Origin of the sequence: Cognatishimia activa, from assembly GCF_026016445.1 — a bacterium.
GTDB classification, from domain to species: domain Bacteria; phylum Pseudomonadota; class Alphaproteobacteria; order Rhodobacterales; family Rhodobacteraceae; genus Cognatishimia; species Cognatishimia activa_B.
The window spans coordinates 2743980-2801197 of the sequence record NZ_CP096147.1; the positions used below are offsets into that span (position 1 = coordinate 2743980).

54 protein-coding genes (2 of these 54 cut by a window edge) are annotated in these 57218 nt (G+C 53.3%); 22 read left to right on the plus strand and 32 right to left on the minus strand.

The window, feature by feature from the left end; genetic code table 11:
• The 4 genes in view from M0D42_RS13705 to M0D42_RS13720 are tightly spaced (at most 14 nt apart) and all read right to left on the minus strand, a layout consistent with a single transcriptional unit that may run on beyond the window.
• On the minus strand, window positions 1–153 hold the beginning of the coding sequence (locus M0D42_RS13705; RefSeq protein WP_265019171.1) for a mevalonate kinase. 987 nt of this gene lie to the left of the window's left edge; 153 of the gene's 1140 nt are visible here — the first part of the coding sequence; its start codon is at window positions 151–153; its stop codon lies beyond the left edge, outside the window.
• Window positions 116–1279, minus strand: coding sequence for a hydroxymethylglutaryl-CoA synthase (locus M0D42_RS13710; RefSeq protein ID WP_265019172.1), 1164 nt, complete (start codon window positions 1277–1279; stop codon window positions 116–118). Before M0D42_RS13710 ends, M0D42_RS13705 begins: the two co-directional genes overlap by 38 nt.
• A gap of 14 nt (window positions 1280–1293) precedes the next feature.
• Complete coding sequence (fni, locus tag M0D42_RS13715; protein WP_265019173.1) at window positions 1294–2340, minus strand: type 2 isopentenyl-diphosphate Delta-isomerase; 1047 nt, start codon at window positions 2338–2340, stop codon at window positions 1294–1296.
• Window positions 2337–3371 carry a hydroxymethylglutaryl-CoA reductase gene (locus M0D42_RS13720; RefSeq protein WP_265019174.1) on the minus strand — a complete coding sequence of 345 codons (1035 nt, stop codon included), beginning with the start codon at window positions 3369–3371 and terminating at the stop codon, window positions 2337–2339. The genes fni and M0D42_RS13720 overlap by 4 nt, the downstream gene beginning before the upstream one ends.
• A 433-nt stretch (window positions 3372–3804) precedes the next feature.
• Between M0D42_RS13720 and M0D42_RS13725 the strand changes: the two genes are divergently transcribed.
• Together M0D42_RS13725 and M0D42_RS13730 are read left to right on the plus strand one after the other, a co-directional pair.
• Window positions 3805–4479 (plus strand): ABC transporter ATP-binding protein, encoded by a 675-nt coding sequence (locus tag M0D42_RS13725; protein WP_265019175.1) that lies wholly within the window; start codon window positions 3805–3807, stop codon window positions 4477–4479.
• The gene (locus M0D42_RS13730) at window positions 4476–5780 is read left to right on the plus strand and encodes an ABC transporter permease (RefSeq protein ID WP_265019176.1); all 1305 of its coding nucleotides are present in this window, start codon (window positions 4476–4478) and stop codon (window positions 5778–5780) included. Before M0D42_RS13725 ends, M0D42_RS13730 begins: the two co-directional genes overlap by 4 nt.
• Here the strand turns inward: M0D42_RS13730 and M0D42_RS13735 are convergent.
• From M0D42_RS13735 to M0D42_RS13780, 10 genes are all read right to left on the minus strand, one after another.
• Window positions 5755–7662 (minus strand): beta-galactosidase, encoded by a 1908-nt coding sequence (locus M0D42_RS13735; protein WP_265019177.1) that lies wholly within the window; start codon window positions 7660–7662, stop codon window positions 5755–5757. The genes M0D42_RS13730 and M0D42_RS13735 overlap by 26 nt on opposite strands.
• Window positions 7663–7665: 3 nt before the next feature.
• Window positions 7666–8514, minus strand: a complete 849-nt coding sequence (locus tag M0D42_RS13740; RefSeq protein WP_265021161.1) for an SMP-30/gluconolactonase/LRE family protein — start codon at window positions 8512–8514, stop codon at window positions 7666–7668.
• A complete protein-coding gene (locus M0D42_RS13745; RefSeq protein ID WP_265019178.1) occupies window positions 8514–9119 on the minus strand; it encodes a 2-dehydro-3-deoxy-6-phosphogalactonate aldolase in 606 nt (201 codons plus the stop codon). The genes M0D42_RS13740 and M0D42_RS13745 overlap by 1 nt, the downstream gene beginning before the upstream one ends.
• A complete protein-coding gene (locus tag M0D42_RS13750) occupies window positions 9119–10042 on the minus strand; it encodes a 2-dehydro-3-deoxygalactonokinase (RefSeq protein ID WP_265019179.1) in 924 nt (307 codons plus the stop codon). Before M0D42_RS13750 ends, M0D42_RS13745 begins: the two co-directional genes overlap by 1 nt.
• Window positions 10039–10809, minus strand: a complete 771-nt coding sequence (locus M0D42_RS13755) for an SDR family NAD(P)-dependent oxidoreductase (protein ID WP_265019180.1) — start codon at window positions 10807–10809, stop codon at window positions 10039–10041. The genes M0D42_RS13750 and M0D42_RS13755 overlap by 4 nt, the downstream gene beginning before the upstream one ends.
• The gene (locus tag M0D42_RS13760) at window positions 10809–12518 is read right to left on the minus strand and encodes an IlvD/Edd family dehydratase (protein ID WP_265019181.1); all 1710 of its coding nucleotides are present in this window, start codon (window positions 12516–12518) and stop codon (window positions 10809–10811) included. Before M0D42_RS13760 ends, M0D42_RS13755 begins: the two co-directional genes overlap by 1 nt.
• A complete protein-coding gene (locus tag M0D42_RS13765; protein WP_265019182.1) occupies window positions 12515–14599 on the minus strand; it encodes an alpha-galactosidase in 2085 nt (694 codons plus the stop codon). Before M0D42_RS13765 ends, M0D42_RS13760 begins: the two co-directional genes overlap by 4 nt.
• Window positions 14596–15444 (minus strand): carbohydrate ABC transporter permease, encoded by an 849-nt coding sequence (locus M0D42_RS13770; RefSeq protein ID WP_265019183.1) that lies wholly within the window; start codon window positions 15442–15444, stop codon window positions 14596–14598. Before M0D42_RS13770 ends, M0D42_RS13765 begins: the two co-directional genes overlap by 4 nt.
• 1 nt (window position 15445) lies before the next feature.
• A complete protein-coding gene (locus tag M0D42_RS13775) occupies window positions 15446–16363 on the minus strand; it encodes a carbohydrate ABC transporter permease (protein WP_265019184.1) in 918 nt (305 codons plus the stop codon).
• A gap of 124 nt (window positions 16364–16487) precedes the next feature.
• Complete coding sequence (locus tag M0D42_RS13780; protein WP_265019185.1) at window positions 16488–17753, minus strand: ABC transporter substrate-binding protein; 1266 nt, start codon at window positions 17751–17753, stop codon at window positions 16488–16490.
• Window positions 17754–17892: 139 nt separating this feature from the next.
• Here M0D42_RS13780 and M0D42_RS13785 point away from each other — a divergent pair, with 139 nt between their 5' ends.
• The 4 genes from M0D42_RS13785 (at window position 17893) to M0D42_RS13800 (ending at window position 22391) form a co-directional block, all read left to right on the plus strand.
• On the plus strand, window positions 17893–18678 hold the full coding sequence (locus tag M0D42_RS13785; protein WP_265019186.1) for an IclR family transcriptional regulator: 786 nt from the start codon (window positions 17893–17895) through the stop codon (window positions 18676–18678).
• Window positions 18679–18694: 16 nt separating this feature from the next.
• The gene (locus M0D42_RS13790) at window positions 18695–19756 is read left to right on the plus strand and encodes an ABC transporter ATP-binding protein (RefSeq protein WP_265019187.1); all 1062 of its coding nucleotides are present in this window, start codon (window positions 18695–18697) and stop codon (window positions 19754–19756) included.
• Between the two features lie 172 nt (window positions 19757–19928).
• Complete coding sequence (locus M0D42_RS13795; RefSeq protein WP_265019188.1) at window positions 19929–20684, plus strand: YqiJ family protein; 756 nt, start codon at window positions 19929–19931, stop codon at window positions 20682–20684.
• A 9-nt stretch (window positions 20685–20693) separates the two neighbouring features.
• On the plus strand, window positions 20694–22391 hold the full coding sequence (locus M0D42_RS13800; RefSeq protein ID WP_419195943.1) for a flotillin family protein: 1698 nt from the start codon (window positions 20694–20696) through the stop codon (window positions 22389–22391).
• A gap of 49 nt (window positions 22392–22440) precedes the next feature.
• On the opposite strand, the gene M0D42_RS13805 is transcribed toward M0D42_RS13800, so the two are convergent.
• From M0D42_RS13805 to M0D42_RS13820, 4 genes are all read right to left on the minus strand, one after another.
• Window positions 22441–24093 carry a GMC family oxidoreductase gene (locus M0D42_RS13805; RefSeq protein WP_265019189.1) on the minus strand — a complete coding sequence of 551 codons (1653 nt, stop codon included), beginning with the start codon at window positions 24091–24093 and terminating at the stop codon, window positions 22441–22443.
• The gene (locus M0D42_RS13810) at window positions 24084–24545 is read right to left on the minus strand and encodes a gluconate 2-dehydrogenase subunit 3 family protein (RefSeq protein ID WP_265019190.1); all 462 of its coding nucleotides are present in this window, start codon (window positions 24543–24545) and stop codon (window positions 24084–24086) included. The genes M0D42_RS13805 and M0D42_RS13810 overlap by 10 nt, the downstream gene beginning before the upstream one ends.
• Window positions 24546–24554: 9 nt before the next feature.
• Window positions 24555–24947: a hypothetical protein gene (locus M0D42_RS13815; protein ID WP_265019191.1), complete on the minus strand. Its 393-nt coding sequence runs from the start codon at window positions 24945–24947 to the stop codon at window positions 24555–24557.
• 219 nt (window positions 24948–25166) lie between these two features.
• Window positions 25167–25727: a DUF4202 domain-containing protein gene (locus M0D42_RS13820; RefSeq protein ID WP_265019192.1), complete on the minus strand. Its 561-nt coding sequence runs from the start codon at window positions 25725–25727 to the stop codon at window positions 25167–25169.
• Between the two features lie 140 nt (window positions 25728–25867).
• Here M0D42_RS13820 and M0D42_RS13825 point away from each other — a divergent pair, with 140 nt between their 5' ends.
• The 6 genes from M0D42_RS13825 (at window position 25868) to M0D42_RS13850 (ending at window position 29665) form a co-directional block, all read left to right on the plus strand.
• Window positions 25868–26479: a ribonuclease D gene (locus M0D42_RS13825; protein WP_265019193.1), complete on the plus strand. Its 612-nt coding sequence runs from the start codon at window positions 25868–25870 to the stop codon at window positions 26477–26479.
• Between the two features lie 15 nt (window positions 26480–26494).
• Window positions 26495–27088, plus strand: a complete 594-nt coding sequence (gene lptC / locus M0D42_RS13830) for an LPS export ABC transporter periplasmic protein LptC (protein ID WP_265019194.1) — start codon at window positions 26495–26497, stop codon at window positions 27086–27088.
• 11 nt (window positions 27089–27099) lie between these two features.
• Window positions 27100–27585 (plus strand): LptA/OstA family protein, encoded by a 486-nt coding sequence (locus tag M0D42_RS13835; protein WP_265019195.1) that lies wholly within the window; start codon window positions 27100–27102, stop codon window positions 27583–27585.
• The gene (gene lptB / locus M0D42_RS13840) at window positions 27582–28340 is read left to right on the plus strand and encodes an LPS export ABC transporter ATP-binding protein (RefSeq protein WP_265019196.1); all 759 of its coding nucleotides are present in this window, start codon (window positions 27582–27584) and stop codon (window positions 28338–28340) included. The genes M0D42_RS13835 and lptB overlap by 4 nt, the downstream gene beginning before the upstream one ends.
• Window positions 28341–28595: 255 nt before the next feature.
• Complete coding sequence (hpf, locus tag M0D42_RS13845) at window positions 28596–29162, plus strand: ribosome hibernation-promoting factor, HPF/YfiA family (protein ID WP_265019197.1); 567 nt, start codon at window positions 28596–28598, stop codon at window positions 29160–29162.
• Between the two features lie 38 nt (window positions 29163–29200).
• On the plus strand, window positions 29201–29665 hold the full coding sequence (locus tag M0D42_RS13850) for a PTS sugar transporter subunit IIA (protein WP_265019198.1): 465 nt from the start codon (window positions 29201–29203) through the stop codon (window positions 29663–29665).
• Between the two features lie 8 nt (window positions 29666–29673).
• Here M0D42_RS13850 and M0D42_RS13855 read toward each other — a convergent pair whose 3' ends face one another.
• From M0D42_RS13855 to cysQ, 5 genes are all read right to left on the minus strand, one after another.
• Entirely contained in the window at window positions 29674–31098 is a 1425-nt protein-coding gene (locus tag M0D42_RS13855) for a nodulation protein NodH (protein WP_265019199.1), read from the minus strand.
• Between the two features lie 6 nt (window positions 31099–31104).
• Window positions 31105–32802 (minus strand): beta-1,6-N-acetylglucosaminyltransferase, encoded by a 1698-nt coding sequence (locus M0D42_RS13860; RefSeq protein WP_265019200.1) that lies wholly within the window; start codon window positions 32800–32802, stop codon window positions 31105–31107.
• On the minus strand, window positions 32799–33785 hold the full coding sequence (locus M0D42_RS13865; RefSeq protein ID WP_265021163.1) for a glycosyltransferase family 2 protein: 987 nt from the start codon (window positions 33783–33785) through the stop codon (window positions 32799–32801). The genes M0D42_RS13860 and M0D42_RS13865 overlap by 4 nt, the downstream gene beginning before the upstream one ends.
• 178 nt (window positions 33786–33963) lie before the next feature.
• Window positions 33964–34992 carry a glycosyltransferase family 2 protein gene (locus M0D42_RS13870; protein WP_265019201.1) on the minus strand — a complete coding sequence of 343 codons (1029 nt, stop codon included), beginning with the start codon at window positions 34990–34992 and terminating at the stop codon, window positions 33964–33966.
• A 104-nt stretch (window positions 34993–35096) separates the two neighbouring features.
• Window positions 35097–35894 (minus strand): 3'(2'),5'-bisphosphate nucleotidase CysQ, encoded by a 798-nt coding sequence (gene cysQ, locus M0D42_RS13875; protein WP_265019202.1) that lies wholly within the window; start codon window positions 35892–35894, stop codon window positions 35097–35099.
• Between the two features lie 116 nt (window positions 35895–36010).
• Between cysQ and M0D42_RS13880 the strand changes: the two genes are divergently transcribed.
• Together M0D42_RS13880 and M0D42_RS13885 are read left to right on the plus strand one after the other, a co-directional pair.
• Window positions 36011–36832, plus strand: a complete 822-nt coding sequence (locus tag M0D42_RS13880) for an ABC transporter permease (RefSeq protein WP_265019203.1) — start codon at window positions 36011–36013, stop codon at window positions 36830–36832.
• Entirely contained in the window at window positions 36829–37455 is a 627-nt protein-coding gene (locus tag M0D42_RS13885) for an SH3 domain-containing protein (RefSeq protein WP_265019204.1), read from the plus strand. The genes M0D42_RS13880 and M0D42_RS13885 overlap by 4 nt, the downstream gene beginning before the upstream one ends.
• Here M0D42_RS13885 and M0D42_RS13890 read toward each other — a convergent pair.
• A complete protein-coding gene (locus M0D42_RS13890) occupies window positions 37419–38063 on the minus strand; it encodes an alpha-ketoglutarate-dependent dioxygenase AlkB family protein (RefSeq protein ID WP_265019205.1) in 645 nt (214 codons plus the stop codon). The two genes, M0D42_RS13885 and M0D42_RS13890, sit on opposite strands and share 37 nt — an antisense overlap.
• A gap of 202 nt (window positions 38064–38265) precedes the next feature.
• Here M0D42_RS13890 and dnaK point away from each other — a divergent pair, with 202 nt between their 5' ends.
• From dnaK to radC, 3 genes are all read left to right on the plus strand, one after another.
• The gene (gene dnaK, locus M0D42_RS13895; protein ID WP_265019206.1) at window positions 38266–40176 is read left to right on the plus strand and encodes a molecular chaperone DnaK; all 1911 of its coding nucleotides are present in this window, start codon (window positions 38266–38268) and stop codon (window positions 40174–40176) included.
• A 77-nt stretch (window positions 40177–40253) separates the two neighbouring features.
• Entirely contained in the window at window positions 40254–41396 is a 1143-nt protein-coding gene (dnaJ, locus tag M0D42_RS13900) for a molecular chaperone DnaJ (protein ID WP_265019207.1), read from the plus strand.
• Window positions 41397–41499: 103 nt separating this feature from the next.
• On the plus strand, window positions 41500–42252 hold the full coding sequence (radC, locus tag M0D42_RS13905) for a RadC family protein (protein ID WP_265019208.1): 753 nt from the start codon (window positions 41500–41502) through the stop codon (window positions 42250–42252).
• Window position 42253: 1 nt separating this feature from the next.
• Here radC and M0D42_RS13910 read toward each other — a convergent pair whose 3' ends face one another.
• The 3 genes from M0D42_RS13910 to secA form a co-directional block, all read right to left on the minus strand.
• The gene (locus M0D42_RS13910) at window positions 42254–43807 is read right to left on the minus strand and encodes a phosphate ABC transporter substrate-binding/OmpA family protein (protein WP_265019209.1); all 1554 of its coding nucleotides are present in this window, start codon (window positions 43805–43807) and stop codon (window positions 42254–42256) included.
• A 20-nt stretch (window positions 43808–43827) separates the two neighbouring features.
• Entirely contained in the window at window positions 43828–44844 is a 1017-nt protein-coding gene (locus tag M0D42_RS13915; protein ID WP_265019210.1) for a translocase, read from the minus strand.
• 103 nt (window positions 44845–44947) lie between these two features.
• On the minus strand, window positions 44948–47644 hold the full coding sequence (secA, locus tag M0D42_RS13920; RefSeq protein WP_265019211.1) for a preprotein translocase subunit SecA: 2697 nt from the start codon (window positions 47642–47644) through the stop codon (window positions 44948–44950).
• A 183-nt stretch (window positions 47645–47827) separates the two neighbouring features.
• On the opposite strand from secA, the gene M0D42_RS13925 reads away from it, so the two are divergent.
• The 4 genes from M0D42_RS13925 to M0D42_RS13940 all read left to right on the plus strand — a co-directional run bounded on the left by M0D42_RS13925 (window position 47828) and on the right by M0D42_RS13940 (window position 50604).
• Window positions 47828–48679: a peptidylprolyl isomerase gene (locus M0D42_RS13925; RefSeq protein WP_265019212.1), complete on the plus strand. Its 852-nt coding sequence runs from the start codon at window positions 47828–47830 to the stop codon at window positions 48677–48679.
• A 1-nt stretch (window position 48680) separates the two neighbouring features.
• Window positions 48681–49910, plus strand: a complete 1230-nt coding sequence (gene argJ / locus M0D42_RS13930; protein ID WP_265019213.1) for a bifunctional glutamate N-acetyltransferase/amino-acid acetyltransferase ArgJ — start codon at window positions 48681–48683, stop codon at window positions 49908–49910.
• 9 nt (window positions 49911–49919) lie between these two features.
• A complete protein-coding gene (mutT, locus tag M0D42_RS13935; protein WP_265019214.1) occupies window positions 49920–50318 on the plus strand; it encodes an 8-oxo-dGTP diphosphatase MutT in 399 nt (132 codons plus the stop codon).
• 163 nt (window positions 50319–50481) lie between these two features.
• Window positions 50482–50604, plus strand: a complete 123-nt coding sequence (locus tag M0D42_RS13940) for a hypothetical protein (protein WP_265019215.1) — start codon at window positions 50482–50484, stop codon at window positions 50602–50604.
• A gap of 130 nt (window positions 50605–50734) precedes the next feature.
• Here M0D42_RS13940 and infB read toward each other — a convergent pair whose 3' ends face one another.
• From infB to rimP, 4 genes are read right to left on the minus strand one after another with little or no spacing between them, the layout of a single operon-like run.
• On the minus strand, window positions 50735–53233 hold the full coding sequence (gene infB, locus M0D42_RS13945; RefSeq protein WP_265019216.1) for a translation initiation factor IF-2: 2499 nt from the start codon (window positions 53231–53233) through the stop codon (window positions 50735–50737).
• A complete protein-coding gene (locus M0D42_RS13950) occupies window positions 53230–53862 on the minus strand; it encodes an RNA-binding protein (RefSeq protein ID WP_265019217.1) in 633 nt (210 codons plus the stop codon). The genes infB and M0D42_RS13950 overlap by 4 nt, the downstream gene beginning before the upstream one ends.
• 22 nt (window positions 53863–53884) lie before the next feature.
• A complete protein-coding gene (gene nusA, locus M0D42_RS13955; RefSeq protein ID WP_265019218.1) occupies window positions 53885–55537 on the minus strand; it encodes a transcription termination factor NusA in 1653 nt (550 codons plus the stop codon).
• Window positions 55538–55541: 4 nt separating this feature from the next.
• On the minus strand, window positions 55542–56126 hold the full coding sequence (gene rimP / locus M0D42_RS13960) for a ribosome maturation factor RimP (protein ID WP_265019219.1): 585 nt from the start codon (window positions 56124–56126) through the stop codon (window positions 55542–55544).
• Window positions 56127–56362: 236 nt separating this feature from the next.
• On the opposite strand from rimP, the gene M0D42_RS13965 reads away from it, so the two are divergent.
• A complete protein-coding gene (locus tag M0D42_RS13965) occupies window positions 56363–57088 on the plus strand; it encodes a hypothetical protein (RefSeq protein ID WP_265019220.1) in 726 nt (241 codons plus the stop codon).
• On the opposite strand, the gene M0D42_RS13970 is transcribed toward M0D42_RS13965, so the two are convergent.
• Window positions 57043–57218, minus strand: the 3' portion of a protein-coding gene (locus M0D42_RS13970) for a CDGSH iron-sulfur domain-containing protein (protein WP_265019221.1). Its footprint extends 445 nt past the window's final position; 176 of the gene's 621 nt are visible here — the last part of the coding sequence; its start codon lies beyond the right edge, outside the window; it ends in the stop codon at window positions 57043–57045. The two genes, M0D42_RS13965 and M0D42_RS13970, sit on opposite strands and share 46 nt — an antisense overlap.

Sequence of the window (57218 nt, forward strand, 5' to 3'; positions counted from 1 at the left end):
CGGTTTGAACCAGACTTCCGTGTATTCAGCGATGGCCATGGCCAGGGCTGGCTGGCCATACAGCACCGAGTGTTCGCCCGACAAAATCAATTTGCCTGGCGAATGCGCCCTATCTTCAAGATTGGCGGTCGGTGTAGATGCGCTTGTGGTCATCGATGCGTGCTAATCTGTAGCGTCCTCGGGCTTCATCCGGTAACTCAGTTACCGCGCCGTCTTTTGCCTCGATTGCATGCCAAAGTGCAATGTATTCTTCGTAACTTACCGCAATTCGGTCGTTCAGAAGGTTCTGATGTCGCGCGGCAAACAGGTGGTCCTGATAGCCCGGAACAACAGTTGCGTCGAAGAACTCACCAGTGGCGCCTGACCCGTAGCTGAAGAGGCCAAAGGATTGTCCACTAAGGTCTGCCGCACTATTTTCCAGTGTGGAGACAATGGCGAGATAGATCGACGCCGTGTAGCTGTTGCCGACCTGACGGTTATAAAGCATGCCCGTCAGCGCCTTCTCCATATCAATCGGAGCCTTTGCGTTCTTTGCTAGGTGGCGGTGGGCCTTTTCGCCCATACGTGAGAACGGCAAGTGGTAGCAGAAATGCGAGAAGTCCTCGTAAGACTTGCCATCGTTGGCGCCGTAGTCGTTCCAAGCTTCCACCAAAGCGTTCAGATAGCGAAGGGTCGAGAACTTGCCGTCAAACACCGGCGTGCGGCGATGGTTCGGACGCCAGAAATCCATGATGTCTTCAGTGAAAAGACCGGTCGCTGTGCCAATTTCCAGAACCTTTGGATTGGCACTGATCAGCATGGCCACAGCGCCTGCGCCCTGCGTCGCTTCCCCGGAACTGTCGAGATCATAGCGCGCCACATCTGAGGCAATCACCAGAACCTTGCGGTCTGGTTTGCGCGCCACATAGCTGCAGGCAAATTGCAGCGCAGGCGTCGCGGAATAGCAGGCTTGCTTCAGTTCCACATTGCGGCAGTTGGCGGGCAGCCCCAGCAAACGGTGCACGTAGATGCCTGCAGATTTTGATTGGTCGATCCCGGTTTCCGTGGCGAACAACAGCGTGTCGATATTCTCTCTGCCATAGCGTTCAATCAACGGCAGCGCGGCCTCGGCACCCATGGTGACGATGTCTTCGTCGTGACCCGGCAGCGCAATCTTCTCCTGACCGATCCCCTTGGAGAATTTCTCCGGATCGATGCCGTGATGCTCGGCCAATGTCTCCAATCCGAGGTATCGATGAGGCGTGTAAAAGCTCATCGCCTCGATGCCGGTTGTGATCATATCGGTTTCTTCCTTCACCGGATCAAAGATATATTTCCTTTGAGCGAAGAAAAGTCACCACACCCGAGAAGGAACATGGCTGTCTGGAATTCGCTTTGGAATTTCTTGATGGTTTGAACAACGCTTGCGCTTGAATCCTGTGCCGCGGCTAGGAATGGCGCGGCCACTCCACATAAATCTGCGCCTAAAATCATGGACTTGGCCATATCGATGCCATTTCGGATGCCACCGCTCGCAATAACCGTTGTTTGATCCGCGAATTGCGACAAAGTTTCGCGGGAGTCCATCAGGCATTCGACAGTGGTCAGACCCCAATCCTGAAAGATCAGTCCAAGATCGTCGTGATCTTCCTGACGGCGATGGTATTCGATTCGGCTCCAAGACGTGCCACCGCGGCCTGCCATATCAAAGTGACGGATACCCGCCGCGAGGCCTTTTTCGATGTCTTCCTTAGAGAGACCGGCACCCACTTCTTTGAGCAGTACAGGCACTTTCATATGCGAGGCCAACTCTGCAATTTTCTCTGCAAGACCAGCGAAGTTCCTATCGCCCTCAGGCTGCACCGCTTCTTGCAGCGGGTTGAGATGCAAATACAGCCCGTCAGCTCCCAGCACATCCACCGCTTCCGCACATTGCTCTTGCGTCACACCATAGTTTAGCTGCACTGCCCCTATGTTGGCGATCAGAGGAACGCTTGGCGCGTACTGGCGAAGCTCAAAACTCTTGCGTGCCTCTGGATTGGTGAACATCACACGCTGTGAGCCCACTGCCATGGCAACGCCCGTTTCTTCCGCCGCTTCGGCAAGATTACGGTTGATGCGTTCAATCTCATCACCCGCACCACCGGTCATAGACGAGATCAGCAGAGGAAACGCCAATGGTTTTCCAAGAAATGTCATGCTGGTGTCGATGGCGTCAAAATCAAGCTCAGGAAGGGCGCGGTGGGTAAGCGCAATACGATCAAAGCCACTGGCCCGACGTTCTACGTCTGGGTCCGCCGAAATGGCGCGCAAATGGCCAAGCTTGCGCCCAGCAACGCTTCGATCGTGGCTCTCGCTCATCTTTCCATTTCCATATGGGTACGGACCAGCTCACCCGGATTCGTTTGCGCGGCCAGCAGCGAAAGTTCACCGCACAGAACAACACCTGCACAGATACCTGCCAAACGGCGTGCATTGTCACCCGGGTTGCGCTCGTCTTTACAGCCCATCTTTTCCAGATGCTCTTCGACTTGCGGATTGCCTTTACCGGAGCCTACCGATCCAACGATCAGATTTGGTAATGTGCAGGCGAAATAGAGACTATCGCCACGATCCTCGCATTGGACCGTACCCTGGCTACCTTCGATGATATTGGCCGCATCCTGTCCCGTGGCAAGGTAGAACGCCAGCAGCATGTTCGCGAAATGCGCGTTTGCAGACCGCAACGATCCAGCCAGATTGCCGCCCAGATAGTTCTTTTCGTGGTTCAATAATACCATCTGCTCAGGCGTAGTCCGCAACATGCGCTTTAGCAGGCGAACCGGAATATCCATCTCGGCAATCACATATTTGCCGCGCCCCAACAGACCATTCACCGCTGAAGCTTTTTTGTCGATGCAGAAGTTTCCAGAAATCGACGAATAGTCCAGATCCGGCTGATCTGCCAAAATCCAATCCAGAACCGCCTCAGCAGCTTTGGTGACCATGTTGTGACCTGACGCATCGCCGGTCGCGCATTCAATTCGGATGAACAGCAAATTGCCGGCGATTTGGCGGTTCAATTTGATGAGACGCGCAAATCGGCTGGTGCCAGCAATCAAGTCAGCGACCGTTTCCGTCTGCGCTTCAATTCTCTGCCAAGCGGCATAAGCCGCGGCAGCCGACTTGGCGCGCACTGCAATCGAACGCGTCATGCGTTCATCAACAAGCGTGACTTGAATGCCGCCTGCATGACGCGATACACCAGCGCCCCGCGCAGTTGACGGCCACAACGGACTTTCAAATGTCGCGAGCGGAACGGAAACTTCCCCTTCAACAAGGTCACCCTTGAAGACAAGAGGACCAACCCATTGGGTGGGGATCGGTGTATTGTAAGTCGATCGAGCGCTCACCGTTGGTACCTTCTACGTTTCAGTTCCAGTCAGGCTTTCGCCTCCCGCGAAACAATGCAATGTCCCGTGGCTCCTCCTTGGCAGTAAAATGCGCGCAGGAGATTAGACCCCGCTGATAAAAGTTTCACCAGCGAGAGACAATGCCTCATTCATAAGAATGACACCATCCATTGCATTGTGAACGTAACGAAACCAGTGGTTTCAACCAATTAAGCTGTCGCGAGCCCCCGTTCGAAAGACTTAACAGAGGTTCCCTTCACCCAATTTGCCCATCCATCAAATCCGAGTCAGACTACAAAACAGAATTTGGTAAGGAACGAACGAGCAATTTTGAACGCTATGGTTTTTACAAGAACTGCAATTTCCTTGGACTTTGAGTTACAACTATCTCACGCGCCAATCCGCAATCCTACCGAGGTAATGGACTAATCTCATGGACAATTCCATCGGCACTCTGTGTCTGCGTGACTTGAAAGTCTTCAGCGATACTGGGCGAGACTTACTTAGCATAGCATCGCTAGACATACAGACAGGTGAACGGGTGGGTATCGAAGGACCATCTGGTGCAGGAAAGTCCACGCTTCTGCATGCTCTTGCGGGGCTCCAAGCCAAGACTACAGGGACCATCAAATGGGGAGAATTTGATGTTTACCAAGCGACAGTCACAAATCGCAGTTCCTTTCGTCGTGAACATTTAGGTTTTGTATTTCAGGAATTTCACTTGTTCGACGAACTCAATCCCCGTCAAAACGGGTCCATACAGGCACTATTTCGGCCCAGAACTGAAAGATCCACGCTGAGAACGCGTGCTGAGAGTCTGCTGGAGCAATTGAATGTCGGTAATCGAGCCTCCACAGACCTGAAGACATACTCTGCAGGTGAAAAGCAACGGATTTCAGTGGCTCGTGCTATGGCGCATCGCCCGTCCGTCCTTTTGGCTGATGAACCAACAGCGAGCCTTGATCGCGAAGCTGCAGATCGATTGGCGGGCGATCTTCTAAAACACTCTAAAGATCAGAACATGACACTGGTTATGGTAAGCCACGATCCATCAATTTTGAAACAGATGGACAGAATTATCACAATCAAAGACGGATACTTGCAGTGATCGATCTCTGGAACTCCTTGTCTGCCACATTGCAGGATGGAGTGGTTCTGCTCTTATTGCTCTCGCCCGTGTTTGCACTGGGTGCCCTATTGCTACATGGGTTCGCCCCCTTCCCTCTTGTCCGAGCCATGTTGCAGCGCTTCAGATGGGCAAATCTCACCTTTGTTCTGTTGATTTCGATCTCTGTTGGCATGGGTATCGGTGTGCTATCCCAAGAGCGTGGTTTACGCTTGGGCTCAGCCAAAGCCGCTGAGAAATTCGATCTTGTTGTCAGCGCACCGGGCTCAGACCTCACAATGATGCTCGCAACTGTCTTTCTGCAACCAGCTCAAACATCATTGCTCGATGGTTCAACTTATATGAAAGTAGCGAACCACCCGCGCGTCGAAATGGCGACGCCTTTGGCATTCGGTGATAGCTTCGACGGTGCCCCGATCATCGGGACCACTGCGGCCTTCGGTAATCATTTGACAGGTGGCCAGTTAGAGGGTCGCATGTTCGCGAATATTGAAGAGGCCGTTATAGGCGCTTCTATTGATCTGCCGATCGGTGGCGAATTCAAACCTGCGCATGGAATTGGAGAAGCGGCTGAAGACAGTCACGGGTTTCACCTAACTGTTGTCGGGCGCTTGGCGCCGACAGACTCCCCTTGGGATCATGCCATTCTCGTTCCCATAGAAAGCGTTTGGGATACGCATGGATTGGCAAATGGTCACGCACCGCAAGATACGCATATCGGAGAACCCTTTGACGCAGAGTATTTTCCTGGGACGCCATCAATTATCGTGAAAGCCGACAGCCTCATTGGAAACTACCAAATTCAGCGCCAATTCTCAGCTGACCGCGATACAATGGCATTCTTTCCGGGTGCCGTTCTGTCACGACTCTACCGAACGATGGGTAATGTGCGAGAAGTCATGTCTTTTATGGCGATGGTGTCTCAAATACTCGTCGCGATTTCAGTGATATTGGGTCTATTTATTCTAAGTCGTCTCTATGCACGACAGCTGGGACTACTACGAGCAATTGGGGCACCAAACCGTTTTATATTGGCGGTTGTCTGGAGCTACGCGGCATCTCTATTGATCGCTGGTAGTTTGATTGGCGTAGTTCTCGGGCTCTCTGCCAGCAACTTGCTCGGTCAGATTGTTTCGGCGAGAACTGACCTGCATGTCCCAACCGGTATCGGCTGGGACGAAGTCCATCTGGTTGCTGCCTTTTTGTCAACAACCAGCGTTTTGTCTCTCTTGCCAGCGATAGCTGTTCTGCGGGGCTCTATTTTGTCAGCACTTCGCGCGTAACCGAGGCTGGCCCGAATGTCCTGCCGGCGAACTCAATTGATTCAGCGCCATAGTTGAACCAGAACCGTTCCGTTTCTGTGTCGCGCACTCGCAGCCCATCTGGCAAGGAATGTGTCTCTAACCCGGCAGCTTTTGCAATCGGTTCAAGAAGTCGCTGCATCCCGGCCTGATCAATCCAGGCACCCAGATAGGTCACATCGCCGTTTTTCATGGTAACCGGAATACCATCTGTTGCACGCATAACCACATCTGCTCCGCCCACAAGCGTCTCACGATAGCCCGTTACTGCACCGCCACCTTCAATGGGTTCAGGACAATCTGGACGCAGAGATTCAACGCGATCGACAGTAACATCCAGCCCGGAAATTGCAGGTGGCAATGGCGATGGAATGGTCATATCGGCATCGCGCGCACCTGCGCGCGGGCCGATCACAACCTGAGCTCTGGCCTGTGTTAGAGCCTGTTTCAGCCCCTCATCCATGTGCATTAGTCCCGGCGCAAGCACCATTGCGTAGCCATCGAAATCGCGCGTTTCCGGACGCAGGATATCTATCGAAAGACCCATTTTGCGCAAAGCCTGATAGGTCTCAAAGAAGAGGCCGAAGTAGCTCAAACCTTCGCCATGTGGCTGAACCGCCCAAGCAGCTTCTGCGTCATAGTCAAAGATCATCGCAACTTTGGATTGATGCGGCTCAAACTCAGGCGCATTGGCGATTTCATCACGCACCTGTTTAGCCTCTGCCATGGCCTGCGCATCCTGCCCGTCTGGGCGCAGAAGGCCCGCATGCATCTGTTCTTGTGCCATCGGCGCTTGACGCCAGCGGAAGTAACACACGGCTTCAGCACCATGCGCAAAGGCTTCCCATGACCAAAGACGAACCATGCCTGGTAAAGGTGCGGGATTATAAGGGGCCCAGTTCACTGGGCCTGGCTGTTGCTCCATCACCCACCAACGGCCATTGCCAACGGATCGATAGAGATCGTGATGCAGAGCCTGAAAATCAGGATGCCCCTGGCGCGCATAGGACCGCTGTTCTTCCACCGAAGCGCCGACACGGTCTTCAAGGAACCCAAGAGGGTAGCTATCCCATGTGGCAATGTCCAAATCATCACCCACTTTGAAGTGGTCAAAATCAGTGATCCGCCCCATGTAGTTATGTGACGTAGGTGCCTTCGAGTGCTTGCGGATAATCTCTGCCTGCATCCGGTTGTAACTGATCACCTGATCCGAGCTAAACCGGCGGAAATTCAATGAATGGGCTGGATTAGGCTCTGTTACAGTCAGGTTTGGCAGGCCAATCTGGTCAAAGTCGTTATACTCCATCGACCAGAAGATGTTTCCCCAGGCCTCGTTTAAAACTTCGATCGATTGATATTTCTCGCGTAGCCAAATGCGGAAGGCCTTCAGAGCGGCGTCGCTGTAGGAGATCGTCGTGTCATGGCAGCCATATTCATTGTCGGTCTGCCAGGCCGCGACATGTGGGTTGCTCCCGTAGCGTTTTGCAAAAATTTCGACGATACGCGCGCTTTCTGCGCGGTAGCCCTCGTGGCTGAAGCAATAGTGCCGACGCGAGCCAAATCCACGTGGTTTGCCATCCACATCAACTGCAAACATATCAGGATGTTTGTCCGCCATCCAACGCGGCGGCGTTGCGGTAGGTGTGCCAAGAACAACTTTCAGACCGGCAGCCCCAAGCACCTCGATCGCGCGATCCAGCCAGTCCCAAGTGAACTCACCCGGCCGAGATTCGAGCCTACTCCAGGAGAATTCACCAATCCGCACCCATGTCAGGCCCGCCTCGACCATACGCCGCGCGTCATCCGCCCAAAGGGCTTCATCCCAGTGCTCTGGGTAGTAACAAGTCCCAGTTGTACGTCTCATGTCTTAATCCAACAAAACGGCGTGCTCGGCTTGGCCGGTCACATCATCCAATTTGATTGCGAAGGTTTTTCCTTCGTTTTCGCCAGAAAGCTCCGCAGCTGCTGAAGTGGCAAACAGCGTAGTTAAGTCCGGCCCTCCAAAAGCAGGGCAACTGATCTGTTCAGCAGCGAATTTAACTTCTCTGAGGAACTCTCCACTCGGAGAATAGCATGCGACCCTATGGGCACCCCACTGTGCGTTCCATAGATTTCCCGCAGCATCAACAACCGAACCATCGGGGTTGAAACCATCTTCGCCTAAATCGACAAAAACTTCGGGGGTTCCAAGTGGCCAACCGTCCTGGTCCAGCCCAACTTTCATAATCTTATGAGTCGTGGTATCGCAATAGTACGCGAGCGAACCATCCGGTGAGAAGCAGATCGAGTTGGAGATCGTGATATCTGCAAACAACTTACGCAGTTCACCTTTATAGAACCGATAAATCGCGCCAGCTTTATCCTCGGCGTTAATCCCCATGGTCCCGATCCAGAACCCGCCCTGTGGGTCAGCTCGGCCGTCATTTGAACGCGTAACGTCATTGTCTGCTTCAAGCGCACAGAGCACCTTCTTTTCCCCTGATCTAAGATCAAATCGGTAAAGAGCAGTTGCCGAAGCAACAACCAAAGTGTCTTCATCAACCCAAGCTGCAGCCGAGACGTATTCATCAAAGGTCCAAGACTTTTCCACGCCATTTTCCAGCGTCAACAACTGGCGGCTCAGAATATCGAACCAGTACAATTGTTGACGTTCCGGATGCCACAATGGTCCCTCGCCCAAGGTACAGACCCGATTGTCAAAGACCGTGCTTGTCATCATGCGAGTGCTTTATCGTATGAGGCAACAATCGCATCCGCCTTGGCGCGAACCTCAGCAACAGAACAACCTGCTTTGTAGATAGCAGATCCGATGCCGAAACCCGTCGCGCCCGCTGCGGCCCATTCTGCAAAGTTATCCGGGCCTGCCCCGCCGACGGCGTACGCAGGCACCTCAGCCGGAATAACCGCGCGCATTGCTTTTAAACCTGCAGGCCCGACAAGGTTGCCCGGGAAGAACTTCAAGCCGTCCGCACCTGCTCGGAGTGCAGCAAAACAGTCAGTCGGTGTCATCACGCCAGGGAAGGACTGCATACCCAGCTCTTTGGTTTTTTTAATAACGGCTGGGTTCGTGTCTGGAGAAACAACCAGTGCACCACCAACTTCTTTCACACGCTGCGCGTCTTCCGGTGTCAAAACTGTTCCAGCGCCGATCAAAGCGCGATCTCCGAAAGCTTCCGCGATCAAGCCGATACTATCGAATGGCTGCGGAGAGTTCAGCGGCACTTCGATACGATCAATGCCTGCTTCAAGTATAGTCTCACAAATGGCGACAACTTCGTCCGGTTTCACACCACGCAGAATGGCAATAATTTCACGGCTCATCAGTTCAGTTCCTTCACTACGGAATAGGCGGCTGTTAGGCCGCTTAATGTCATCTCACTGACGGAATGGATCGAGGCGGTTACGCCCTGTGCAGCCAATCCGTCTTGGTAAAGCCTCGCCAGCGATGGTGCACCAATCAAGGCCACATCCATACCCAACCAATAGGGGCGTGCGCCGGCCAATTCCAAGCCAATCAAATATCCTGACAGGCGCGATTTACCTTCGTCTGCGGACATGCCGTTGACCAGCGCTTCAGCCCGTATACCAAAGAGCTTAGAAGCCAGTGACTGCGGTCGGCTCATGGCATCAGACAAAGCTGCTTCGAATACACTTTTGTCGAAACCAGAACCATTCACCGTGTGGCGTAAAACCGAGTTCTTAGACAAGAGCGCAAAAATTTCTCCGGTCATAAAGGTCTGGAAACTCACAATTTCACCTGCACTGATCCGCGCCCATTTGGTATGGGTTCCAGGCAAGCACAACACGCCATCAAAATTCGGGTTCTGCGCAATGAACCCCGCAATCTGAGTCTCTTCACCCCGCATAACATCAGCAGGGCTATCTTGTTTCACACCAGGTAAAATCCAGACGGAAATCCGTGGATCATTCACCTCGACAGGCGTCGCGCGCACACCTTTGGGTGGCTCGCAGGGGGTTGTCAAATAAACGGCTTCTTTCCATCCCTGCGCAGCACCGACCATTCCGCAACATATGATTGGAGTGACTTTGTCCGAGGGCAGATCATCATCAATCAGGTCGAGTAATGCACCTTCAAACTCTGAAGGTTCAAGAGACCCCATTCCGCGATCCGAGGATCGCTCTCCAATGGAGTTCCCGCTTGCATCAAGCAATGTTAGCCGCAGGTTGCTGGTCCCCCAGTCGACGGCGACAAGGGCTAGGGTCTCTTTTGTTGCTTCGGTCATCCTGTGACGACTACGCCTCCGTCTACAACCATCGCCTGGCCGGTCATCATTTTGCTCGCATCGGACGCTAAGAAAAGGGTTGCCCCAACGATATCTTCGGGTCCAAGCGTATCCTTCAGGCATTGACGTTCCAGATGTTCCTCAAGTGCTTCAGGTGTGACCCAGAGCTCTTTTTGCTTATCTGTCAGCACCCAGCCGGGTGCCAAAGCGTTCACTCGAACGCCATCAGGTCCAAACTCGCGCGCGAGGCTACGGGTCATTCCATTTATGCCCGAGTTCGCAGTTGTGTAAGCTGGATATCCTGAATTACCCATCATGTAGGATATCGATGTGAAGTTAATGATTGCGCCACCATTGCCTTGCTTCATGCCCCTCAGAGCTTCTTGGCAAGCAAAGAAATAGGCTTTCAAATTGATTGCCTGGCTCCAGTCCCAAAACTCCTCATCAACATCCAAAGTCTCATGGCGCTTGTCATTTGCAGCGTTATTCACCAATGCGGTGATGGTTCCGTGCGCTTCAGCCGATTTTTGCATTGCCGCTTTCAGCGCTGGAATATCTGTAATGTCACATTGGATGAACAGCGGACGAATACCGTGTTTCTCTTCCATTTCGTCACAGAATTCAGTCGCATCAGATCGACCCACAAAGGCCACCTTTGCGCCCTGTGCCATAAAGCCATCGGTTAGAAAGGCACCGATGCCGGAGCCACCGCCTGTGATAAAAACAGATTTATCTTTCAAATCATGAAAGGTTGCATTCACGGTCATCAGTGACTCTCCCGAGTAACAGGGCGGGTGTCTTTGCCCACCAGAAAATCAAGGTCTGCGCCTTTGTCGGCTTGCAGAACGTGATCGACATACATTTTGGCATAGCCACGCGAATAATGCGGATCAGGTGCGACCCAATCGGCGCGGCGGCTTTCCATTTCTTCTTCGCTGATCAGAAGCTCCAGCACACCTGTTGAGGCGGAAATCTTGATCCGGTCACCTGTTTTCACCAAGGCGATTGGACCACCTGCGGTGGCCTCCGGCGCGACATGCAAAATCACCGTGCCAAAGGCGGTACCCGACATACGCGCGTCAGAGACGCGGATGATGTCTTTGACACCCTTCTTTGCGAGCTTTGCAGGGATGGGCATATCGCCCACTTCCGGCATGCCAGGATAGCCTTTTGGTCCACAATGCTTCAGAACCAGAATTGTGTTTTCATCCACTGGCAGGTCTTCGCGGTCGATATTTGCTTTCAGCTCTTCGATGCTTTCAAACACATAGGCTTCGCCTTCGTGTTCCAGCAAATGGTCAGAGGCCGCCGACGGTTTAACGATCGCACCGTTCGGCGCAAGGTTGCCGCGTAGAACACGCAAGCCTGCGGCCGGTTTGCGTGGTTCGTCAAAGGCATAAATCACATCACGATTGTAGCATTCCGCTTCTTCATAATAGTGAGAGATATCCTTGCCCATCACTGTGTTGGCATTGCGCAGCTTGTGCGAAATTTCTTTTAGCACAACAGGCACGCCACCAGCGTAGCAAAAGTCTTCCATCAAGTATTTGCCTGAAGGCATGCAGTTAACCAGCAGAGGAATTTCGCCGCCAATCTCGAAATCTTCCATTGTCAGGTCAACACCAACCCGGCCCGCCAGCGCGAGGAGATGGATCACCGCATTGGTTGATCCACCCAAAGCCGCATTGGCCAAAATGGCGTTTTCAAAGCTTTCTTTGGTTAGGACATCAGAGATTTTCAAATCTTCTTCAACCATCTCAACGATGCGTTTGCCCGTCATATGAGCGAGCGCCATCCGGCGCGCATCAACCGCTGGCAGCGTACCGTTCATAGGCAAAGAAAGTCCCATCGCTTCGGACAGCGACGACGTCGTGGATGCCGTACCCATAGTCATACAGACACCCTTAGAACGGCTCATGCCGGATTCGGTCGCCATAAAGTCCTTCAGGGTCATTTCGCCGGCTTTTACAGCCGTAGCGAATTTGCGCACATCCGTGCCGGAACCCAGATCGCGCCCCTTCCACTTGCCGTTCAACATCGGACCTGCGGAGACCACGATAGAAGGCAGATCAACGGATGCTGCGCCCATCAACTGGCCCGGAGTGGTCTTGTCGCAGCCGCCCAAAAGAACGACCCCATCCATACCATAGGCACGAATGGATTCTTCCACGTCCATCGCAAGTAGGTTGCGGAACAGCATCGCGGTCGGCTTCATTTGGGTTTCACCCAGCGACATCACCGGGAACTCCACTGGAAAACCACCGGCTTCCCAGACGCCCCGTTTCACCCCTTCGGCCAGCTCGCGCAGGCCGGAGTTACAGGGGGTCAATTCAGACCAAGTATTGCAAATACCGATGACCGGTCGGCCATCAAAGGCATGATCAGGGAAGCCTTGGTTTTTCATCCAGCTGCGACGGATAAAGCCATCTTTATCCATCATTCCGTACCAACTGCGATTGCGTCTGTCTTTGGTCATAGACGTGTTCCTTCAAGCACCCACATCCTGTCGGGGAAGCTCCACGGCAAGGTCAGGCCATGCGACATCAAATATGCCCCGCTGACGACCAATCCCTCGGACTTGAGCAATGGTGTGCCACGCGACAATTCTGGCGCATCTTCTTTGTTGATCAATTCGATCCGGTACATCGCGTCAGGGGACAGGCGCGTCAAGCGCAAAGGCCGTGGAGCGATCTGCGAAGATGTCCCTGCCCTGCCCGCAAACACCACAAAACGGCTCCCACCTTCGGCAAGTTGTTGTTCTGCAATCGTGCTGGGGTCTGAACTATCCAAACGCAGAATATCTGCGCGGTTCATCCAATGACGATTATCTTTCCACCACGTTGTAACATCTTTCAGAACAGAGGCTTCTTCGTCCGTCAGCTCGCGCGGGTCCATCTCAAAACCCATATGGCGTTGCGCGGCCACCCAAGCTCGGAAGCGGATATCATAAACCCGACCAGATGTGTGACATTCACGTGGACCCACATGGCTGCCCGTCACGGCTGACGGCAAGAAGATCGCCGCGTTATGCTGCATCTTCAGCCGCTCATGGGCATCGTTGGAATCTGACAACCAGACACGATGCGTGCGGCTGAGAATCCCAAAGTCGATGCGACCACCACCAGAAGCGCAGCTCTCGATTTCCACCTTCGGGAAGGCCTCGCGCAAACGATCAATCAGCGCATAGGAGCCACGGGTTTGAGAGGCATCCGGGCTCGGCAACACGCGGTTGTGGTCCCATTTGATGTAGTCGATTTCGTGATCGCTCAGGATTTTTCCAATACGATCAAACAGGAACTCCTGCACATCAGGCAGCGCCATATTCAACGCTTTCTGTTGACGTCCGAGGATCTGGTCCTCGCCCCCCAATGCCCAATCCGGGTGCGCACGGTGGATATTGGAATCCTCGTTGATCATCTCTGGCTCAAACCAGATGCCAAAGGACATACCCTCAGCGTGCACATGATCGATGAGCGGCTTGAGGCCCTCAGGGTATTTGCGGGGGTCTACCTCCCAATCGGACAACGCCATGGTGTCGTCATCACGATTTCCAAACCAGCCATCGTCCAGAACAAAGCGCTCAGCACCAAGCGCCGCAGCGCGGCTGGCAATATCTTTCAGTTCAGGCAGGTTATGGTTGAAGTAGACTGCTTCCCAACAGTTGTAGTGCACGGGACGCGGGCGTTCGGGATCGGGCCAAGTCACGACACGGTCGCGCAGGTGACGTTGGAAAGCGACGGCGCATCCATTGATGCCGTCGTCAGAAAACATAGCGTATAGCGTGGCCGTAGCGAAATGCGTTTTGGCTTGCAGCTCAACGCGCGTGGCATGACCAAACTGGATTTGGCGACGCCCATCAGGCAGTTCTTCGGCAGCCATACGGTGACCACCTGACCAACCATAGTGGAAGGCGTAAGCATGGCCAGAAGCGTTCGTTGCACCACGACAAGGCACGATCAGGCCCGGGAAGTGCTCGTGCCCCGTTCGACCTGTACGGTTTTCGCGGTAGCGCATACCCGCCGACCACGGAGTGCGGTTCATTTGGAATTCGCCACACCAACGCCCTGCAAAGTCTATCATCTCATCAGAACTTTGCGGTGCCGGGAAAACGGGTGCTGACAGCCAATGAAGATGCACTGGACGATCTGCATCCACCCAAGCTTTGGCTTCGATCACATGGGTCTGACCATCGATCGCAAAGCGCGCGGAATAGGTCAGAACATCGTCCTGATCCTTAAAGATCAACGTCAACGCATCGTCTTCTTCCACAGCTTCGGCAAAGCAGAATTTCGGCAACAAAGGTGTGCCATCCTGCTCACGCACACTCATCCCTGGTTGACCAGGGAAAGTCCGTGTTGCCTCTGGGCAAATCGACAATTCAGGGTTTTGGTCGAGCATCCCCCCGGTCACATCGAGGACATGGGCTTTATAAAGAGTTGTCAGATCTTCTTGGTCTGACAGTCTGGGCCCCCAGTAGACCACCTCAGCGAGGTGGTCATGTTGGGAACCCAGAACGAGCGTTTGACGTGAGTCATCAAGACGCCAGCATCGGATCATTTAACGGCTCCTAAAGTGAGGCCGGCAATGAAGTGTTTCTGCATCAGGAAGAACATCGCCACAGGCGGAAGCGCTGCCACAATGGAGCCTGCACTCATCAGGTGATATGCGGCACGGTACTGAGCATTAAAGCTCGTGATACCCGCAGTCACCGGCTGACTTTCAGCACCCTGTGTCAGGACGATCGCCCAGAAGAAGTCGTTCCAGATGAAAGTGAAAATCAACACCGCCATGGCTGCCAGCGCTGGTTTCATCAGCGGCAGCACCACGTACCAGAAGATTCTCCATTCTGCCACGCCTTCAACACGTGCCACCTCGATCAGATCGAACGGCAGCGCTTTGATGAAGTTCCGCATGAACAGAGTACAGAAACCGGTCTGGAAAGCGATGTGGAAGAACACAAGTCCGGCCTTGGTATTGTATAGACCCATATCCAACGTCAGATCCCGAACCGGAACCATGAGAATTTGGAATGGAACGAAGTTGCCCGCCACGAACATAAAGAAAATCCAGAGGTTCGAACGGAATTTGTAAACGCCCAGCGCAAAGCCGGTCATAGAACTTAGAACAACACAACCGATCACGGTTGGCACCGTAATCATAACCGAGTTCAACAAATACCGCGGCATGTCAGAAGCAAAGAACACCTTACCGTAGTTTGTTGCAAACTCGATGGATGTCGGAAGACCCCAGTAGTTACCAGTAGTAAAATCCGCATCAGGCTTGATCGAGAACACCGCAACCGCCAGCAATGGCAAAAGCCAAAGCACCAATGCGACAGGCAGAAGTGCCTGATAGGTTAATTGCCAGCTACGAGATGATTTTTCGATTGGAGTCGGAAACATATCAGCGGCCTCCCTTTTCGTCTTTGTACATCGACCACAGGAAGTATGTGATGAAGCACAGCATGATGAGGAAGAGGACAACCGCGATGGATGCGCCATAGCCCATACGGAACCCGTATTCAGACAAGGCTACTTCGAACATGTAGAATGACAACACTCGGCTTTCACCAAACGGGCCACCATTGGTCATGATCGAGATCAGGTCGAAGGACCGCAGCGCACCAATGATTGTCACGACAAAGGCGATGAATGTCGCAGGTTTCAGCTGAGGAACGATGATATGCCACAGCATTTTCCAGCCCTTCGCTCCATCCAGACGAGCAGCTTCGATTTGCTCTGGATCAACAGCATTTAGGCCGGTGAGGTAGAGGATCATACAATAAGCCGTCTGCGGCCAGATGCCGGCGGCAATGATGCCGTAGGTCACATAGCGCTCATCACCAAGGACGTTGATCGGATCGATTCCGAACACGCCAAGGAATTGGTTCAATAGACCAAATGTTGGATCGTAGAACCACGTGAACACCAGACCCACAACCACTTGTGAAATCACAAATGGGAAGAAGAACAGTGACTTGTAGAGGCGAATGCCTGTCACGGTCTGGTTCAAGAAAAGTGCGATAAACAAGCCTGCTGGGATCGCCAGCAGATACAAGACCAACCAGATCAGGTTGTTACGCAAAGAGACGTAAAACGCGTCGTCCCAATAAAGCTCTTCGTAGTTTCCAAGGCCAACCCATTCTGCCTCGCCAAGACCGTCCCACTCATAGAAGGAGACGTTGATCGACTGAAAGATTGGAAAGATGACGTAAAGCAAGAACATGGCAACGCCAGGGATCAAGAAGAGCCAGGGCGTCGCGGCAATTTCGTTCCGCTTATACCACGAGTTTTTGGTCGTGGCTTCGGTGGTTGAAGACATTATCAATCTCCGAGAGGGGTGCGGGCGTCTGTGTCATCAGCAGGGTTGGAGGAGGCATGATGCCGACAGCGCTTTAACAGAAAGAGGGCGCAGCACACCTGTGCAGCGCCCTCAAGAACAAGACTTACTTGTAGATACGCTGAGCTGCGCGATCCAGGCGTGCTAGGATTTTGTCCAGATTGTCAGGCTTCACCATGAACTCCTGGAAACCTTCCATCGCAACTTTCGCCATTTCAGCCGGTGCGTCACGGTCAAAGAACTGCGCAACACCACCTGGGCTGTTGGAAGACAGCATCTCAAAACCTTCTTTCAGGAACTTGTCGTCATCTACAGAAGACTTCGCGTTCACTGGCAGCTGACCCAGGTTTTCACCGTTGTTGATCAGAGTTTGGTTTTCTGCAGAAACAACAAACTTCAGGAAGGCTTTAGCTGCATCTTTGTTTTTCGCAGCAGATGGGATGTGGAAGGTGTCAGTTGGCGCGTCTTCCGCCAGTTCAACACCTGCAGTGATCGCTGGGAACTGGTAGAAGTCCAGCTTGCTATCATCCAGACCTGCTTCACGCAGTGGTGGAACCGCAAAGTTACCTTTCAGGATCGCTGCTGCGTCACCGGACACGATGAACGGCAGGGATTCCTGCCAGCTGTATGCTGTGTGGTTGTCAATGAACGCGCCCATGTCGATCAGCTCGCGCCAGTTGGCGAAAGTTGCTGCAACACCAGCGTCTGTCCAAGGGATTTCACCACCGGTCAGCTTTGCATGGTAGTCATAGCCATTGGTACGCATGTTCAGGTAATCAAACCAGCCGCCTGCAGTCCAAAGGAATTTGGTACCGATGGTGTAGCACTTACGGCCAGAGTCGATAATCGCCTGACAGTTAGACTTCATTTCATCGAAGTTCGCCGGCTCGCTCAGACCCAGTTCTTCGTAGATGTCTTTGCGGTAGTAAACACCCCATTGGTAATAGGTGTATGGAACACCCCATTGCTTACCATCGAGGGTCATCGCACCTTTGGTAGATGCGAGGTCTGCCAGCTCAGGCTCACCCCAAAGATCAGAGATATCCTCGAACAGACCCGCGTCTACATATGGCTTCATGCGGTTTGCCGCATACCAGTTTGCAACGTCAGGTGCGTTCGCTGTCAGGAAGTTACGGATCTGAGTCTTGTAAGCTTCGCGATCAATCACGGTCAGCTCGATGTTCAGATCAGGATGCATCGCGCCGAAACGCTCTACCATGCCTTCCATAACCGCACGTGGTGCAGGGTTAGACATGTCAGAGAAGATGACGAGATCGCCAGACAGCTTCGCGTGGCCATCTGCAAATGCACCTGTTGAGAGCGCAGCAGTCGCAGCCAAGGTCGCCAAGACGGACTTGGTTTTGTGGAACATGGTTTTCCTCCCCATTTTGCTCCAATTTAGTTCCAATTATTGGAACCAAGTTTTAACTATTGAAAACAATGCGCATGATACGTACAGTTGTCAACATGTTTCGACGGCGAGGAGCCGTTGAGACAGGGAGGAAAATAGAATGAATAAGCCGGAAAAAAAGGACGGCACGGTCGGCAAGGCTTTGGAAATCCTTGACCTGGTCGCCGAATTCGAACGTCCTGTTCGGTTCTCAGAGTTGCTCGCTCAGAGCAGGCATCCCAAGGCCACCCTCTACCGATTCTTACAGACATTAACGAATCAAGGGATGCTCTCGTATGATGAATCATCGCAAACTTATAACATTGGTCTAAAAGTTTTGCGCCTCGCTCATGCGGCCTGGAAGAACGCCTCCCTTGCTCCAATCGCATCCGAAATAATGGATGATTTGGCCAAAAAAATACATGAAACCATTCATTTGGCACAAATGGAGAATGGCCAAGTCCTCTTTGTAGACAAGCGCAGAAGCTCTTCTCTCTTTGATACCTTGGCCCAAACGGGTCGCGTGGCGCCTGCACATTGTACGGGCGTTGGCAAAGTAATTTTGGCTTTTATGAGCCCAGAACGACTGGAGCGCGCACTCCGACAACAGGCTTTCGTACCTTATACAGCGGCCACACATCGCGATCGCGAGAGTTTGATTGGGGAATTTGAAGAAATCCGAACGAGTGGCGTGGCATTCGATCGGGAAGAGCACGAGGAAGGGATCATTTCGATAGCAGCCCCGATTCTGTTGAATAACGGAAAGGTGGTTGGATCAGTCTCGATCGCGACCTCAACTACACGTCACTCGCTAAAAGATTTGGAAGAATTCAAAGCGTTGCTGACGGAAACGACGAGAAAAATTGGCGATGCAGCTACAACGTGGCAGTTCCCGTCGCCGAACTAAGTGGAGATAAATCTAAATGTCTGGTGTTGAATTAACCAACGTCATCAAGAAATACGGCCAAACCCAGGTCATTCACGGTGTGGACCTAAAAATTGAAGATGGCGAATTCTGTGTATTTGTCGGCCCATCAGGCTGCGGTAAATCCACTTTGCTGCGCATGGTTGCTGGTCTTGAAGAGACCACTGATGGTCAGATCAACATCGGCACCCGCGATGTGACTCATATGGATCCAGCGGAACGCGGCGTTGCGATGGTATTCCAGACCTATGCGCTATACCCGCATATGACCGTCGAAGAAAACATGGGCTTTGGGCTCAAAATGAACGGCGTTTCAAAAGCGGAAATCGACAAAAAAGTTGGTGAAGCTTCCCAAATTCTTCAGTTGGACCAATATCTGAAGCGCAAACCAAAAGCGCTCTCTGGTGGTCAGCGCCAGCGTGTCGCCATCGGTCGTGCGATTGTCCGTGGCCCAGAGGTTTTCCTCTTTGACGAACCACTGTCCAACCTCGATGCGGAACTTCGTGTAGACATGCGTGTGGAGATCGCGCGTCTGCACAGCGAAATTGGCGCCACAATGATCTACGTGACGCACGACCAAGTCGAAGCGATGACCTTGGCGGATAAGATCGTTGTGCTGCGCGCAGGATATATCGAGCAAGTTGGCGCCCCAATGGATCTTTTCCGCGATCCGGACAACAAGTTCGTGGCGGGCTTCATTGGCTCTCCTTCCATGAACTTCCTCAACGGTGTGGTAGAAGGCGGCAAAGTTCGCGTGGCTGCATTAGACAACGAGCTGGTCGAAGCCAATGTGTCTCTGCCTGCAGACGGCACCGAAGTTCTTGTCGGCATGCGCCCGCAACACTTGTCTGTAACTGCTGCAGAAAGCACCGTGAAAGTCGATCTTGCGGAACAGCTCGGTGGTGTATCTTACGAGTACCTGTCTGCTGCGACCGGAGAACGAGTTGTCGTAGAAAGCAAAGAAGAAGACGTTCTGACCAAAGGCACCACAGTTAAGGTGAACTATCAGCCAGAAAAAGTTCTGTTCTTTGATGCGAAAACGGAACAGCGCATCCGATAATCGTTACATTCAATTGTGACAACAAGGCCCGCAGCTTCGCTGCGGGCTTTTTGATTTCATGGTCAATCCCACACGATTAACGTGAATTATCTCATAGTAAATACTTGTAAAAAGTGCACAAATACCCAAGTTAAGGCTGAGTAAAGTTTCTGTGAGGAGTTCCGCCCCGTATATGTTCGACGCCTATCTTTCGACGCCGTTCGCCCCGTTCACGTTTTCAATTGCCCTTCTTTTTGGTCTGCTTGCTCTGGAAGTCATCTTTCTGTTCTTAGGCGGATCCCTTTTTACCAGTGACAGTGCGGATACCGCCGATTTTGCGGAGATTGACGCAGATATTGGTGTTGATTCCGCAAGCCTAGACATTGCCGATCTAGGGGATTGGGATGCGGACCTTGGAGACGTCGACCTTGGTAACATCGAAGTTGCAGAAGCTGAGGTGTCGACCGATGTGGCAGGAGGCGGGATCGCGAACTGGCTTGGCTTTGGTAAGATGCCTGCCGCAATTTGGCTGGCGACAATGCTCGCAAGCTACGGACTGGCAGGTCTTAGTCTTCAGAGCGCGCTTCAATCTCTGTTTGGTGCAGCCTGGAATCCAGCGATTGTCAGCCTGCCTGCCATCTTCGGGGCAATCTGGTTCACCAAAAAATTCGGTGGTGCTTTCGCGCGACTTGTACCTAAGACAGAAAGCGAATCTGTCTCTGAACGTCATCTGGGTCGGCGCAAAGGAGTCGTGAGCCAAGGATCCGCCTCTCGAGGACGCCCAGCAGAAGTTCGGGTCACAGACCGACATGGCAATCAACACTATCTACGCGCAGAACCTCTGCGCGACGACGCAACGATCCCGCAAGGCAGCGAGGTCATCGTTTTGCGTCACCGACGAGACGATGGTTACCGGATCGTTTCGATTTCTGAATCTACTCATTCTTAAGGGGGACTAATGTCTGAAATGTTATTTCTAACCTATGTCGCGGTCATCATTGCCCTGATCGCATTTATCGGCCTCGTATTGGCGCGGCTTTATCAACGCGCCACTCGCGAAGTCAGCCTCGTTAGAACAGGTGCTGGCGGCAAAAAGATCGTGATGGACGGCGGCACAATGGTCATCCCATTGCTGCATGAAGTTAGCCCAGTGAACATGAAAACACTGCGCCTTGAGGTGCAGCGGAGTCATGACGCCGCGCTGATCACCAAAGACCGCATGCGCGTTGACGTCGGTGTTGAGTTCTACGTCTCTGTATCGCCAACCGACGAAGGTATCGCCCGTGCTGCGCAGACCCTTGGTGCGCGCACATTCAATGTCGATCAGCTTCGTGAGATGATCGAAGGTAAACTCATTGACGGTCTGCGTGCTGTGGCAGCTCAGATGAGCATGGATCAATTGCACGAAAACCGCGCGGACTTTGTTCAGGAAGTTCAGAACACGGTTTCCGAAGACCTGACCAAAAACGGTCTCTCGCTTGAATCCGTATCTCTGACCGCACTTGACCAAACGCCATTTGAAGCGCTTGACGAAAACAACGCGTTTAACGCCGTCGGTATGCGCCGTCTTGCTGAGGTGATTGCAAACTCCAAGAAGGAGCGCGCCACCATTGATGCCGAAGCGGACGTGGCCGTCCGCCGTGCATCCATGGAAGCTGAGCGTCATAAGCTGACCATTCAGCAGGATGAAGAACAGGCGCGTATTGAGCAGGCCCAAAAGGTGGAAACCATGAAGGCCGCGCAAGAAGCGGAAATCGCCCAGCGGCGCGAAGAAAGTCAACGTGACAGTGAACGCGCGCGGATTGCCCGCGAAGAGCAGGTTCGCTCGGCTGAAATCGAACGCGAACGTAAAATCCGCGAAGCTGAGATCAACAAAGAGCGGGAGCTCGAGGTTGCAGATCAAGATCGACAGATCATCATCGCTCAAAAGTCCGAAGAAGAAAGCCGCGCACAGGCATCTGCCGATGTTGCACGCGCTGAAGCAACCAAAGCCATGGAAGCCGTTGTGACCGCGAAACAGGTTGCTGAAGCGGAGCGTCTGAAGGAAATCGCCTTGATTGAAGCAGCACGTGAAGCGGAACGCGAGGCGACCAAAGTGCGTTTGTCAGCCTCTGCTGAACGTGACGCCGCCGAAGATCGCGCGACAGCACGTCGTGAAGAGGCGCAGGGTGAGGCGGATGCCATCACCATCAAAGCAACGGCGAAGAAAAGCGACATGCTTGCTGAGGCCGAAGGTCGTCGCGCAATTACGGATGCCGAAAATGCTCTGTCTGATGCCATCATTGAGATGAAAGTGGCCTTGGCACGTCTGGAAGCGATGCCGAAAGTCCTAGCGGAAGCGGTGAAACCTGCCGAGAAGATCGACTCGATCCGTATCCACCAGCTGTCTGGCCTCAATCAAGGCGGCGGTGCTTCTGGCGGAACCGGTGCTGAAAAGGCGCCGATCAATCAGGCCCTGGATTCCATCATGGGCATGGCCGTGCAGATGCCTGCTTTGAAGAAGCTTGGTGATGAGCTGGGTCTCAGCATGGAAGGTGGCATTGAAGGCCTTATGGAGACAGCAACCACCTCTGCCCCCGTGAAGGAAGCGCCAAAGCTGAACGGTTCAACCCCGCTACCGCTGGAGGAAACTGAAGCGGTAGCTCCTGACGCATAAGGCTAGTTTCTTTATAATCAAAGACGGCGCTGATCTTTCAGCGCCGTTTTCATTTCAGGATTTGCTCAGCACCTCGCGCAGCCAGCGCCATGATCGTCAACGCTGGCGCCTCCCCGGCCCCAGAACTTGGCATTACACTGGCATCTGCGATCCAAAGGTTGTCATGATCATGGCTTTGCCCAAAGGCATCCACCACTGATGTCACTGAATCGTGGCCCATCCGCGCTGTACCGAAGACGTGTGAGGATCGAAAGCGATCCCAACAGCTATCCTCTTCGACAATCTCTGCTCCGCAGGCTTTAAGCGCATTACGAGTGGCTTCTGCCATATGCCGTAACAGCTGAAGACTGTTTTCCGTTAGTACAGAATTGATCTGTGCAATCGGCTGCCCATAGGCATCGCGTTTGTTTTGTGAAAGCGCCACAAAGGAACGCTCATCGGGAATGACTTGCCCGACTGCACTGATGGCCAGCGCAGAACCAAACGTCTCTCGAACCTGTCGTTTGAGATCAGCGCCAATGCCACCCACCACGCGGCTTGCAAAGGCGATAGGACCGTTTAAACCCAGATCCAATGTGTTGTGGGTCAACTTAAAACCGCCAACCACACCATCGACTGCGCCCGGCTTGGCATGCGTCCAATTCACCAGGTCTGCAGGCAGTCCCATGTGACTGTTGCTAAGTCCTGGCACCAAACCCGCGCTGTTCCACCAGAGCGTTTCCATAAAGTTTCGCCCCACCTGACCAGAGCCATTTGCGAGCCCATTTGGTTGCGCAGTCGTCGCTGAAAGCAACAGCAAACGCGGTGTCTGCACAGCGCCGGCAGCCAAAATGAGTGTTGGTGTCTCGACGCGCTGGGTTTCACCATTTTTAACAAATTCTACATGAGAAATTCGCCCACTCGCATCCGCGAGCAAACGTTGAACGGGTGCATCGGAAATAACAGTGAGCAATCCAGTCTCTTCCGCTTTCCTGATGAAGGTGACATCAGCGCTGCCTTTGTCCCCCAAAGGGCAACCACGCGAGCACTGACCGCAGTAATTACACGCGGGTCGATCATCGTAAGGTTTGGAATTCACCGCGCGCGCATTGACCCTCCAATTCGCATCAGATTGCAGCAAGGCCTGACCACCAGGGCTCACAGGATGTGGTGGCATCGGAAAGGGTGTGCTGCGCCAGCGTCCATCTGCATCGCCAGACCCCGCTACACCAATGTCCGTTTCAACTTGTCCGTAAAAGGGTTCGATATCTTCGTAGGTGATCGGCCAAACGACCTGCTCTGCTGGCGCTGTCGCCAGCTGAAAGGCCTGTGGGTGAAAGCGTTGAGCTTCGCCCACAAAGTGCAACGTTGATCCACCAACACCTTGCACATGGGAGTACCCGGGCGCTTGCGGGCGTCTTTTCTCACCGGTTGGGGGACGGTTTGAACGCAGATTTTTGGACCACCCGCGCAGGTCGGCATCCTTCCGGTGAAGCGTGCCAAGGTCTCCAAATTCAACTTGGCTCTGACTACCTTTTTTCACAGGAAACGGCTTTTTTTCCCAATCTGGATTATCGAGCGGATAGTCTTCGAAAGCAGTGAAGCGTGGCCCTGCTTCAAGGATCAATACCCGCACTCCCTCTTGCACCAGCCTCCAAGCCGCAGATGCACCTCCCGCGCCTGATCCAACAATCACAACATCTGGTTTATGAACTAGCTCCAAGGAGGCAAGTATCCTTCGGGTTGCGGAGCGCTATTCAGCGGTAGTCCGGCCAACGCCTCCGGTTTGGCGTAATAGGCTTCCAAAAGCAGCACACGAAGAACGTGAAAAAAGCGCCCTGGGACCTGATTAAAATCGGAATCCTGAGCGAGCTTCAGAAGTTGCTCACGACCTTCGGTCGGCAGATGGGCGAAAGGTACACCTGCAGCCTGATTGATCCATTGCAGACCAAAGGCCATCAGTTGTTGCAGCATCTGATGGGACTGCACCATCTCCAGCACATCGTCGACTGCACCAATAGCCGACGCCGAAGGAGTCAATGCATCTTCGGGTAAAATGGTATCGGACACCAGATCAAGCAGCGGTCGGTCGATAGAAACTTGTGCGGCGACCGGAAAAGCGGTCGCCGCTGCAATGCCAGACGCAAATGAAAGTAGGGCGTCTCTTCGGTTCATATTTGCTTCTTAGCTTGAACCGCCAGTGGTTACAGTGTCTGGTTGTTCGATCCCACCAAGAGACAATTGCGGCTGATTGCGACAGAAATCGTAGGTCAAGGCCAAGCTGCCCGCCCCATGGTTCAGCGCCGCGCCGATATCGCAACCAAAGCTACCATCAAAGTAATACGTTAAGCCAATTGCACCCGCCAAAGTATCAGGTTGGTTGGTAGACAGATATTTGATCCCAAACCCAAGGTTATTGGAAGGAGCGGCGCTGCTCCCATCATTCCCGAACGCCCAAGTGAATCCAAGAAAAAATGTCGGATCGTAAACCTCAGTCGTTGTTGGAGCCGGAGCGTCACCAGCATAGGCAGCGCTGGCGGTGAGCGCGACTGCAGCGGTCGCAAGAAATCTTTTCATAACATCCCCCAATTGATCATTAAATTTGTTTAATAACTTAACGATTACTTAACCTAGGTCGAAGGAATTCGAGCGCAAATTCTCAGAAGCACTGAAAAATCAGAGATTTAGGTCGCAAGCTTCCCGTCATGGATGTTATTTTGATTACTGTTTCATCTAAATAGTGTGAGCCCAGCCCGGCCGAGAAGGTAACAAACTTAGTTCAAGCATGATTCTCATTCAGCCAAATGCAGTCGAAAGTGCATCTGGCAGCTCGAATTCCTTCAAAACGCGTTCACGCGCTTCGGAAGACATTTTGCGCGCGGTTTTTTCGACAATACGATGCACCTTGTCATCAGGATGCTTTGCCGCGAAGGGTGCGAAATACCACTTGAGAAATACAAAGCAGATAATGTCTTCAAGCGCTTGAACATTCTCATCACGCTTGATGCCCTCCTTTCGCAGCATCTTCTCCACAGCCTCACGATCCGCATCTCCGTATCCCGCTTCGGCCATGAATCCGGACACCGTTTTTGCGTGATGCGCCCCAAGATCGCGCCGCCATTTCAAATAGCCAGCGCGCCCTTCCGGGTAGTCCGCTCGTAGCAGCACCCAGCGCTCCACATGCTGGCCACGTGCCGCAATTTGCAAAATCTCAGGAGCATCAGGGAAGAGACGCGAACATTCGGCGCTCATCCTTTGGCCGTAAAGCAAAGCTTCTGGTTGTCCATCATCCAGCCTCGGATCTTTTGCATTGGCGGAATCGATTGCTGTCAGGACTTGCTCTAGCGAGGTGCTCATGTGGACATCCGATCTGTTGTTTCACCCAACATAGGCTTTTCAGCTTGAGATTGGCCAGCACCAGCGTAAATCCCCCGCTTGTAATTGAATAACGGCGCCCAAGGCCGTACATCGGGAACAACAACAGTTTTGAGGTCATCATGGCGAACCATCTTTATCAGGGCGATCTGCCCGACGGGCTTGATTTGGGCCCGGTAGTCGCAATCGATTGTGAAACCATGGGATTAAATCCCCACCGTGATCGCCTGTGTGTTGTTCAGATGTCGGGCGGTGATGGCAATTCACATATTGTGCAAGTGGCCAAGGGACAGACCGAAGCGCCCAATCTCTGCCGGATGTTGGAAGATCCAAACGTGCTTAAGCTGTTCCATTTTGGACGCTTTGATATCGCCGCAATGCACAATGCATTTGGCGCACTGACAGCGCCAGTCTATTGCACAAAAATCGCCTCCAAATTGGTGCGTACTTATACCGACCGCCACGGCCTGAAAAACCTGCTGCAAGAACTGTTGAACGTCGATATCTCCAAACAGCAACAGATGAGCGATTGGGGTGCCGAAAAGCTCACCGAAGCACAGCTTGAATATGCGGCGTCTGACGTTCTTTATCTGCACCAGCTACGCGAAAAGCTGAATGAACGCCTTGAACGTGAGGGTCGGGCAAAACTGGCGGCCTCTTGCTTTAACTTCCTGCCAACCCGTGCTGTTTTGGATTTGGAAGGCTGGCCCGAAATCGATATCTTCTCGCATTAAAGGCAAGTTGGCGCGGTGACGTATTCAAAGGTCATAAACTGGTTGAAAGTGCTGCTGCCATTGGCGGCGCTCGCGCTTTTGTCGACCATGTTTCTCTTTGCGCAATCCGTCGCCCCGACCAGCACCATTCCATTTGCAGAAATTGATCTTGAGGAACGGATCAATGACCAGCAAATCACCGAGCCTTTCTTGGCCGGGAAAACAGCAAGTGGTTACGACATTCGCGTGACTGCGGATGCCGCCAAGCCAGATGTCGCCAATCCTGGATTGGCATTCGTTACAACTTTGCGCGCGCGCATCGATATCGATGCGAGGCAGTCTGTTAACTTGGCCTCAGGCGCAGGGCAGATCGACAGCAAGGCACTGACCGCAGACTTTATGGACGACGTCCTGATTACTTCCACCAATGGCTACGAAATGCGCTCGGCAGCGCTGGCCTTGAACTTGGAGGCCGGCACCGCCATTTCTGAAACCGAGGTGACCGGTGTTGGCCCCATTGGCCGCTTTCGTGCGGGCGCAATGCAACTAACCGCAGGAGATGAATCGTCCCAAGGGCGTTTCCTTTTCACAAATGGCGTTGAACTGTTATACACGCCTCAGAAACGTTAAGAGGTGCAACGGTGTATCGACTACTTGCAGTATGTTTGGCGCTTGCGCTTACTTCCGCGGCCTACGCGCAGGAATTCAAAGTCGATTTCGGCATTTCTTCCAACGATCCAAATGCACCCATCGAGGTTCAAGCGGACAGCCTGAGCGTTGATCAGGAAACCGGCAATGCCAAGTTTCAAGGCGATGTTGTGATCACCCAGGGCGACATGCGATTTGAGGCGCCATTAGTCGAAGTCACATACAATGAAGCGCAGGATGGTATTTCCAAACTCACTGGAACTGGTGGTGTTTCGATTCTCAGTGGAAAAGACACCGCACGCTCTGAAAACGCGACCTATGATGTCGATACCGGCCTTATCTTTATGCAAGGAAGCGTGGCGCTTGCGCAGGGTGCAAACACCATGACCGCAGAACGCATGACCGTGAATACAATCAATTCGACTGCAGAACTGCATGGTCGTGTTCGAACCGTTTTGAAACCTGGGGCCAATCAATGAACGCGCCCAAGCTTCAAGTGACCGAAGGTGACTCCGGTCTTAAGGTTGAACACCTACGCAAAAGCTACCGCAAACGCGTTGTCATCCGTGAAGTCGGACTCGAACTTAAACGCGGGGAAGTTGTTGCACTGCTGGGCCCAAATGGTAGCGGCAAAACCACCAGTTTCTATGCGATTGCGGGATTGATCGTTCCCGAAGGCGGTCGCGTCACGATTGATGGTCAGGATGTGACCACAATGCCGATGTATCGCCGCGCGAAATTGGGAATTGGCTATCTGCCTCAAGAAATGTCGATCTTTCGCGGGTTAAGCGTGGAAGACAACATCATGGCGATTCTCGACATCACCCACAAAAACCGTGCAAAACGCCGGGAACGGCTTGAAGAGCTTCTGTCAGAATTTTCGATTGAACATTTGCGCCGCGCCCCTGCTTTGGCATTGTCAGGTGGTGAGCGCCGCCGTGTTGAAATTGCGCGCTGCTTGGCCGCAGACCCCAAGTACTTGTTGCTGGATGAACCCTTTGCTGGTGTAGATCCAATCAGTGTCGGTGACATCCGCCATCTCGTTGCAGATCTAAAAAAGCGTAAAATTGGCGTTTTGATTACCGATCATAACGTGCGCGAGACGCTCGAAATCGTCGACCGCGCCTATATTCTGCACGATGGCAAAGTCCTGATGTCAGGTAGCCCCGACGAAGTAGTCGAAAACGAGAATGTACGCCGTGTTTATCTCGGTGACGGTTTCAAAATCTCATAGAAACTACGGATTCTCGCTGGAATCCTGCAAAACACATCACACTTGATTGACAATTTGCGCGTTGCCTGCCCCAATGTAGGGTATGACGCTTGTGAAGATGAACTTGCCGACTCAGACATCCCTTTTTCAAGGGCCTGTCGCGCAGCAAGCCATGCAAACGTCCAATCCCAACATTCTAAATTGATCGATCTCAAAGCACGCTCCTTGGAGGCGTGGATTAATCAATTTGGAAATGTTTAATAATAAGGAGATAGGATGCGCTATCAGATTTCAGGAAAACAAATCGACATCGGAAATTCACTGCAGCAGCATGTTGAAGGTGAACTATCGAGTATCATGGGCAAGTATGCTGGTCGCCCAACGGATGCTCAGGTCGTATTTTCCAAGAGCGCACATGAATATGTCTGTGAGACCACTGTTCACTTGTCGACTGGCCTGACTGCGCAAGCCAAAGGTCGCGCCACCGAGATTTACGCAGCATTCGAAAATTGCAGTGACAAGATGGAAACCCAGCTGCGTCGATATAAACGTCGTCTTAAGGACCATCATAAGGACCGCTCAGAGCCGGTTGAACTTTCGGGTGCTTCCTCTTATATCCTCGCCACGGACAACGCCTCAGAAGAGACGGAACCTGACTCCCTACAGCCCGTGATTGTGGCTGAAATGGAAGCCAAGATCCCATCACTTTCCGTTGGCGAAGCTGTCATGCAGATGGAAATCGCCAGCGCACCTGTGCTAGTGTTCCGTAACGAGGGAAAAGACGGGATCAACGTGGTCTACCGCCGTGATGACGGCAACATTGGTTGGATCGACCCGCAATAATTGGCGTCAGGGAAGCCTGATGCGGAGATACAGGCTAAATGGATCTATCTACTATCCTACGCCCGGAGGCGGTCAGAGTAATTTCGGCCACCTCCAGCAAAAAACGGTTGTTGCAAGACTTTGGTGATCTTGCAGCCTCCGCTTATGGTTTGCCTGCTGGCAAAGTCGTCTCTGCATTGCAAGAACGCGAAAGCCTCGGTCCGACAGGTGTTGGGCGGGGCGTTGCTCTCCCACATGCACGGTTGAGCGAAATTCACTCCGTAACTGGCGCCTTCATCCTTCTGGAAAAACCGATTGATTTCAATTCAGTAGACCGTCAACCGGTTGATCTGGCCTTTGCGCTATTCGCTCCGGAAGATGCGGGTGTGGATCACCTGAAAGCGCTGGCGCATGTGTCACGTCAACTGCGTGACAGCAACTTCTGCAATAAGCTGCGATCCAATCCAGAAGCGTCGACGCTATATACGATTTTGACGGAATCCGACGCGATGCAGGCGGCCTAAAGCGCCGCTTATCGCCAGTTAGAAAACCCGAAAGTCAGGTAGTCACGCTGATAAACATCTTGGCACAAAGCCTCGATTTCATCGTCATAAATATCCGCAATATCAAAGGGTGTTTCATGCGGATCAGCTGCATATGCAGGTGCCTGGCTCAACCCAAGTTTCGCAGCCAATTCTGGAAGTCCGGAAGCCAGCTCTTCTTCTCGGAAGAGGACATCTGGTGATGCAAAATTCGCAAATCCAGTGATCAGATTGGCTTGAGAGGCCCAATGTGAATCTTGCCGGATAGCCGTCTGCCCAGCCAGATTCGCTTTCACGAATCGCAGGTATTCTTTAAACGCCGCGCGATGTTCATCGACCCCATAGGCCTCATCCGGCATCTGTTCTGGAATTGGTAGTGAAAAGCGATTTCGCAGTGTGCGCCGGATTTTCAGGAAGCTGCCTGGCCCAGTCGACAGAATAGCCTTGCAAAAGCTTGCATGCGCACGCGCAACCGGGTGGCGCAACACGCAAAACGCGCGATTTGGCACAAATTGACGCTTCCACTGACGCAAGGCCTTCTGGTTCATGTCAGTTTGCAATGCATCAACCTCTGACCCATCCATTGCTGCAAGCCAGTTTCGAACAGAAGCATCCGGCCCACCTGCGATTGGCAAAAACATCAGCCCTGTATTTTTCCCAGCCACATAGCTGGGAACCATCGCGCCACGGCGCGGTTCAAAATTTGGCGTTCTTGCCAGATTAAATTGATCAAGGTCACGCAATGCCGACGGGATATCATCGAAGTTTTCAACCTTTTCAGAGATATGGCTTGGGTTTTGCCGCTTAAGTTTCCCATCGAGCTCTTCAAGGCGCGCATCAACGCCAAGAAATTTTGCAAGGCCATTCATAACTTCGACATCCTGCAAATCTTCATAAGCAACGTAAAAGGCTGTCTGCCCACTCCGTTGCAAAGCATTCATCAGGGTCACTTGAAAAGCCTGAAGCCTAGCGACATGCATCGCAAACTCTTCACCATTAAAGGTAATTTTACTGTCTCGACGTTTACGCACATCGGTCAGTTTCCACTGTCCTGTTGCCTGCGCGATCTTCCAGCTAACAAAACTGTCCATCGGATTACGCGTAAGAATGATTTTTGCACAGCGAGGATCATCCAGCATCGGCTCAAGCACGCGGGGATCGTGATCGTTGAAGAAGCGGAATCCGCCGAAATCATCACCTGACTTCACTGCATTGATCAGAACCTGTGGATCTGAATCTCGATCATCCTGGGACACACCCAATACTTCGGTCTTATTCGGATAGCCAATGAAATGCGGGTTAAAGGCCTCTCCATGGCATGTCACACCGTCCAACCCATTCAAGTTGGCTTCCAGAAAGTTCGAACCGGTTCGCATCTCAGCAAAAACCACAAAATAATCAAAGCGTTCGGTCATTAGGTGTTATTGTACCAAATAGGGGCGACGTGTCGGTTTCTGATCCACTGGATCGTTCGGGCCGACCGGGAAGTCGCCCATCAGATAGGGGTGCATGCCCTGGTTCTTCAGGTTTTGCAGGAATTGTCCAAATCCAGTCAGATCAGTCATTCGCGGTGCTTCAGCCAAGCGGCGGGGCGCGTGTTTGCCAATCTCGTCGATGACCGTCTGCAACGGCTCCATGGGCGCTTCTACAAACTCAGCCATCGTCCAGATACGAACCCGCGCTTTAGCCCAGGGAGACCGCAGGACATCTAGAAAATCAGATTCGATTTTTTGCAGCCGAGCGGCTTCTTTACGGATGTTCGCGAAGTTTCGATTGGACTTAAACAGCGGCAACGCCCAGGCCCCGGAAATCACCGAAATCTGCGCATTGGGGTCTTTGGCCATCAGCCAGTTGTTGGCCTGAGAATCCCGTGGTCCGTATTGAAAGCACTGGCGCTCGCCACGGGTGTTCCAGATCAGATTGGTCAAAAAGGCCTGCGAGTTATAGTCCCGCAGCTTGGCATTGTCGCTAAGTACACCGTTCAGGACTTTTTCACCTCCAGCGAACTCTGCTCGTGCAGGTGCAAACAGGTGGCCATGAACCCGGCAACCAGAAGCCTTGGATAACCAGCTTTCGAAATCCTCAAAGAGTTCGGTAAACCCTTGGAACACAGAATAAGGTGCTGATGTAACACCGTTTTCCCAGTGCTGATCGAGGAACCGCGACTGCATATATAGCCCGGCACGGCCAATCGTGCGGCGCTCAACCGCTTTGGCGAAGATGCGATCAATTTTCGCAGGATTTGGTTCAACCCGGCGCGCCTCAGGCATTGGGCTGTTCAGGAAGGCCTCATAAAGTCTGTTTGCTTTTGGCCAGATTTTCCGTGCCACAAAACAATCTGAACGGCGCAAAAGCTGCAAGTGATCATCGTAGAAAATATGCGGCTTACCTTGATGGTCAAACTTTGACAGCGTTAGAGACCGGCTTTCGATATTGGTCGAATAGAGCCGCGCGAGAGACTGAAAATAGCTTTCATCGGGGATCCAGACCTTTTGGAAGTAGCGATCATATTGCTCTCGATCAGGGTCTTCCAAAATCGCCGATAGGGTTTGACGCGTCAGGCACCACCATTGTGATCCCATGTGTGGTACAAGGCCCTTTGGAATGCGGCGTTTGAATTTTATGCGGCGCTGGAAATGAACATATTTGTCAAAGAGATATCTTTGACGCTTCCACGAAAATGGAAAGCGGAGCGTGAATCGCTCTGAATCGAGCCCGCCGACCGTCCAAGGCACATCGGCAATCGTTGCGCTTTCGATAAAATCCGTTTGTGGGCGAGCATCCAAGTAAGACACCAACTCTGAAACTGGCCTGAGCGGCATGCATGATCCAGAAGACAAGTAGACGTGGCGCACCTGAGGAAAGTTATCCAGCATGAGTTCTGAGGCGGATTGGGTCGCCGCAACGAGACCCCACATGCCCCATTCGCACTTATGTCTCTTGGAGAATTTGACGAATTCATTACCTTCAAAATTGGTTTTGAATTCGCGAAAGGTCTTATGGCTCACATTGGCGTCGACGTGAATGACAACCGGGCAACCAGATGCCACCCAATGGTTGGCCACTTGGGTTGCACGATCAAGCGCGGCATGCACCATCATGACGACGCCGACGGTCATGCCCAGTTCCCTTTCGACATTAGCCCCAGGATCTCTAACTGGCGCCAGTTGATGTATTTTTCAGACCACTTGCACCAGAAATTTGGGTTGTCCTTCAGGTGGGTAACATAAGCCGAATATTCGTAGCTCCCGGCATAGTGCTGCTTACGCACCATCTCTTCGCCGGCCTTATGCGCAAATGTATCCAGAAACTTTGTGTGAAGAAGAATACCGCTGGCCTTTTCGCCTCCCCATTCTTCGTACACGAGGTTTAGTCCGCGCGGCAAAAGCGTGTGTGTGGAGGACACATAGGCATAGTGACGGTCCCACTTCACCAATGGAATTTTGTTCAAAGCTGGCGCGCGGTAAGGTTCATCCGCAAAAAAGGCGCGAGCACGCGGCCCCCCTTGAATCCAGAGGTTCCCATATTCGCGGTTTTTCGAAATCGTATAGTTGCCCGCATCAAACCAAGAGGCAATCTCTAGTGGGTCTTGGCCCGGCTGATATGAAAACTCGTCCAACCGACCCTTTGGATACATATCCAAAAGCATGGCAGAAAAACTGCGGATCGAAGAGTTATCAAGCCAATCGGTCAGCGCGTTGATCGGGCGAGTGTCACAGAAGGGGTAGATGAAGAATTCGTCCGGATCGACCACGAGGGTCCAATGCCCATGCGCGTAGCGCCGCTTCAGCGCATTCATCCAGTCGACGCCAAAGTTCGCAGACTTATAGCTTGCGCTTGTGTACCAAACAGAGACATCGCGCTGCCCTGCAACCAAATCCATAAACCCGTCAGCGCTGTCATTATCCACGAACAGGAAATGATCGACGCCGAGATTGCGATAGTACTGAAGGAAGTACGGCATTCGAACGGCTTCATCACGCACTGTGGACACGAGAAGCACATCACCTTCGCGAATATGGCTGGTGTGATCCTGCACTGTGCGCAACTGCTGAGATTTGCGCATGGCACGAAGGAGACGCCGCTTACGGCGCAACCGCATGCGATAGGAATCCCAAAGCCCCACTTAAATCACCACTCTGCTCTTGCCGCGCGGATCTTATGACCCATTCTGCCGCTTGTTTCCCTTAATATGTCATGGATTTCTTATATGAATCAATGAATTTAGATTAGGTGACAAGAGGTGATGCAATTGCGCAAAATTTGAGTTGAATTACGCTTTATTCAATATCCCAAAGGGCGGTTCGGCGACTGATCAAATTGAGATCAGCCAGCTGTTCTGGACCAGAGTATCGAACTGAATGTTCACAATATAAAACTGGCGCACTTTCAACGGCTTTGTAGTACCCGTCAAATTGATCAGGATGATGAAAATGCTGTTTCCTCTGGCGCTCTGTTTCTGATTTGGAAACAATCTCAGGTAGGAACTTTGTGTGAATAAATGCGCCCGACGGCGTGCTTCCTTTTGGGCCGTCATAGATGAAATTCAATCGACGGGGCAACAATGCATGGCAGGAATTGACCCAAGCGTAGCTGCGCCGCCACTTGATCAATGGAATTTTGTTAAGAGTTGGGGACTTTTCTTGTGCATCCGCAAAGAAGACACGCTCACGCACACCACCTTGCAGCCAGAGATTCCCTCTGGGGGTTTGACGCACTTGCCGAAATGGTCCCGCATCGAAATGGGTGAGCACATCGCAAGGATTCTGACCAGGCCCATAGCTTTGCTTGCCCAGCGCGCCTTCCGGGTAGAAATCCAGCATCAGCGCTCCAAAGCCTTCGTGTCCTCGCGCTTCCAGAGCGCTTACAAGCTCGGGCAATTTCCGCGTATCGCAGCCATCATAAATCAGAAGCTCATCAACATCCGCCATTAAGCACCAGCGATTGTGACCAAACTTCATGAAGACCCAAGTCAGCCAATCAAGACCGAAGCGCGCCTCACGATATGACGCCTCTGTGTTCCAGACAGTACAGTCACTTTGATCCGCCAGTAAGTCTGACGTGCCATCGTCACTGCCATTGTCGACAAAGAAAAAATGGTTGACGCCTGCGTCTCGGTAGAACTCAAGAAAATAGGGAAGTCGGGTCGCTTCATTTCGCAAAACGCAAAATAGAAGAACACCATCGTCGGGGACATTCCCTTGCCTAATGAGTTTCAGATTGTGCCGAGATCGAAAGGACCGCCAAAGCAACCGCTTGCGCTTGAGGCGTAGCAAATAAGATTGCCAAATCGAAATTCGCTCCGCCATTTGCTTCACTTTCAACTGCCTCTGCGCCCAATCTACCTGCAATCCCTAGCGCATCAAGAACCAAGGCAGGACAATCGGACCCTCGAAAGGGTCCGAAGGCGTGATTAAGCAGGCTTCAAATCCACACTTGGAGCATAAGCAATGAAGAAGGGGTTCGCGAAATCTTCTTTGCCATATTTCAGCGGCGTATGATCATCAAACCGCACGACATCACCACCAGCGCCTAGAAGTACCGCGTGCCCCGCAGCTGTGTCCCACTCCATCGTGCGACCGACGCGTGGGTAAATGTCAGCTTCGCCGGTGGCAACCAGGCAGAACTTCAGTGAGGAGCCTGCAGATTTGCTGTCTTTGACGTTGTACTTGTTGATGTAGTCATCTGTGGTTTGATCGCGATGAGATTTTGAAGCCACAATCATCACTGCAGAGTTATCCGCTTCTGCAACATTGATTTCAGTGATGGTCCCAACCGCGTCCGGCTCAAAAGCGCCTGTTTCCTCAACGGACTGCCCATCAGCCTGAGTGAAGAACATCCGGTTGCGCGCTGGTGCAAAGACAACGCCGCGCTGTGGAACGCCATTTTCGACATAGGCAATGTTCACAGTGAAATCGCCACGGCGATGGATGAACTCCTTTGTACCGTCCAGTGGATCGACAATCAGGAATGTGTCGCCTTTGGCTTTATGGCTGTCGGCCTGCTCTTCAGTCACCAGCATCACATCTGGGAACGCCTCGCGTAGCCCGACAGAAATAATGGCATCGGCTGCTTCATCCGCAATGGTGACCGGGCTGTCGTCTGATTTCTGCTTCACTTCAAAATCATCGGACTCATAGATCTCCATGATCTTGCGGCCCGCTTCGATCGATAGGCGGCGCATGACCGGGACGAGTACATCGTAGTTCAAAGGTCGCTCCCTCGTAGGCTTTTGTTGAAAATTTAGGTTTGCCCCCTTATGGTGACCTCGACGCGGAACAGCAAGAAATCCGTGCAAAATAGCAGGCACATCAAGCAGGACGCCGTATGTTTCAGCAAACCGGCCCTAAATCTACGTTTGAATCCGCGATCACGATCTTTGGCCTCGTGTACCATTCGATTGTGCGTCGTGTACGTAAAACCCATGGCAACGCCATGATGTCGATTCTGATTAATATGATGCAGGCCATTATTTTTGTTCTGGCCTTCTTTGCGATGTTTTCGATCCTCGGCAACAGGATCCCCGCTATTCGTGGTGATTTCCTGCTGTATCTCATGTCAGGAATTTTCCTGTTCATGACCCACACAAAAACCATGAGTGCGGTCGCAGGCGCTGAAGGCCCCTCATCGCCCATGATGAAACACGCGCCGATGAATACAGCGATCGCAATCCTCGCGGCAGCCTTCGGCACGCTTTACATCCAGCTGCTTTCGCTTTTTGCGATCCTATTTGTCTACCACGTTGCGGTGACCCCTGTGGTGATCGAAGATCCGATCGGGGCCCTTGGGATGCTGTTGGCAGCTTGGTTCACTGGCATCGGAATTGGGCTCGTATTGCTGGCAATCAAACCCTGGTTCCCGGCCGCCGTGCAAATCCTGACCACGATTTACGCACGCGCCAATATGATCGCATCGGGCAAGATGTTTACGGCAAATACGCTGCCGAGCTTCATGCTGGCGATGTTTGATTGGAACCCACTGTTCCATACCATCGATCAGGCGCGTGGGTTTACCTTTATCAACTACGCCCCCCGAAACACGAGTATCGAATACCCCCTTTATGTGGGCCTGGTCCTCTTGGTCATTGGTTTGATGGGTGAGTTTTACACCAGACGCCAGGCCTCGCTCAGCTGGGGTTCAAAGCGATGATCCGTGTTGTGTTGGCAATTCTTCTTTTGCCGTCCGTACTTTGGGCACATGAATTCCAACCCGATACCTATCCGGTTTTGGGAAATGTCGTAAATGTCGCCAGCGATGATGTTTTGAACATCCGCCTCGATCCGGATCATCAATCCGAAATTCTTGGAACATTGGCCTTTGACGCATCCAATATTGAGATCGTTGGTGAAGACGAGACTGGACTTTGGGGACTCGTAAATAGTTTTGAAGCCAGCGGATGGGTACGGTTGAGCTTTATCGACGTGCCTGAACAGCCTAGGTGGCATGAGTTCCAAACTCCGCTCACCTGCTTTGGAACAGAACCCTTCTGGGATTTTCATTTAAACGTGGGCGCGACAGAAGCTATCTACGAAGACTTTGATGGTGCAGCGACGTCCTATGACAGGAATTGGATGACAGGCATCGCAGCCCGCCTGCCCAACACAATCGGTTTGGGTGCCGGGGATCTAAACAGCGGGTTTTCAGCGGTGATCGAAAATCAAATGTGTCATGACGGCATGTCGGATCGCGAAAACGCCCTGCGCATTCGCTTATTCATCCACGAGGACGGGGCGTCTTACGGGCTAGATGGCTGCTGCGGCCTTTCACCTTGATCCACAACCCTTAGCGTCAAATTGATCCGCCCACCCTTGGGCAACAATGAACAGCTTTGGTATCTGATACGGTCAATGCCGTGATAGCTGAGCCTTGCATCACCTCCCATGACAACAACATCGCCCGAGGTGAGCCATAAAGACTCGGTCTTTCCACCGCGAGTGGTGGTGCCCATTCGGAAAAGTGCATCATCGCCCAAAGAGACTGAAACAACAGGCCATCGAAAATCGCCTTCATCTTTGTCTTGATGCATACCCATGCGGGCGGCTTCGCCGTAGAAATTGACCAGACAGCTCACCGGTTCGCGGTCACACGCGGCGACCGCGCGCCAAATCGAGAGGATGCTCTCAGGGATTTCAGGCCATGTCCCACCCTTCGGATGATGCGCCTGATACCGATAGCCTGACCGGTCCGTGACCCATCCGAGTTGCCCGGCAGAGGTCATCTTGACGGACATTTGTTTCCCGCTTGGTGTCACGGGTGCAAAGAAGGGTGCATCGCTCGCAACCTGGCGAATTTGATCCACGAGTGATTCTTGCGCCGCACGGTCTAGAAACCCTTTGTAAACTTGGAACCCTCGAATGTTCAGCGGGGGATTGGGTGTCATTTTTGGTTCCTAACGGCATGCAGTCGCAAAACACGCGAAAATTGGCATTCTCTCGTCAAACTGATGCTTGCAGCACCTATTCTGGCTCCCTATATACCCTGCGAAGCGTGGTGGCCAAAGGTCACCGCCATCAGGATCGGGGCGAGATGCCAAAACGGGTCTCGTCTCGTAAATATCGCCTTAAGTTAGAAGGGATCAAAATATGGGCAAAGTTATTGGTATCGACCTCGGTACAACAAACTCCTGCGTTGCCATCATGGATGGCTCCCAAGCACGTGTGATCGAAAACGCGGAAGGTGCACGCACCACCCCGTCTATCGTCGCATTCACAGATGACGAGCGCCTCGTAGGCCAGCCGGCGAAACGCCAGGCCGTCACCAACCCAGAAAACACTGTCTTTGGCGTAAAGCGTCTGATCGGTCGTCGCTTTGACGATCCGGCTGTCGAAAAAGACAAGAAAATGGTGCCATTCGCCATCGTAAACGGCGGCAACGGCGACGCATGGGTGGAAGCACGCGGCGAGAAATACTCCCCGTCCCAAATCTCTGCTTTCACTCTGGGCAAAATGAAAGAAACCGCTGAGTCCTACCTCGGCGAAGAAGTCACTCAGGCGGTTATCACCGTTCCTGCGTACTTCAACGACGCGCAGCGTCAGGCAACCAAAGACGCGGGTAAAATCGCGGGTCTGGAAGTTCTACGTATCATCAACGAACCAACTGCAGCGGCTCTGGCCTACGGTCTGGATAAAGAAGATACTCAAACCATCGCGGTTTATGACCTTGGTGGTGGTACCTTCGACGTGACCATCCTGGAAATCGACGACGGTCTGTTTGAAGTGAAATCCACCAACGGTGACACCTTCCTCGGTGGTGAAGACTTCGACATGCGCATCGTGAACTACCTCGCAGATGAGTTCAAAAAAGAGCACGGCGTTGATCTGTCCAAAGACAAGATGGCCCTGCAGCGTCTGAAAGAAGCGGCAGAAAAAGCGAAGATCGAGCTGTCTTCTGCCTCCCAAACAGAGATCAACCAGCCGTTCATCTCTATGGGCAAGGACGGCGCGCCTCTGCACATGGTGCTGAAACTGACCCGCGCGAAACTGGAATCTCTGGTTTCTGACCTGATCAAGAACTCCATGAAGCCATGTGCGGCAGCGCTGAAAGACGCAGGTCTTTCCGCGTCTGACATCGACGAAGTTGTTCTGGTTGGTGGTCAAACCCGTATGCCGAAGGTCATCGAAGAAGTGACCAAATTCTTCGGCAAAGAGCCACACAAGGGTGTGAACCCTGATGAGGTTGTGGCGATGGGTGCTGCGATCCAGGCCGGTGTTCTGCAAGGCGACGTGAAAGACGTTGTTCTCTTGGACGTGACCCCACTGTCCCTGGGTATCGAAACTCTGGGTGGCGTGTTCACTCGTCTGATCGACCGCAATACAACGATCCCAACGAAGAAGTCTCAGACTTTCTCGACTGCGGAAGACAACCAAAACGCTGTGACCCTGCGTGTATTCCAGGGTGAGCGCGAAATGGCTGCGGACAACAAGATCCTTGGCCAGTTCAACCTGGAAGACATCCCGCCGGCACCACGCGGCATGCCTCAGATCGAAGTGACCTTCGACATCGACGCAAACGGCATCGTATCCGTTGGCGCGAAGGACAAAGGTACCGGCAAAGAGCAGTCGATCACGATCCAAGCGTCTGGCGGTCTGTCTGACGAGGACATCGAAGCAATGGTTCAAGACGCGGAAGCAAACGCTGAAGCGGATAAAGAGCGCAAAGAGCTGGTGGAAGCACGCAACCAGGCGGAAAGCCTCATTCACTCGACTGAAAAGTCCATGGAAGAGCATTCCGACAAGGTTGACCCAACCACTATCGAAGCGATCGAACTGGCAATCGCAGCTCTGAAAGACGATCTGGAAGACGAAAAAGCGTCTGCTGACAAGATCAAGTCTGGTGTTCAGAACGTCACTGAAGCGGCAATGAAACTGGGCGAAGCGATCTACAAAGCGCAAGCTGATGAAGCTGGTGATGAGCCAGAGGCCGCTGACGCGAGCCCAGCAGATGACGATATCGTCGATGCTGACTTCGAAGATCTGGATGGCGACAAGCGCTAATCGCGCGGTCGGACCCTGATTTATGGGCCGGTCCACCATGGATCGGCCCTTATCATTCCGGCTCAGAGGAGTAACCCATGGCAAAACGCGACTACTACGACGTGCTGGGTGTGGGCAAAGGCGCCTCTGCGGACGAAATCAAAAAAGGCTATCGCAAGAAGGCCAAAGAATTTCACCCGGACCGCAACGCCGACAATCCAGACGCCGAAGCCAAGTTCAAAGAAGCCAACGAAGCCTATGAGGTTCTGAAAGACGCCGACAAGAAAGCAGCCTACGACCAATATGGTCATGCAGCTTTCGAAAACGGCATGGGCGGTGGCGGCGCAGGCCGAGGCCATCCAGGCGGTGATTTTTCATCCGCCTTCTCTGATGTGTTCGACGATCTATTTGGTGACTTTATGGGCGGCGGTCGCGGTGGCGGACGCCAACGCGCAGCGCGCGGCTCTGATCTGCGTTACAACCTGCGTGTCACACTGGAAGAAGCCTATTCCGGGCTGCAGAAAACCATTCAGGTGCCAACCTCCGTATCTTGCGGAGAATGTAACGGAACCGGCGCCGAGGGCGGAGCTGAACCAACCACATGCCCAACCTGTTCTGGCATGGGTAAAGTCCGTGCGCAGCAAGGCTTCTTCACCGTTGAACGCACCTGTCCAACCTGTAATGGCCTTGGTCAGATCATCAAAAACCCATGTCGCGCCTGTGGTGGCGTAGGCCGTGTCGAGAAAGACCGCTCACTGGCGGTGAACATCCCTGCGGGTGTTGAAACTGGCACGCGCATTCGTCTGGCTGGCGAAGGTGAAGCGGGTCTGCGTGGCGGGCCTACCGGTGATCTTTACATCTTCATCGAAGTGACCAAACACAAGATATTTGAACGTGAAGGCACCAACCTCTTCTGCCGCGTACCGGTCTCTATGACCGCAGCGGCGCTGGGTGGCGATATCGAAGTACCAACCATTGACGGCGGGCGCAGCCGGGTGAAAATCCCGTCAGGCAGTCAATCTGGTCGTCAGATGCGCCTGCGCTCCAAAGGCATGCCAGCTCTGCGTGGCACGGGCCAAGGCGACATGTTCATTGAACTTGCGGTGGAAACGCCTGTGAATCTCACGAGCCGACAAAAAGAACTGCTGAAAGAGTTCGACGAGCTCTCAGAGGACAACAGTCCCGAAAGCAGCAGTTTCTTTAAATCGGTCAAGGGCTTCTGGGATTCGATGAAATCCTAAGTCAGCCAAAAGATCTTGAATTGGGCGCGTCTTCGGGCGCGCCTTTTTCATTGTGTTTCCCACGCCTTTACCAAATCCTAACTTTGATTTCTGAGTTTTGGGTATGCCTCAGCGTAGCCAACTCGAAGAGCAATCGCTCCCCATGTTTCAAAGCCCGCAACCGGTGCCAAAAGGGGGTCGGCTCCCTTCGTACATCAAAGATCATCGAAAGCGCCTTCGAGATCGTTTTATCAAAGGCGGTGCAAGCGCCCTGCCCGATTACGAACTCTTGGAACTGGTTCTCTTTCGCGCCATCCCCAGACAAGATGTGAAACCCCTCGCGCGTCGCCTGTTGGATCGGTTTGGCAATTTCAATGGCGTGATTACCGCGCCAATCTCGCGTCTGAAGGAATCCTACGGTGTAGGAGATGCTGTGATATGCGAGCTGAAAATCGTTGAGGCAGCAGCACAGCGGTTGGCGCAATCGAAGGTGCTGAACAAGCGGGTGATCAGCTCTTGGGATGCGCTATTGGATTATTGTCAAACAAGCATGGCGCATCTGGACACGGAACAATTTCGCATCTTGTTTCTTGATACTAAAAACACTCTGATCGCTGACGAATTGCTGGCACGCGGCACAGTTGATCATGTGCCAGTCTATCCGCGCGAAGTTATGAAACGCGCCCTAGAGGTAAACGCAAGCGCTCTGATCTTGGTTCATAATCACCCCTCGGGTGACCCCACCCCATCACGTGCCGACGTGGAAATGACGATGCAAATTCAAGAGGCTTGCTCAGTCATGTCGATCACCCTGCATGATCACTTGATAATCGGGCAATCAAAGCATCTGAGCTTCCGCTCCGAACAACTGCTCTGAACTAACGCAGCCAGACCTCGACGCGGCGGTTCACCTGTCGACCCCAAGCGCTTTCATCACAGGCCATCGGGAGCGCCTCTCCATAGCCCTCAACAGCGATCTCAAGCTTGCTCAGGTCAGCGGTCTCCGCAGCTGACAGCACTGCATTACGCACTGACTCCGCGCGACGTAGCGCGATGCTACGGTTGGCATCTGCAGAGCCCTCTCCGTCGCTGAATCCCACAAAGACCAACTCTCGCCCGTCATAGGTGCCTAGCTCCAAGGCGCGAGCCAATTGTTGCGCGTTGGATTGTGACTGCGGGTCCAAGGCGGAGACTCCCGGGCGGAAGCGGAAAGTTGTGGTTAGACGGTCATGATTGCCAAGCCGATTCACGATGGCCTGTACATCTGCCAAGGGCACCGATTTCTCGGCCTGAGCAATAGCATTTGCGAAACGCTCACCCTGCAAGGCGATCGAGATCTCCTCCGGGGACTGATCAACGAATCCTGCCCGGCGGATCACAATCTGGGCGGCTGGACCGCGTGTATAGGTCAGAAAATCGCGTGCCATTTTGGGCAGGCGTCGTGCGGGCAGATAGAGGAACATCGGTGCCGTCAGGGGGTAGTCCTCTGTCTTGATTCCGCGCCTTGTTGCGTGCACGGCAAACCCGCAGCCCCCAGCCAGTGGCATGCGCATCGCCGAGCCGGAACTGGCGTAGGTCGCAATCCCAATCGCAAAGGGGTCGCGCTGCACCGCGCTGACCAAAGCGGCCATTTGGGTATGGAACTGTGTGGTCTCGCTGATTTCTTTTCCAGAGGGTGCCAGCAACCTATCTTCGATGGCCTGCAAAAGACCGGAATTCTGTTGAGGGGCATGCAGGGTGATTGGCGCATCAGGCCCACCAAGCGCCTGCCAATTGTCAATCTCTCCCGCGAAGACACGTGCCAGTTCAGAGGCCGTCACCCGGTCAACTGGATTACCAGGTGCCACGACGGGCACAAGCGCATTCAGAGCAAGAACACGGCTGCGGTTTTTACCCCGCATATTGCCCAGCCCCGCTTCAAAACCGCGCTGCGCTTCATCCTCGCGAATTTCACGCAAGGACATGACGATATCAGCTTCATCTGCAAGCAGGTCGGCAAATCCTTCGTCTGTGGTCGAGGCGCTAAAGGTGAACCGGGCCAAGTCTGTGCTGGTTTGCGCATCACCCAGAACATAGGTGAAATTCGCTGTATCCTCGATTTCACGGGCAACCGAGTAGCCATTTCGTAGGGCAAAACCATCCAGCAGAGCTGGCATCAAAATCTCTGCCATTCCCGCAGCCCCAGCGATTGTGATCTCAGCAACAAAATCTGTCAGGTTCGGGCAGGCTGGACCGTCACAGGTGACGCCGGAGCCATCAACTGTCAGTTCTCCATAAACCGTTTCAACGCGGTAGAATTCCCCGTCGAACCCCAAAAGCGTACCGGAGATCTCAACCGCACCATCAGGTGAAGTCAGGGTGATATCCTGCGCAGAGACAGAGGTGCCAAAAATAGAAAGTGCGGCGATACACGCCGCACGCAAAATTGTCATAATGGGACCCTGCGCTGCGCTTAATTATTGCGCGCGATTGTCAGGTCTTCGAGCAGGTTTTTCAACACCAGAAAATCACCTGTCGCACCACATTCTGGCATTGCAATCTCAAACCGATTGGTGGCGATGTCGCCGCCAGCATGAATTTGCATTGTATCCGCCGCGATTGCGCGATTGCAGTTAGCGCCATTGACCTCTGCTTCCACAGAAAGCACGACATTGCCATCACGGCTCGGGTTGCCAATTGGGAAGGTGTAAACATCTGCCATACGCGAAATCTCGCTATCGCCAGCCCCCATACGCATCATGAAGCCACCGTCACCACCAACAACAGCGGTCAAATCGCGCGGGTTGCCAAACCAGACGTGCCCGTCGGTGTCATAGTCGGCTTCAAATTCCAAAGCATGGATTTGCAATCCAGTTTCGCCTGCCCATTGGAGCGCAACGCGATCATAGAACACGATAGAGGAGACCAAAGTTTCCGCGAAGACTTCGCTGCCATTTGGAAAAGACACACCAAATTCTGCCAGTTCATCAAAGGCAGGCACTGTGATGTCCAACACTCCGCTATCACTCAGAACCTCATGAAACTTAAGACCTTCATGTGAAATCGCGATCCGTGCATTCGGCATGCAGGTCGCCTCGATGTGAAGGTTCACCAAAGCTGCGACTGTTGCTTCTGCCTCGACACGAATATCGCAGCCCAGCACAGGTGCGGGCTCTTCGCGCGGCAAGGCAGCGATGGGTGTGTCTTCAGATAATGTCAGAGCCACTGGCTGCACCGGAAGAGATGCTTCGGGCTCGGCAGGTACCTTGGGCAAGAACTGCCCTGTCAAACCCAAAGAAGAGGCAATCTGAATCGACGCTTCAGATGGTACAGCAAGCTTTTTCACCTTTTCCGGCTGCACACTGGCGGCTTCTGTTGGCGTCCCGCTCTGCAAGAAAAATCCCACTACGGCAGCTGACGCAGCTGTCCCCGCGATCAAAGCCAATTTACCGGACCGACCAGACAATTTGATAAGTTTGAACGGAACCATCTGAGATCCCTCCTACTCGCAATAACTCATCCTGCAAGCTGGACAGCAAAAAGGGCGCCGCTGTGGCGCCCTTTGGGTGTTTCTCAGACGATTCCTTGCCGGTTCAGGACAGTTTGCCATGGCAATGTTTGAACTTTTTACCGGAGCCACATGGGCAGAGATCATTGCGTCCTGGATTACCCCATGTGCTTGGGTCGTCTTCATTGAAGCCTTCAACCAACGGCGTGCGGTTTGCTTTTTCGGCAGCCTCTGCCTGCGCCTGCATCGCCGCGGCCTGCTGCGCCTGGACCTGTGCAATCATTGCCTTTTGTTCTTCCTCTGTCAGAGGACGAATTTGGCTCAGATTGCGGGTCACATCGGTTCGCAGCCCATCCAGCATGCCTTCAAACAGTTGGAAGGCTTCGGACTTGTATTCATTGAGCGGGTCACGCTGCGCATAGCCGCGGAAGCCCACAACAGAGCGCAGGTGTTCCAACGTCAGCAAGTGTTCACGCCATTTACGATCGATGATCTGAAGCAAAAGCTGCTTTTCGATGCCACGCAGTTGCTCTGGGCCGAACTGTGCCGCTTTTTGCGCCATGTGCTCGTCAGCCGCATTCTCCAGACGTTCGATGATGTCTTCATCATCCACGCCCTCTTCCTGAGCCCATTCCATCACCGGCACATCAATGCCCAGCTGTTCAATGGTGGCTGCATAAAGACCTTCGGTGTTCCATTGATCGGCATAGGATTTCGGCGGCATATATTCATCCACCAGATCACCGATCACCTCATGGCGCATGTCCTGAACGATTTCAGACAGGTCCTCGGCTTCCATGATCTCGCGACGTTGGGAGAAGATCACTTTCCGCTGATCGTTCATAACGTCATCGAATTTCAGAAGCTGTTTCCGAATGTCAAAGTTACGGCCTTCGACCTTCGCCTGTGCGCGTTCGAGCGATTTGTTGACCCAAGGGTGCACAATCGCTTCGCCTTCTTTCATACCCAGAGTGGACAGAACCTTGTCCAGACGATCCGAGCCAAAGATACGCATCAGGTCGTCTTCCAAAGACAGGAAGAAAGCAGAACGACCCGGGTCACCCTGACGGCCAGAACGACCGCGCAGCTGGTTGTCGATACGGCGGCTTTCGTGACGTTCTGTTGCCAGAACAAATAGACCACCCGCAGCCTTAACTGCGTCCTCGTCGGCCTTGTGGCCCTCTTCGATCTTGGCGCGAATTTCATCTGGGTTCGCTTCAGGATCCGCCGCGATGGCTTCCATGATTTTGAACTCAACGTTGCCGCCGAGTTTGATGTCAGTACCGCGGCCCGCCATGTTGGTCGCGATGGTCACCGCACCCAGCTTACCGGCGTCAGCAACGATTTGCGCTTCCTGCTCGTGCTGGCGCGCGTTCAGAACGTTGTGTTTGATGCCGGCGTTGTTCAGCAGATCAGACAGCAGCTCGGATTTTTCAATCGATGTTGTACCAACAAGAGTCGGCTGCCCCTTGGCGGAGGCCTCTTTGATGGTCTCAACGATGGCGTTGTATTTTTCCTGAGCGGTCCGGTAGACTGCGTCGTCGTCATCCACGCGTGCCACTGGTCGGTTGGTTGGAACTTCAACCACACCAAGCCTATAGATTTCGTGGAATTCTTCCGCCTCAGTCAGAGCAGTACCGGTCATGCCGCCCAGCTTGTCGTAGAGACGGAAATAGTTCTGGAAAGTCACCTGCGCCAGCGTCACGTTTTCAGGTTTGATCGACACGTTTTCCTTCGCCTCAATCGCTTGATGCAGGCCTTCGGACAGACGACGACCTGACATCATGCGACCGGTGAATTCGTCGATCAGCACAACCTCGTCACCGCGTACAATGTAGTCCTTGTCTTTGGTGAAAAGCTTGTGCGCCCGCAGACCTTGGTTCACGTGGTGCACGATGGAAGTACTTTCTGGATCATAAAGCGATTGACCCTCTGGCAAGATGCCACGCGCCAGAAGCTGCTCTTCCAGCCAGTCGTTGCCTTCGTCCGTAAAGGACACGTTACGTGTCTTTTCGTCCAAGGTGTAATGTTCGTCGCTAATCTCCGGGATCACTTGATCGACGGACATGTAAAGCTCTGTACGGTCTTCGGCAGGGCCGGAAATAATCAGCGGGGTCCGCGCTTCGTCGATGAGGATCGAGTCAACTTCGTCGACGATGGCAAAGTAATGATCACGCTGCGCAAGGTCTTTCAGCTCGGACTTCATGTTGTCGCGCAGATAGTCAAAGCCAAGTTCGTTGTTGGTCGCATAAGTGATGTCACACTTGTATGCGGCCTTCTTTTCGTCCTCAGGCTGTTGAGGGTAGATCACACCAGTGGTCATGCCAAGGGCGCCGTAGACTTTGCTCATCCATTCCGCGTCACGGCGGGCGAGGTAGTCGTTCACGGTCACGATGTGGACTCCGCGGCCTGTCAGGGCGTTCAGGTAGGCTGGGAAGGTCGCCACAAGGGTTTTACCTTCACCGGTTTTCATTTCAGAGATATTGCCTTCGTGCAGGAAGATGCCGCCCAGCAGCTGGGTATCAAAAGCTCGCAGACCCAGAGCGCGTTTCGCTGCTTCACGGCAGTTGGCAAAAGCTTCGGGCAGGATCGCGTCCAGCGCTTCACCATCTGCCACACGTTTACGGAACTCTTCGGTTTTATTGATCAGCTGCTCGTCGCTTAGTTTCTCAAACTCAGCTTCCAGCGCATTGATCTTTTCGACAGTCGAACGGGTTGCCTTGATCTTACGGTCGTTCGGCGTTCCGAAGACCATTTTCGTCAATTTACCAAAACCCAACATGTTCGCTTGTCCTTCGTTGACAATTTCTTGCGCCGCAAATGCTTGCCCGTTCTGCGCCCTGCTCATACAAACGGGGCAAAGGTTTCTTGCGACGGCCTCAAGGCGATGTAAGGGGCCAGTTATACAGTGTCAACGTCGCCAGCCAGTGCGGCCCCCTGTCGGGGTAAAACCAAGGACGAAACGATGTCAAAAACCCTCAATTTTCTGCGTAGCTCCGCTGTAGCGCTTCTGCTCGCGACACCAGCCATTGCAGACGATTCGCCCAATGCTGCCACGGTTGTTGCGACGGTGAATGGAAATGACATCACTCTCGGTCAGATGATCGCACTGCGATCTAGCCTAGACCCTCAATATCAATCACTTCCTGATGACGTTTTGTTCAACGGCATTCTCGATCAACTGGTACAGCAGTCTTTGCTGGCAAGCACCTTTGAAGGGGACACCCCCAAGCGCGTAGAGCTGAATCTTGCAAACCAACGCATCAGTCTACTGGCCGCTGATGTCCTGGAGACTCTCATCGCGGAAAAAGTGGACGAAGCCGCTATCGAAGCCGCTTACTTGGAGCGCTTTGCTGACTTCGAGGGCGCTCGTGAATACAATGCCTCCCACATTCTGGTGGAGACCGAAGAAGAAGCGAAAGCCATCGCGGAAGACGTGCGTGGCGGTGCAGACTTCGCGGCAACTGCAAAAGAGAAGTCCACTGGTCCTTCTGGTCCAAATGGAGGGCAACTTGGTTGGTTTGGCCCCGGTCAGATGGTTGCTCCATTTGAAGCCGCAGTTGAAACATTGGAAGTGGGACAGGTCTCTGATCCTGTTCAGACACAGTTTGGCTGGCATGTGATTATACTGAACGATACTCGGACGCAGGAAGCTCCTGCTTTGGCCGAGGTTCGCCAAGAAATCACCGGCGAAGTTCAGCGCCAAGTCATCGATGCCGAGATCGCGCGCGTTCGCAAAGCAGGTGACGTTGATACAAGTGGCAGCGAGGGTATCGACCCTGCCATTCTGAAACAAGACGACTTGCTGGAGAACTAAGTTGGCGACGATCGAAAACGTTTCCCCGCTGGCCCCAGCGGCCTTTCCGGATTTGCCAGAAATCGGTGGGGTCAAATTTGCCTCCGGCGAAGCAGGTGTGAAGTATTCCGGCCGCAAGGATGTGTGTCTGATCACGCTAGCACCAGGTAGCGCTGTGGCAGGGACATTCACAAAGTCGGCTACACGCTCTGCCAACGTTCTGGATTGCCAGCGCAAATTGGGCAGTGACTCAGCGGCAGGCGCGGCTTTCTTTATAAATTCAGGCAACTCCAACGCCTTTACCGGGCGCGCTGGAGAAGGGTCCGTACAGGCGATTAGCAAATCAATCGCTGAGGCAACGGGCTTGCCTGAGAACCGGATTTTCACATCTTCGACTGGCGTTATTGGTGAGCGCCTGCCGCATGAAAAAATCACGGCCAAAGTGGCGGATCTAGCGGCAGATCTGAGCGCCGGTGGTATCGAAGGTGCGGCGCAAGCCATCATGACGACCGACACTTTCGCGAAAGCTGCAACAGCAACGATCGAGATCGAAGGTCAACCCGTGAAAATCGCAGGGATCGCCAAAGGTTCGGGCATGATCGCACCTGATATGGCGACCATGCTGGTATACATTTTTACTGATGCAAAGGTTGAGCAAACACTGCTGCAAACCATGCTGTCTGAACTGACAAATGTGACTTTCAACTGCATCACTGTAGATAGTGACACCTCGACCTCAGACACCCTGCTGCTGGGTGCGACTGGTGCCTCTGGTGTAGAAATCACAGAAATCGCGGGGACGTTTCATGATGCGCTAGAGCAGGTCATGCTCGAGCTTTCTCATCTGGTGGTAAAAGACGGCGAAGGCGCCACCAAATTTGTTGAGATCCAGGTGACCGGCGCCGCCAATGATGTGGATGCAAAAACCCACGGTTTGGCCATCGCAAATTCACCGCTTGTGAAAACTGCCGTTGCGGGTGAAGACGCGAACTGGGGCCGCGTAGTCATGGCGGTCGGCAAATCCGGGGCAGCTGCTGACCGTGATCTCTTGTCCATTCGGTTTGGTGACATCGTGGTTGCGGAAAAGGGCTGGGTCGCCGAAAGCTATGCTGAGGAAGACGGCGCAGCTTACATGAAGCGGGACCATCTGGTGATCGGTGTCGATCTCGGCCTAGGCGACGGTAAAGCCACAGTCTGGACCTGCGATTTGACCCATGGCTACATCTCGATCAACGCCGACTACCGGTCTTAAGAGGTGGGTATGAAAACGGTACTTGTTTCCGCAGTTGCTTTGATCGACCGGGATGGGCGCGTGCTTCTGGCACAGCGCCCAGAAGGTAAATCCATGGCCGGTCTCTGGGAGTTTCCCGGCGGCAAAATCGAAGATGGTGAGACGCCGGAAGCAGCATTGATCAGAGAGCTGGAAGAAGAGCTTGGGATCAACACCTGGGCCAGCTGCCTCGCGCCACTGACCTTTGCCAGTCACTCTTATGATTCGTTTCACCTGCTGATGCCGCTCTTCGCTTGCCGCAAATGGGAAGGCACCCCAATGGCAAAAGAGGGCCAAACCCTGAAATGGGTGCTGCCAAAGGACCTGCGAAACTACCCAATGCCGGAAGCAGACGTGCCTTTGATCCCTATTTTGAGGGATTGGCTGTGAGTTCTAGGGATTTCAAGCCTACGACTGAGACATAATCCTTTTGTTAACCAATTTCTTGTTGGAAAAATTTTATTTGTGCTAAATGTATCTTTAGTGCGGTGAGTAACTGGGTCGCCGCCAAATTCTAATATTCACAATGTCGATCAATCTGGGGGGATTGGACATGTTGAGAACCATCATGGTGGGAACCTGCATTTCCGTGCAGGGGCTCTTCGTGAAATCCCTGCCAAACGGGCGCATCGTTGTCCGTGTTGGTGACAAGGTATTTCAGGGAAAGCCAGTTTAACAAGTTTATCTGTTTATCAAGAAGCGCTGCCGCGGAGACGCGAGGCGCTTTTTTGACGCTCGCATATTATTCCTGAAACAAAAAAGCCCGCCAATACTGGCGGGCTTTTGGTTTTCTAAATGGAACCGACTTAGTCGAGTGTACGTTCGACTTCTTCGCGCTCGAAAATCTCGATCACATCGTCAGCGCGGATATCGTCGTAGTTTTCAAACGCCATACCGCATTCTTGACCGGACTGAACTTCCGCCACTTCGTCTTTGAAGCGTTTCAGGGTCTTCAGCGTGCCTTCGTGGATCACCACGTTGTCGCGCAGCAGGCGAACACCCGCAGAACGACGCGCCACACCTTCGGTGACAAGACAACCGGCAACTTTACCAACGTTGGACACTTTGAAGACGTCCTTGATGGTCGCGTAACCGATGAAGTTCTCTTTGATCTCCGCAGAAAGCAGACCAGATGCCGCCGCTTTCACATCATCCACAAGGTCGTAGATGACGGAGTAGTAACGAATCTCAACGCCCTTCTGGTTCGCAGTGTTGCGAGCAGATGCATTTGCACGGACGTTAAAGCCCATGATTGGCGCACCGGAGGCTTCCGCCAGACCAACATCAGATTCTGTGATCGCACCAACACCAGAGTGGAGGACACGTACACGAACTTCATTGTTGCCGATCTTCTCCATCGCCTGAACGATGGCTTCCGCAGACCCCTGCACGTCAGCTTTCACCAGAATTGGCAGTTCAGAGACGTTCTCGTCTTCTTTTGCCTTCTGCATCAGCTGTTCCAGAGTGGTCGCCGCACCAGCTGCCGCGCGTTTGTCTTTGGCCGCTTTCTCACGGTATTCCGCGATCTCACGCGCCTGCGCGTCGGTTTCGGTCACGTTCAGAACGTCACCTGCTTCTGGTGTGCCGTTCAGACCCAGAACCTCAACCGGAACGGATGGGCCAGCTTCTTCAACGCGTTCACCCTTGTCGTTGATCAGCGCACGGACCTTACCGTACTGCTCACCTACAACAAAGATATCACCCTGACGCAGCGTACCCTTCTGAACCAGAACGGTCGCAACCGGGCCACGACCCACGTCAAGCTGCGCTTCAATCACAGCACCCTGTGCTGCGCGATCTGGGTTGGCTTTCAGTTCCAGAATTTCAGATTGCAGCGCAATCGCTTCCAGCAACTCGTCCAGACCCTGACCAGTGATAGCAGAGACTTCAACGTCCTGAACTTCACCAGACATGGCTTCCACGATCACCTCATGCTGCAGCAGTTCTGCGCGCACTTTGTTTGGATCAGCCGCTGGCTTGTCGCATTTGTTGATCGCCACAATCATCGGCACTTCTGCCGCTTTCGCGTGGTTAATCGCCTCGATGGTCTGCGGCATCACAGAGTCATCCGCCGCAACAACCAGAACAACAATGTCTGTCACCTGCGCACCGCGGGAACGCATGGACGTAAACGCCGCGTGGCCCGGAGTGTCGAGGAAGGACAGGGTTGTGCCACTGTCGGTGGTCACCTGATACGCACCAATGTGCTGGGTGATGCCACCGGCTTCGCCAGCAACCACTTTCGCGTCACGGATCGCATCCAACAGAGATGTTTTACCGTGGTCGACGTGGCCCATAATCGTGATGACCGGAGGACGTGGCTGCAGATCTTCGTCTTTGTCGTCAACGTCTGTGATGACATCTTCCACATCAGAATCAGAAACGCGCACAACTTTGTGGCCGAATTCTTCGATGATCAGTTCCGCAGTATCCGCATCAAGCGTTTGGTTCTGCGTCACCATCATGCCCATTTTCATGAGCTCTTTAACAACGTCAGCCACACGTTCCGCCATCCGGTTCGCCAGCTCAGAAACCACGATGGCTTCTGGCAGCTGAACGTCACGGATGATCTTTTCACGCTCGACCTGGCCACCCATCGCCTTTTGGCGCGCACGCTCTTGCTTACGCTTCATAGCTGCCATGGATTTCTGACGACCGCCTGCACCACCGGTGGCTTGGCTCAGTGTCAGCTTGCCAGAACGACGACCATCATCGCGACCACGACCGCGGCCACGCTGTTCGCGTTCCCGATCCGCTTTGCGCGGCGTCGCAGCAGGTGCTGGTTTGTGGTTTGGTTCACGCTTGGCAGGCGCTGCCGCTTTCGGAGCCGCCTTTGCAGCCGCCGCTTCTGCAGCTGCGCGCTTGGCCGCTTCTTCAGCATCCTTACGCTTCTGTTCTTCAGCTTCCGCTTTGGCTTTCGCCTTTTCTTCCGCTTCGCGCTGTTCACGCTCTTTGGCTTCCGCCTCGGCGCGACGACGCTGACGCGCCTCTTCGCGCTCGCGCTCTTCAGCGGCGCGGCGTTCTTTGTCTTCGGCTTCGCGTGCCTTCGCAGCTTGCAGCGCCTTCAGACGACGCGCCATTTCAGCATCAGAGATGCCGGCAGGACGTTTGGAAGGGTCACCACCTGGCTTACCAGGGTTCACACCTGGTTTCGCTGCGCCTGGCTTTGGCACCACAACGCGCTTGCGTTTGGTCTCCACCACGACGTTCTTGGTCCGGCCATGGCTAAAGCTTTGCTTTACGTTGCCCGGACGGGCACCTGCACCACGTAGACCCAGAGTCTTTTTACCGTCGTTATCGCTCATCTAGCTGTCTTACCCTTTCCGACGGCCCCTGCCGCCGTAATTTCGCGTACGCCCTTTAGTCGTTGGGCTTCCTCTACAACTCTTTTTGTGAGTCCACCAGACGCAAGCGCCCCATGTATCACAGTTTGTCGCCCAAAAGCCAATCCCAGCTCACTTTGAGACAACCACCCAATGTAGCTGCCGTAGTGAGGCGTGCTCAGTTTGGACTTTCCACGACCAGAGCCGTCGATTGCCTGAATGAGGACTTCGGCAACTTCTTTCGAAAGCCAGTCCTTCACCTTTTCGTATCCGGCAACCGCATCGCCGGATTTCCGCGCCAGGCTGATCAGATCAACCACCCGGCGTGCCAATTGTTTTTCGACCTCATCTACCAAGCCTTCAGGCACTTTGACCTTGGCTTTAGCCGCGCGCGCAAACGCGCCTTTTGAAGCCGCCTTTTCGATCGCTGCGCGATCTGCAGACACCCACATGCCACGACCCGGAAGCTTCCCTAAAACATCAGGGAAGACCGTATTATCAGGGCCAACCACAAAGCGCACCAGCCCGTGTTTGGGCTGGGTATCGCCGGTAGCGATACATTTGCGTTCCGGGCCGTCTTCCCGGTTTTTCGGCTGACCACCGCGTGACATGTCGTTCTTGTGTCCTCAGGTCTTAAGCGTTTGCTTCCGGCGCTGCGTCAGTTGAAAAAACGGAGTCGGCGTCAATTTCTTCGCCTTCTTCACCTTCTTCTGCCTGCGCAATCAGTTCTTCCGGATCGACCCAACCCAGAACAACACGGGCGGTCATCACCAGATCCTGCGCTTCTTCCAGGGTCACACCAAATGGTTCCAGAACACCGTCGTCTTTGACGCGCTGACCATCGACTGTGGTCCAGCCACCGGCCAGTTCCCAGTCTGCACAGGTTGCGAAATCTTCCAGAGTTTTCACGTCGTCTTTCGCCAGCGCCTCTACCATTTGGGCAGTCAGACCTTCGAATGCAATAAGGCTGTCCTCTGCACCCAACGCACGGGCCGCATCCAGAGCTGCTTTTGCCGCTGCTTCCAGATAGTCACGCGCACGGGCCTGCAGCTCACTTGCAGTGCCTTCGTCCACACCGTCGATCACGAGCAGTTCGTCAATTTCAACGTAAGCAACTTCTTCCAAGTTGGTGAAACCTTCGGACACCAGAAGCTGTGCGAAGAATTCGTCGATATCCAGCGCATCCACAAAGAGTTTGGTGCGGGCTTCGAATTCTTTCTGACGACGTGCGGATTCTTCCGCTTCGGTCATGATGTCGATGTCGAGGTTTGTCAGCTGAGACGCCAGACGCACGTTTTGACCACGACGACCGATCGCCAAGGACAGCTGCTCTTCAGGAACAACAACTTCGATCTTGCCCGCTTCATCGTCCAGAACAACCTTGGTCACCTCTGCAGGCTGCAGCGCGTTCACCAAGAATGTTGGCTGATCTTCGTTCCAAGGGATGATGTCGATCTTCTCGCCCTGTAGCTCGTTCACAACGGCCTGCACGCGAGAACCACGCATACCAACACAGGCACCAACTGGGTCGATGGAGTTGTCGTATGAAATTACGGCGATCTTCGCACGGGAACCCGGATCACGCGCAACCGCCTTGATCTCGATGATACCGTCATAGATTTCTGGCACTTCCATTTTGAACAGCTCTGCCATGAATTCAGGTGCCGTGCGGGACAGGAAGATTTGCGGGCCACGCTGCTCGCGGCGCACATCTTTGATGTAGACGCGGATACGGTCGTTCGGGCGATAGCTTTCGCGGCCGATCTTTTCGTTACGACGCAGAACCGCTTCGCCACGGCCGATATCAACGATAACATTGCCGTATTCTTCGCGTTTCACCAGACCATTGATGATGGTGCCAGCCTTGTCTTTGAACTCTTCGTACTGACGATCACGCTCTGCTTCGCGGACCTTCTGCAGGATAACCTGCTTCGCAGATTGTGCCGCGATACGGCCCAGCTCTACTGGTGGGATTTCTTCCACATAAGTGTCGCCAACTTCCGGAGCTTCCAGATACTGCTTGGCTTGCTCTACGGTGAATTCTGCCTGGTAGTTTTCCAGCTCTTCATCTTCCACAACTGTGCGCACACGGGTGAAAGTCGCCTTACCGGTCTTACGGTCGATGGACACACGAATGTCCATTTCCGCGCCGTAGCGAGACTTCGCAGCACGTGCCAGCGATTCTTCCATCGCTTCGACAACCAGACCTGGGTCGATCATCTTCTCGCGTGCAACGGCTTCAGCAGTTTGCAGAAGCTCCAGCTGGTTTGCAGAGGTAATTGCCATTTACTCAGTCCTCCTTGGAACCGGTGTCGGTTTCGATCTCGTCAATATTATCTTCGTTCAAGGTGCCAGCTGCTTTGCGCTGCTTCAGCATTTCCTTGATCAGGTCGTCGGTCAGGATCAGCTTGGCATCCGCCAACCAATCAAATTGCAAACCAACCGTTTGGACCTCGCCAGAGGCTTCAATGTTCACCAGGACTTCTTCGCCTTCTACGCCTGCCAAAATACCGCGGAAACGTTTTTGGCCGTCGATCAGCTCGGTGGTCTCAATTTTTGCGTCATAGCCTTCAAAGGTCTCAAAGTCCTTCAGGCGTGTCAGCGGACGATCAATGCCGGGGCTGCCAACCTCAAGAACATAGGAATCATCCAGAGGGTCTTCCACATCCAGAATGGCGCTGACGGCGGTGCTGATTTCACCACATTCATCAACTTCAATACCGCCTTCAGGGCGTTCTGCCATAATCTGAAGCGTGTTGGTTTTGCCACCCATCAGACGCAGGCGCACCAGCTCAAACCCCATGTCTTCGATCACAGGGGCGACAATCTCGGCAAGCCGACTATCAATCGCTGTTTTGGCAATCATGTTGCTCATATACAGTGTCCATCCACTCAAACAGGCACAAAAAAACGGGCCCGCGGCCCGTTGGAAATTCCGGTGGTGCGTTCGACCCGAAGGTCCAGCGCGCCGCTGTTGAAAGGGCATATACGCTCAAACATCTGAGTCTGCAAGTCCAGTTTCCCCGTCCTGACAGAAGGCTCAATCTGAGAGCAAATGAGCTCAGGATCAGAAATAAGCTTTCGGTAACTCTTTTGGCTGACACTTACGCAATGAAACAGGACCCTGTTAACCCATTCATTCTGACTTATTTCAACGTTCGACAATCTCTGGGAATAATCGCGATGGTCTTCCCCTTACTGCTGTTGGCAGGGGGATTTGTGACCGAGGGCGAGGTGCTGCCATCGATCAGCGACTATTATTTTTCTGCCATGCGCGACTTCGTTGTTGGTGCCTTGGTCGCCATCGGCATTTTCCTAATGGCTTATAAAGGAGAGCGCGGCGCCCAGCGCGACTGGATCGATACACTCACGGGAATTGGCGCGGGGTCTGCCTCTATCGGGCTCGCGCTTTTTCCAAACAAGCCTCACGCGCTAGGCATCGAAACCTTCTTTCATGCCATTATGGATGACCGGATCAGTGTCGCGATCCACTTTCTATCAAGCTTTATTTTCCTGACGACGTTAACGCTTTTTTGCCTGTGTATTTTTTCACGTGACGCACACAGCCAAGAACGCCGGATATACTGGATGTGTGGCTGGGCAATCGTCGCCGCTGGGGTCACAGCAACATTTGCCAGCTTCGTGCGCGCCTTTGACTGGTTTGGTGCGCGCATGCTGGTAGAAGACCTGAATCTGATCTTCTGGCTCGAAGCAGCTGGCATCTGGGCCTTCTGCATTGCGTGGCTCATCAAAGGTCAGTCAGAGCGCAAATCAGCGCTCCGCAATTCCTCTCAGCCATCTGTCCATTTCTCATCGCGGTGGGTGCCATCGCAATAGGGCTTGTTCCCGGACTTTCCACAACGGCAGAGTACGTATTTCCGTTCAGACATATTCTCGGCCTGCGGCGGGACTGGAGACGGGACATCCAAAATCCAATACGGGCCATTTTTCTCAACTTGGATCTGCG

What these genes read in the sequence shown, in the direction of transcription:
- M0D42_RS13710 (WP_265019172.1), bottom strand. Translation starts at nt 1,279, where the DNA reads ATGATCACAACCGGCATCGAGGCGATGAGCTTTTACACGCCTCATCGA.
- fni (WP_265019173.1), bottom strand. Translation starts at nt 2,340, where the DNA reads ATGAGCGAGAGCCACGATCGAAGCGTTGCTGGGCGCAAGCTTGGCCAT.
- M0D42_RS13725 (WP_265019175.1), top strand. Translation starts at nt 3,805, where the DNA reads ATGGACAATTCCATCGGCACTCTGTGTCTGCGTGACTTGAAAGTCTTC.
- M0D42_RS13735 (WP_265019177.1), bottom strand. Translation starts at nt 7,662, where the DNA reads ATGAGACGTACAACTGGGACTTGTTACTACCCAGAGCACTGGGATGAA.
- M0D42_RS13740 (WP_265021161.1), bottom strand. Translation starts at nt 8,514, where the DNA reads ATGACAAGCACGGTCTTTGACAATCGGGTCTGTACCTTGGGCGAGGGA.
- M0D42_RS13745 (WP_265019178.1), bottom strand. Translation starts at nt 9,119, where the DNA reads ATGAGCCGTGAAATTATTGCCATTCTGCGTGGTGTGAAACCGGACGAA.
- M0D42_RS13750 (WP_265019179.1), bottom strand. Translation starts at nt 10,042, where the DNA reads ATGACCGAAGCAACAAAAGAGACCCTAGCCCTTGTCGCCGTCGACTGG.
- M0D42_RS13755 (WP_265019180.1), bottom strand. Translation starts at nt 10,809, where the DNA reads ATGACCGTGAATGCAACCTTTCATGATTTGAAAGATAAATCTGTTTTT.
- M0D42_RS13760 (WP_265019181.1), bottom strand. Translation starts at nt 12,518, where the DNA reads ATGACCAAAGACAGACGCAATCGCAGTTGGTACGGAATGATGGATAAA.
- M0D42_RS13765 (WP_265019182.1), bottom strand. Translation starts at nt 14,599, where the DNA reads ATGATCCGATGCTGGCGTCTTGATGACTCACGTCAAACGCTCGTTCTG.
- M0D42_RS13770 (WP_265019183.1), bottom strand. Translation starts at nt 15,444, where the DNA reads ATGTTTCCGACTCCAATCGAAAAATCATCTCGTAGCTGGCAATTAACC.
- M0D42_RS13775 (WP_265019184.1), bottom strand. Translation starts at nt 16,363, where the DNA reads ATGTCTTCAACCACCGAAGCCACGACCAAAAACTCGTGGTATAAGCGG.
- M0D42_RS13780 (WP_265019185.1), bottom strand. Translation starts at nt 17,753, where the DNA reads ATGTTCCACAAAACCAAGTCCGTCTTGGCGACCTTGGCTGCGACTGCT.
- M0D42_RS13785 (WP_265019186.1), top strand. Translation starts at nt 17,893, where the DNA reads ATGAATAAGCCGGAAAAAAAGGACGGCACGGTCGGCAAGGCTTTGGAA.
- M0D42_RS13790 (WP_265019187.1), top strand. Translation starts at nt 18,695, where the DNA reads ATGTCTGGTGTTGAATTAACCAACGTCATCAAGAAATACGGCCAAACC.
- M0D42_RS13795 (WP_265019188.1), top strand. Translation starts at nt 19,929, where the DNA reads ATGTTCGACGCCTATCTTTCGACGCCGTTCGCCCCGTTCACGTTTTCA.
- M0D42_RS13800 (WP_419195943.1), top strand. Translation starts at nt 20,694, where the DNA reads ATGTCTGAAATGTTATTTCTAACCTATGTCGCGGTCATCATTGCCCTG.
- M0D42_RS13810 (WP_265019190.1), bottom strand. Translation starts at nt 24,545, where the DNA reads ATGAACCGAAGAGACGCCCTACTTTCATTTGCGTCTGGCATTGCAGCG.
- M0D42_RS13815 (WP_265019191.1), bottom strand. Translation starts at nt 24,947, where the DNA reads ATGAAAAGATTTCTTGCGACCGCTGCAGTCGCGCTCACCGCCAGCGCT.
- M0D42_RS13820 (WP_265019192.1), bottom strand. Translation starts at nt 25,727, where the DNA reads ATGAGCACCTCGCTAGAGCAAGTCCTGACAGCAATCGATTCCGCCAAT.
- M0D42_RS13825 (WP_265019193.1), top strand. Translation starts at nt 25,868, where the DNA reads ATGGCGAACCATCTTTATCAGGGCGATCTGCCCGACGGGCTTGATTTG.
- lptB (WP_265019196.1), top strand. Translation starts at nt 27,582, where the DNA reads ATGAACGCGCCCAAGCTTCAAGTGACCGAAGGTGACTCCGGTCTTAAG.
- hpf (WP_265019197.1), top strand. Translation starts at nt 28,596, where the DNA reads ATGCGCTATCAGATTTCAGGAAAACAAATCGACATCGGAAATTCACTG.
- M0D42_RS13850 (WP_265019198.1), top strand. Translation starts at nt 29,201, where the DNA reads ATGGATCTATCTACTATCCTACGCCCGGAGGCGGTCAGAGTAATTTCG.
- M0D42_RS13855 (WP_265019199.1), bottom strand. Translation starts at nt 31,098, where the DNA reads ATGACCGAACGCTTTGATTATTTTGTGGTTTTTGCTGAGATGCGAACC.
- M0D42_RS13860 (WP_265019200.1), bottom strand. Translation starts at nt 32,802, where the DNA reads ATGACCGTCGGCGTCGTCATGATGGTGCATGCCGCGCTTGATCGTGCA.
- M0D42_RS13865 (WP_265021163.1), bottom strand. Translation starts at nt 33,785, where the DNA reads ATGCGGTTGCGCCGTAAGCGGCGTCTCCTTCGTGCCATGCGCAAATCT.
- M0D42_RS13870 (WP_265019201.1), bottom strand. Translation starts at nt 34,992, where the DNA reads ATGGCGGAGCGAATTTCGATTTGGCAATCTTATTTGCTACGCCTCAAG.
- M0D42_RS13880 (WP_265019203.1), top strand. Translation starts at nt 36,011, where the DNA reads ATGTTTCAGCAAACCGGCCCTAAATCTACGTTTGAATCCGCGATCACG.
- M0D42_RS13885 (WP_265019204.1), top strand. Translation starts at nt 36,829, where the DNA reads ATGATCCGTGTTGTGTTGGCAATTCTTCTTTTGCCGTCCGTACTTTGG.
- M0D42_RS13890 (WP_265019205.1), bottom strand. Translation starts at nt 38,063, where the DNA reads ATGACACCCAATCCCCCGCTGAACATTCGAGGGTTCCAAGTTTACAAA.
- dnaK (WP_265019206.1), top strand. Translation starts at nt 38,266, where the DNA reads ATGGGCAAAGTTATTGGTATCGACCTCGGTACAACAAACTCCTGCGTT.
- dnaJ (WP_265019207.1), top strand. Translation starts at nt 40,254, where the DNA reads ATGGCAAAACGCGACTACTACGACGTGCTGGGTGTGGGCAAAGGCGCC.
- radC (WP_265019208.1), top strand. Translation starts at nt 41,500, where the DNA reads ATGCCTCAGCGTAGCCAACTCGAAGAGCAATCGCTCCCCATGTTTCAA.
- M0D42_RS13910 (WP_265019209.1), bottom strand. Translation starts at nt 43,807, where the DNA reads ATGACAATTTTGCGTGCGGCGTGTATCGCCGCACTTTCTATTTTTGGC.
- M0D42_RS13915 (WP_265019210.1), bottom strand. Translation starts at nt 44,844, where the DNA reads ATGGTTCCGTTCAAACTTATCAAATTGTCTGGTCGGTCCGGTAAATTG.
- secA (WP_265019211.1), bottom strand. Translation starts at nt 47,644, where the DNA reads ATGTTGGGTTTTGGTAAATTGACGAAAATGGTCTTCGGAACGCCGAAC.
- M0D42_RS13925 (WP_265019212.1), top strand. Translation starts at nt 47,828, where the DNA reads ATGTCAAAAACCCTCAATTTTCTGCGTAGCTCCGCTGTAGCGCTTCTG.
- mutT (WP_265019214.1), top strand. Translation starts at nt 49,920, where the DNA reads ATGAAAACGGTACTTGTTTCCGCAGTTGCTTTGATCGACCGGGATGGG.
- M0D42_RS13940 (WP_265019215.1), top strand. Translation starts at nt 50,482, where the DNA reads ATGTTGAGAACCATCATGGTGGGAACCTGCATTTCCGTGCAGGGGCTC.
- infB (WP_265019216.1), bottom strand. Translation starts at nt 53,233, where the DNA reads ATGAGCGATAACGACGGTAAAAAGACTCTGGGTCTACGTGGTGCAGGT.
- M0D42_RS13950 (WP_265019217.1), bottom strand. Translation starts at nt 53,862, where the DNA reads ATGTCACGCGGTGGTCAGCCGAAAAACCGGGAAGACGGCCCGGAACGC.
- nusA (WP_265019218.1), bottom strand. Translation starts at nt 55,537, where the DNA reads ATGGCAATTACCTCTGCAAACCAGCTGGAGCTTCTGCAAACTGCTGAA.
- rimP (WP_265019219.1), bottom strand. Translation starts at nt 56,126, where the DNA reads ATGAGCAACATGATTGCCAAAACAGCGATTGATAGTCGGCTTGCCGAG.
- M0D42_RS13965 (WP_265019220.1), top strand. Translation starts at nt 56,363, where the DNA reads ATGAAACAGGACCCTGTTAACCCATTCATTCTGACTTATTTCAACGTT.